This is a genomic window from Streptococcus minor DSM 17118 (assembly GCF_000377005.1).
Taxonomy (GTDB): Bacteria; Bacillota; Bacilli; order Lactobacillales; family Streptococcaceae; genus Streptococcus; species Streptococcus minor.
The window spans coordinates 576,715-634,385 of record NZ_AQYB01000033.1 but is presented as its reverse complement, the minus strand read 5'-3'; the positions used below and the strand labels follow the sequence as shown (position 1 = coordinate 634,385).

Below are 57,671 nucleotides of genomic sequence, written 5' to 3'. Positions count from 1 at the left end.
GCAGCGGGAACGGCAATTTTCTACCATTCATCAAGAATTAACTAAGAAAGTGTTGTCTGACTATGATGAAATCCTGACCAAGACCTATTCCTTGGTTGATGAAGCTCAGATTTTACGCATTAGTCAACGATTGGAGAAAGCAAAACGAGTTTATTTTTATGGAAAAGGCTTATCCAGCCTGGTTTCACAAGAAATGAAAATTCGCTTCATGCGGCTAGGCTTGATTTGTGAAGCTGTGACAGATGGGCACATGTTGCAGTGGATGGATAATGTGATTGATTCAGAATGCTTGGTTATAGGCCAGTCTATTTCTGGGAAAACGTTAGCAGTCGTAGAAGGGTTAAGGAAGGCAAAGCAAAAAGGAGCGTATACGATTTTGATGTCAACGCAGAAGCTCGAAAAGGATGATATAGCAGATGAGGTGCTACTTGTGGCATCTGCTAAAAACCTCAGCTATGGCAATCGTATTTCTCCCCAATTTCCACTATTATTGATGGTGGACTTGCTTTATGCTCATTTTATGGCCAATAATCAGAATGAAAAAGAAAGGCGCTTCAATCGTACAATTATCAATAAATGAAGGAGGTTAGATTATTTTGAAAAAAGAGAAATTTTTAGAGGCGATAAAAGGGGGCATTATTGTCTCTTGTCAGGCCTTGCCAGGAGAACCGCTTTACAGCGAAAATGGTGGGATTATGCCTCTCTTTGCGAAAGCAGCTGAAGAAGCGGGGGCTGTTGGGATTCGGGCCAATTCGGTTCGGGATATTAAGGAGATTCAAGCAGTAACCAAACTGCCTATTATCGGAATTATCAAACGAGATTATCTACCGCAGGAGCCTTTTATCACTGCTACCATGAAGGAAGTAGATGAGCTGGCTGAGCTAGATATCGCAGTCATTGCCTTAGATTGTACTTTTAGAGAACGCCATGATGGCTTGAGCATTTCAGAATTTATTGGAGCAGTGAAGAAAAAATATCCTAAACAACTCTTTATGGCCGATATTTCAACTTTTGAAGAAGGAGTTGCGGCATATGAGGAAGGGATTGATCTGATTGGTACGACTCTTTCTGGTTACACGACTTATAGCAGACAAGAAGATGGACCAGATATGGAACTCATCGATCAACTATGTAAAGCAGGGCTTCCTGTGATTGCTGAAGGGAAAATTCATACTCCAGAGCAGGCTAGCCAAATTCAGAAGTTGGGGGTGGCAGGAATTGTAGTTGGAGGAGCCATTACTCGTCCCAAAGAAATTGCCCAACGTTTTATTTCAGCCTTGTAAACTAATATTCATAAAGGAGAAGAAAAATGGATTTTAAGAAATTTTCAAAACTCAGTCAGGCCTTTATGCTACCGATTTCCATCCTTCCGGTTGCAGGTCTCTTGCTCGGAATTGGAGGAGCCTTATCCAATACCAACGCTGTGTCCCAGTTCCCGCTTTTAAACCAAGAGTGGTTGCAGGTGATATTTAAGATTATGAGTACCGCTGGCGGCGCGGTCTTTGCAAATTTGGCTCTCATCTTTGCTATCGGTGTTGCGGTTGGTTTGGCAGATGCTGACAAGGGGACAGCAGGTCTCTCTGCTGGTGTAGCCTATCTAGTTTATACTGCTACGATTAGCGGTTTCTTGACTATTTTTTCAGAAGAAGGAGCTAGCATTGATACAGGAGTTTTGGGAGCCCTAATCATTGGCTTGGTGGTCGTAGCCCTGCATAATCGTTATCGCAAAATCGAGCTACCAGCTTATTTGAGTTTCTTTGGTGGTTCTAGATTTATTCCGATAGTATCTTCCTTTGCAGCTATCGCTATTGGGTCGATCTTTTATGTCATTTGGCCACCTGTCCAAGATGCCTTAGTGGTATTTGGTGAAAAAATTGCAGATATGGGAAGTTTTGGTACTTTTCTATATGGTTTCTTCCTACGTTTGACAGGAGCTTTTGGCCTACATCATACCATTTATCCAATGTTTTGGTATACTTCTTTAGGCGGTTCAGAAGTAGTAGCTGGTGAAACCATCCAAGGAGCTCAAAATATCTTCTTTGCGCAACTAGGGGACCCAAATCATACTGGTCTCTTTACCTATGGTACTCGTTTCTTTGCGGGTCGCTTTGCAACGATGATGTTTGGTTTGCCAGCTTCCTGCTTAGCTATGTACCATACTATTCCAAAGGAAAACCGCAAGAAATTCGGCAGTTTTTATTCAAGTAGTGCACTTACCTCTATCTTGACTGGTATTACTGAACCTATCGAGTTTGCCTTTCTCTTTGTAGCACCATGGTTGTATGTGGTGCATGCTTTCTTAGACGGTGTCTCTTTCTTCATTGCTGACCTCCTCCAAATTCGTATCGGGAACTCTTTCTCAGGTGGCTTGATTGACTTTACCATTTTTGGTATTTTTCAAGGCAATGCTCAAACCAACTGGATTTTGGTTCTTCCTATTGGTGCTCTTTGGGCAGCGATGTACTATTTTGTCTTTAAATTCCTGATTACTAAGTTTAAAGTGGCGATTCCGGGTATGGAAACTGGTGAAGCAGAGTCTAGTCATTCCTCTAAGATGATGGCAAATGGAAATAGCCTTCATGACCTTTCTATCAACATCATTGATGCATTGGGTGGTGATGCGAATATAGAGGATGTGACAGCTTGTGCAACTCGTCTTCGTGTCTCCCTAAAAGACAGTTCTCTGGTAGATAAGGACGTCCTCAAAGCAATTGGGGCTACAGCTGTATTGGATGTGAAAAATGGTATTCAGGCAATCTATGGTGGCAAGGCCATCCTGTATAGCCAAGAAATTAACCAGATTCTCGGGCGTGAAGAATAAGAAATTCAGAGATTGGACCCAGTCCAGTCTCTTTTTTGAAGTAAAATTGTTTACAAATGTAATCGAAATGTGTATAATAAGTTTACAAATGTAATCGAAAGGTGAAAATAGATGGCAAAAGAAAATTATGCGGTAGAGGGTATGACCTGTGCCACCTGTGCTTTGACAGTGGAAAAGGCTCTGGAAAAACTAGAAGGTGTCCATCAAGCAACCGTCAATTTGGCCAATGAGACTGTTAGTCTAGATTATGACGATAAGGCTCTAACTTATGCCGATTTGGAGGCTACAGTAAACAAGGCTGGTTACCAACTTCACCGTGACATGAAGACAGAAACGTTTGATGTTGTGGGCATGACCTGTGCCACCTGTGCCCTAACTGTTGAAAAAGTTGTTGGTCGACTAGCAGGTGTTGAAGAAGCTAGTGTCAATTTGGCAACAGAAAAGCTGACAGTTCGCTACGATGCACAAAATCTTTACCCATCACAAGTAGTAGAAGCAGTCAGCAAGGCAGGTTATCAAGCCCTACCTCAAATTGAGAATGTTGTATCCGAGTCAGTTGAAGACAGACAAGAAAAGCAGACAAAGGAACTTTGGCATCGCTTTATTTGGTCAGCAGTCTTTACCCTACCATTACTCTATTTGGCTATGGGACCCATGCTTCCCTGGGGAGGTCTTCCCTTGCCAGATTTTCTCGATCCTGCCCATGAGTCTGTCCGCTATGCCATAGCTCAGCTGGCCTTAACTTTGCCAGTTATCTATCTGGGTCGCTCTTTTTATGTCAGAGGTTTTAAGAACTTTCTGGGCGGCCATCCCAATATGGATTCGTTGATTGCCATTGGTACCAGTGCAGCTTTATTACAGGGGATTATCATGACAGGGCTCTTGTATATGGGCAAGGTAGCAGTGCATCATGGTGGCCATCCAGAGCTTTATTTTGAATCGGGGGCAGTTATTTTGACCCTCATCACCCTTGGAAAATACATGGAACTAGTCTCCAAGGGTCGTACTTCTCAAGCCATCAAACAGTTGATGGGCCTAGCTCCAAAAACAGCACGCGTCATTCGCAATGATGAAGAAATCCAGATTCCGTTGGAACAAGTGATAGTAGGGGACTTACTAGTCGTTAAGCCGGGAGAAAAAATCCCTGTTGATGGAAAAGTAGTGGACGGTCGTTCGACTGTGGATGAGTCCATGTTGACAGGTGAATCCTTGCCTGTTTTGAAGGAAGTAGGGAGTCCAGTTGTGGGTGCGTCCATCAATAAAAATGGATCTTTCCAGTTTATGGCAACAAAGGTCGGAAAAGATACAACCCTCTCTCAAATTATCCAACTAGTCCAAGAAGCACAAGGTTCTAAGGCACCAATTGCCAAACTAGCCGATCAGGTATCAGCAGTCTTTGTTCCTATTGTTATGGGCTTGGCCATCCTATCTGGTTTGTTTTGGTTTTTCCTAGGCCAAGAATCGTGGATTTTCTCCCTGTCCATCTTGATTTCTGTTCTAGTCATTGCCTGTCCATGTGCTTTGGGTTTGGCAACTCCGACTGCTATCATGGTGGGCACAGGAAAGGGTGCTGAGTACGGTGTCCTCATCAAATCGGGTGATGCTCTAGAGGAGGCCAAGAAAATCCAAACCATTGTCTTTGATAAGACTGGTACGATTACTGAAGGAAAGCCCGTTGTGACAGACATACTAGTGACTGGAAATGTTACAGAGGATGAGCTATTGCGGCTGGCTGCTGCAGCCGAACAAGGTTCTGAGCATCCATTGGGTGAGGCCATTGTCGCATCCGCTAAAGATAAACAGCTGGACTTACCGAAATTATCAGATTTCACTGCTGTATCAGGATTTGGAATTTCAGCCAATATAGAGGGTCAGACCCTTTATCTAGGAAATAGCAAATGGATGTTGGAACAAGGAATCGTTCTTGGGGCTTTTGAACAAGAGGCTCAAGCCTTGGCAGCACAAGGGAAAACACCGATGTATCTGGGACAACATCAACAACTTTTGGGGATCATCGCAGTAGCGGATACGATTAAAGAGAGTAGTCGTGAGGCTATTTCCCTCTTGCACAAGATGGGGATTGAAACCATTATGTTGACTGGAGATAATGACCTCACTGCCCAAGCCATTGCCAAGCAAGTGGGGATAGACCGTGTCTTGAGTGAGGTTTTACCAGAAGATAAGGCAAGAGAAGTCAAGAAACTCCAAGAAGCTGGCTACCATGTCGCCATGGTTGGAGATGGTATCAATGATGCCCCTGCCCTAGCTCAGGCCCACATTGGTATGGCTATTGGGAATGGAACCGACGTGGCCATCGAGTCTGCGGATATCGTCCTGATGCGCAATAAACTGACAGATGTCGCAACTGCCATCCAGCTTTCCCGGGCAACTATCCGAAATATCCAGCAAAATCTCTTCTGGGCATTTGCCTATAATGTCATTGGTATTCCAGTTGCTATGGGGATTCTCCACATTTTTGGTGGACCTCTTCTAAATCCTATGTTGGCAGGTGCAGCCATGAGCCTCAGCTCTGTCTCTGTCCTTCTCAACGCCCTACGCCTGAAGGGCTTTAAACCAGGAAAATCATAAAGACAAGGTTTGAGACCTTGTCTTTTTCATGCTATAATAATATGGATGAACTAGTATCTGAAAAAGTTGATAAAACCATATATAAAATAGGGAGAGAAAAAATGCAGCTTAAAACAGAGAGATTGAGCATTCGGCCTTTTGAAGTCGAGGATAAAGAAGATATCTTTGAAATTTATGAAGATGAGGAAACCTGTCGCTTTTTGCTTCATGAGCCTTGGACGGACAGGGCTAGGGATGGGCATTTTGAGCGAAAACGAAACCAGCGGAGTCTGGGTCAAAAGTGCAGTCTGAGCCTGGCTGTTCTTGCAGATGACAAGGTCATTGGAGACATCGCCATCTGGTACACGGATATGAAAGAAACAGTGGAGATTGGCTATGCCTTTAACAAAAATTATTCTGGTTTTGGCTATGCCAGTGAGGCTCTTTCAGCAGTGGTGAGGAGCCTCTTCAGGGACTATGCCATCCACCGAATCCAGGCCAATATGGATGCCCGCAATCTGGCTTCAGCCAAACTGTGTGAGCGGATTGGCATGCGCAGAGAAGCCCATTTTATCCAGGATTATTGGTCCAAAGGTGAGTGGACGGACAGCTATGTTTATGCCATGTTAGAAGGGGATTTACCAAACTGACCGAGCCAAACATTGCGCAGAGGTTTTTCTTCCTCTATTTCCCAATCAAATGATTGGTATTTTTTCCTGGAAATGCTTACAATAAAGAAAAAGAGTTTTAGGGAGGAAATTGATATGACAACATTTATCGGAAAAGAAGTGACCCTGACTGGCAAGCAACCACAGGTGGGAGAAGTGGCTCCAGATTTTACTATCATGGCAACGGATTTGAGTAAGAAATCCTTGACTGATTTTAGCGGAAAGAAAGTAATCAGTGTTATTCCATCAATTGATACGGGGATTTGTTCGACCCAGACTCGCCGTTTCAACCAAGATTTGACGGATATTGAGGATACTGTGGTTATCACCGTTTCCTGTGACTTACCCTTTGCTCAGGCTCGTTGGTGCGGTGCAGAAGGGTTGGAAGCAGCAGTGACCCTTTCGGATTATTACGATCATTCCTTTGGTAAAGCCTACGGACTCTTGATGGAAGAGTGGAATCTCTTGGCGCGTGCGGTCTTAGTTTTGGATGAAGACAATTGTATCACTTATACTGAATACCTTGACAATGTGAATGAACACCCTGACTACGAAGCTGCTATCGCAGCCGTCAAAGCATTGTAAAAATATGAAAAGCAACCCTTAGAAAATCTGGGGTTGTTTTTTTATGATGAACGACTGTTTTATGCCCAGAGCCTAAAAGCCAACCTCTTTTTTGTTTAGTTTTTCTTAGATAAATAGGTTTAAAAGTAGTATAATAATATATAACCATTTACTACTATGTATGACTGACAAAGGAGGAGAACAGATGATTCAATTTGACCATGTTTCCAAACAATATGGAGACTTTACAGCCCTTAAGGATTTGAATTTAACCTTGGAAAATGGGGAGATTTTTGGCCTGATTGGACATAATGGAGCTGGTAAGACGACCACGATTAGTTTATTGACTTCCATTATCGAACCAACAAATGGCAGTATTTTGGTGGATGGGTTAGAGCTTAGCCAACACCGCGATGAGATAAAAAAACAGATTGCTTATGTACCAGATTCACCAGATATTTTCCTCAATTTGACAGCGCGTGAGTACTGGAACTTTTTGGCAACGATCTATGGTGTAGACCATGAAACAGCTAAAGAACGGATAGATAGTCTATCCCTACTCTTTGATATTAAGGAGCGTCAGTATGAGACCATCGATAGCTACTCTCACGGTATGCGGCAGAAGACGATTATTATCGGAGCGCTAATCCCAAATCCTGATATCTGGGTATTGGACGAACCTTTGACTGGCTTGGACCCGCAGGCGTCCTATGACCTAAAAGAGATGATGAAGGAACATGCCCAAAAGGGGAATACTGTTCTCTTTTCCACCCATGTACTATCAGTAGCTGAGCAACTGTGTGATCGTATCGGTATTCTAAGAAAAGGGGAAATTATCTTTGTGGGAACGCTGGATGAGTTGAAGAATCAGTATCCAAACAAGGATTTGGAAACCATCTACCTAGAATTAGCGGGGCGCCAGACAGAAGTAAAGGTAGGTGAGGATGAATGAAGTGGTCAAACGTTTGGGAATTAACCAAAATCAATATTCTTTATTCCAACCCGCAAGTCTTGGCATCCGTCAAGAAAAAGAAGGAAAAGAAACCGGAAAAGAAAATTTCAGCCTATAAAAGTATGATGCGCCAGCAGATGTTTGGTATGCTGATAATGCTGGTTCTTTATTCTTATATGTTCATGGGGATTGACTATACCCTTATGCCTGGTATGTTTACTGTCCAATTGACCATGTTCATGATTATTTCCTTGGTATATGGGTTTACTAGCTTCTTTTCCATTTTTTACGATAGTAATGACACTAAGCTTTATCTACCCTTACCCTTGAAAGCTAGTGAGGTCTATATGGCTAAGTTGCTTGCAGCTCAAGGGGCGGTGTTGACTTATCTATCACCTATTATCCCCATGCTTGGAATTAGTTACTGGCAACTGACAGGCTCTGCCATCGGTCTCCTATGGGTCTTGCCCATGCTTGGTTTGATTGTTATTTTTATCAATCTGGTGGGCTTGACACTGATTCACTTTATCGGTGAATTGCTGGTGAGAAGTCCTTATAAAAAAGCTATTTCAGCTAGTCTGATGGCCATCTCAACAGTATTGGCTGTCGGTGTGATTCTATTTGTACAATTCAGCAGTCAAAATCAGATGCTCAGTAAGCATCCGACAGACATGCCCAATATTTACCTGATTCGGGGCTATTATGATATGGTCGCTCGACCATTTAGTTCAGAAGCATTCCTGAATTTCGGGCTTATTCTCTTGCTGATTGTCGTTTTGGCTATTTTTGTCAGCCGACGAGTGGTTCCATCTTATTTCCAACAAATTTTGGCCATGGAACATGTGCAGTCCAGCAAAAGACAGCGAAAACCAAGAACGAGCAAGGGCATGACTGTGAAGCAGACTCTCACCAAGCACCACCTCTCTACCTTGGCAGATGGAACACTCATAGTGCAAACTTATATTATGCCCTTGCTCTATTGTTTCATCTTTATCCCTACACTTCTGCAGGGTAAATTCTCCTTGTCTGATATTCCTCTGGGCTTTTTTGGAGTGAGCTTCTTGATTGGCTCTATCTTTGGATTTTTCTTTGGTAATCCAAATAGTTTTTTAGGGACAGCCATTTCGCTAGAGCGAGAGAACTACACCTTCCTTAAAACTCTACCGATTAACTTTAAAAGTTTTCTGATTGATAAATTCTTGTTACTTAGTCTGCTTCAGCATGGTTTTCCTCTGATGGTCTATATGATATTGCTCTTTTTCTTCCTCAAACCACCTTTACTTCTGACGCTAGTCTTTCTATCGGGGGTTGTTCTTACTGCGATGTTGATGGGTCAGGTTGTTTACTGGCGAGATTATCGTCTCTTGACTCTCAACTGGCAGAACATCAGTCAGCTCTTTTCTCGAGGAAAAAGTAATCTTCTAGTAGCATTTGGAACCTTTGGTCTTTTGATTATCGGAAGTCTTATGACAATGTTTTCAGTCATGCTATCTGTCCGTACTAGCATTTTAGTGGTCAATCTCAGTCTCTTTATCATTCTTTTATGCTTGATGGCAGGACTCCAGTTCTTTATTTACCGAGGATTTTGGAAGAAGTTATAAATTTAAAAGCCTTTCGTGAGAAAGGCTTTATTTGATGCATCTAGCACTTGATAAAGAGTACTCATCATTCTCTGAGTCAGATACAATGAGCAGGAGGGATTCGTTGTTTTCTCCTCAGTCTTTTCCCCAAAATACCCCAGTTCTAGGAAGAGATGCAGTCATACAATGACTAACTATTTCGGCCCGTCTTTGAATTATCTGGCTTTTTAGATTACAATGGAAGGTAGAGAAAATGATTATTTAGTAGAAAAGAAGGGAATTATATGGCCTATATTGAAGTCAAGCATTCTACCAAACGTTATGGAACAGGTAGCAATCAAATTCTTGCCAATCATGATGTGACCTTTGATATTGAAAAGGGTGAATTAGTCGTCATCTTGGGTTCATCAGGTGCAGGAAAATCTACCCTGCTGAATATCTTAGGGGGGATGGATACCAATGATGAGGGGCAAGTTATGATTGACGGAATGGATATTGCTCAGTTTAGCTCCCACCAACGGACCAATTATCGTCGAGATGATGTGGGATTTGTATTTCAATTTTATAATCTAGTTGCTAATTTAACAGCAAAAGAAAATGTCGAATTGGCTTCTGAAATTGTCAAGGATGCTATGGAGCCAGTTCAGATTTTGCAAGAGGTGGGATTGGGTGATCGTCTCAATAACTTCCCAGCTCAACTTTCTGGTGGTGAGCAACAGAGGGTTGCTATTGCGCGTGCGGTAGCTAAAAAACCTAAAATTTTACTCTGCGATGAGCCGACAGGTGCCTTGGATTATCAGACGGGCAAGCAGGTTCTCCAGATTTTGCAGGATATGGCGCGCAAGCAAGGTACGACAGTTATCATCGTGACCCACAATACCGCTCTAGCTCCGATCGCTGATCGGATTATCCATATGCGGGATGCAACTGTCCAGTCTGTCCAGCTCAACCCAGTTCCGCAAGATATTGCGACTCTGGAATACTAGAGGTGACTATGAAAAAGAAAATATATTGGAAAGACATTTGGTTGTCTATTCATCAGTCAAAGGGACGCTTTTTTTCCATTTTTAGTCTTATGATGATCGGATCTATGGCTCTGGTCGGGCTCAAAGTAACAACACCAAATATGGAGCAAACAGCCCAGGATTTTGTGGAAAAGAGCCAAATGTTGGATTTGGCGGTGATGGCGGATTATGGTCTTGATGAGGCCGACATAAGAGAGATTAAAGAAATCCCTGATGCTCAGGTGGAATTTTCTTATCTAACCGATGTGACCATTGCAGGAAAGAATGATGCCGTAAGGATTTTTTCAAAGCCAAACCAGATTTCCCAATTTCAATTGGTTTCAGGGGTATTTCCTAAAAATGCCAAGGAAATCGCCCTATCAGAAAGTTTGAAAAAGAACTACAAACTGGGTGATACTATTTCCTTTCAGTTGGGGGATAAGTCCCTCCTCAAGGATGCAACATTTGTCATCACAGGTTTTGTCCAATCTTCGGAAATTTGGGACAGGACCAACATAAGCCCATCAGCTATTGGAACGGGAGAGCTAGCAGGTTACGCTGTTACGAGTTCAGAGGCTTTTGATTCGGATGTCTATACGCTAGCTCGCATTCGCTACAATGATTTGGTCGCTCTTCCCTATTATAGTTCTGCCTATGAGGAAATATTGGCCCAACACCAGCAAGATTTGGAAAAGATTTTAGCTGATAATGGACAGCAACGTTTGCAATCCATAAAGGCAGATGTGCAGAAAAAAATCGATGATGGTCAGGCAGAAATTGTCCAATCTGAGAAGGCTTTATCAGATGCCCAACAAAAGATTAAAGATGGTGAAGACCAGCTTGTAGAGGGTCAAGGTCAGTTGGATAGGGTCAAAGAACAGCTAATCCCAGGTCAAAGTAAGCTAGCTAGTTCTTGGCAGGAGCTGGTTGCTGCAAAGGCTACATTAGATGCTACTGCTCGGGAATTGGATACAGCCAAGGCTCGCTTAGATACGACTGCTCAGGAATTGGAGGATACACGGCAGCAGTTGGATAGTAATAAAGCTAATTTAGACAGGACTAAAAATCAACTGGATTTAGCTGCTAGCCAGTTGGCCAGTGCCAAATCTCAGTTGGATGCTAAGAATCAAGAGTTAAATCTGGTAGCCGCTCAGATTACAGAGGCCCAATTTCAACTTCAGACTGCTAAGCAAGCCCTAGAAGAGCGGATAAACCAACTGATTTTTGAAGGCAAGGATCCGTATTCGATGCCCGAAATTCAGGCTGCCCAAGCCGAAATTCAAGCTCAAGAGGCGAGCTTAGCCCAGGCTATGCAGTCCTACGAAGCAGGTTTTGCTCAGTATCAGGCTAGTTTTAGCCAGTACCAAGAACAAGAAAAGCAATACCAATCAGGTAAGCAGCTCTATGAAGCCGGCCTAGCTCAATACCAAGAGGCTCAGGCCCAATATGAGTCTGGAGTGGCTCAATACCAAGAGGCTCAAGCACAATATGCATCAGCCTATGCTCAATATCAAGATGGTTTAGCTCGCTATCAGGCTGGTCTTCATCAATACCAAACGAGTCAGACCGAGTTAGGTGCCGCTGATGAAACGATTACTCACCAAGAAAGTGAATTATCCCAAGCTCACAATGATCTAGTTATTTCCAAGGAAAAGTTTGAGGAAGAATCCAGTCAAGCTCAAAAGAAACTTCAAGATGCGAAGACAGATTTGCAAGAAGCCCAAGCAGAAGTAGCTGGTCTTAAGCCGCCGGTTTATCAGGTATACAGCCGTTCAACACTTCCAGGTTCTTATGGCTATGAAAATTACCGTGAATCCACCACTAGTATCTCATCAGTTGGGAATATCTTTCCGGTTGTCCTCTATCTCGTTGCAGCACTAGTGAGCTTTACGACCATGACTCGCTTTGTTGATGAGGAGCGCAATAATTTGGGGATTTTGGGAGCTCTAGGCTACACCAAGGGACAGATTATCACCAAATTTGTGATTTATGGACTGCTAGCCAGTTTTGTGGGAACCTTGGTTGGTATCCTGCTTGGCAATATTCTGCTCTCGCCAATGATTAGTACTATCATCTCCAAAACAACGGTTATCGGACAGTCCAATCTTTACTTTTATCCATCTTGGACCATGCTGGCTTTAGGCTTGGCTCTCCTTGCAGCAGTTTTACCAACCTATCTGGTGGCTCGGAAGGAATTGGAGAATGAACCAGCTCAGCTCTTACAAGGAAAACCACCAGTTGCTGGGTCAACCATCCTTTTGGAAAAAATCCCATTTATCTGGAAAAAGTTGAGCTTTACCCAAAAAGTTACAGCTCGCAATATCTTCCGCTACAAGCTACGCATGTTTATGACCATCTTTGGGGTAGCTGGCTCAGTCGCTCTCCTCTTTGCTGGTTTGGGCATACAGTCTTCTGTCTCGGGTATTGCAGATACCCAGTTTGGTGAACTAATTTCTTACGATATCCAGTTGCTACAAAAAGAAGAAGCCAGTGCTGAAGAAGTGGCTAGCATCCAAAAAGTCCTTCAATCAGACAAGGTCAAAAAATCGGTCTCTATTTACTCAAGAAACTTGTCTGAAAAAGTAGCTGGTGAAAATGACAAAATCTATATCAACCTGATGGTTGCAAACCAAAAGGATTTAAAAGAATTTGTTCAGCTACGTAAGCGAGGCAAAGACAAGATCAATTTGACCAATAATGGAGCAGTTTTGACGGAAAAACTAGCTAGTCTTTATGGAGTCAAAGTTGGTGATGCAGTGACTCTTCATCTGGATGATAAGGATATCCATGTTCAGGTAGCTGCCATTGCCGAGATGTATACCGGTCATTTCATTTATATGACTCCGGCCTACTACGAAAAAATAACAGGAAGACCATCTAAGAAAAATAGCTATTTGATTATTCCTGAACATCAAACACCATCTCAGATTAAGAATTTAGCAGCAGAATTTTTGGCTATGAAGGGAGTCGAAGCTTTGGTGAAGCATACAGCCTTGATTGCTCTTATCAATCAGGTAGCAGACTCTCTCCACTCCGTTATGGTCATTTTGACCATTCTATCGGTCCTCCTAGCAGTAGTCATCCTCTTTAACCTGACTACTATCAATGTAGCTGAACGGATACGCGAACTATCTACGATCCGAGTGCTGGGGTTCCATAATAGGGAAGTGACGCTTTATATCTATCGAGAAACCATTGTTTTAGCTATCGTTGGTATCCTGGTTGGTCTAGGTGCAGGCTACGCCCTTCACAAATGGATTTTGAGCCTCCTTGGTTCCTCTACGACCATGTTCAATCCAACAGTCCCTATCCAAGGCTATCTGATTCCAGTTATCAGTGTCATATCTATCCTCGCCATTCTTGGTATTATGGTCAACCGCAGGCTTCGTCAGGTGGATATGTTGGAAGCACTCAAGTCTGGAGAGTAGGATGTGAATAAGATAAAAAGCAAAATAAATATGATGAAAGCATGACAGCTGAAACTGTCATGCTTTTTAGTGATTGTTCTATGCTAAATAGAAATCGTGCTCTTTTTAGATGAAGTGGCCTACTATTTATATAAACAAAAAAAAGAGCCATTTCCGCATGCTATACTATAAATAGTAGAATAAAGAGGATAAACAAATGCAAAATTCTATAGCATTCTGTTGAGGACTGGGTTTATTTGATGTCAGTTTATTTACTTACTTCTTGGAAATTCAATTAAGACTACTCATCCTAGTCTTTTTTTGGTAAAATAGGACAGAAAAAGATTGAGTTTTCAAAGGAGAGAGTAGTGTATGAGCCATCGTATTTACACTATGCGTTTTGCTAGTGTCTTTCAGGCCTTGATTGATAAGGCAGAGCGCAAGGGCAAGACTAGGCAGGATGTGCTGGATTTAACTAGTTGGTTAACAGGTTACAATCTGGAGGAGATTGAGCAAGCATTTCGGTCAGGTATAACTTACGGGGACTTTTTCAGACAGGCTCCCCAATACACCCCTTATCGTGTCAATATTACCGGTAAAATTTGTAGTGTGCAAATTGAGACAATAGAAGAGCCCCTTATGCAAGAAATTCGTCGTCTGGACCGCTTGGTGGACTGGCTAGCCAAAGGTAAGTCGGTTGCGGACATTATCGGGAAATATCAGTTATGAGAGATTATGCCTGCTATTATGAGGCTATAACTGCCTCACTCCGTACATCGCCCAGTCGCCTCTTTTTGCTCAATCTCTTTAATAGTAGTATCACCAAGCTTATGTACCTCATTTATCCTATTTTATTGATATATATTGCTTGGTGCCTACCCAATCGCCTTCTGCCCTATATTTTGATACCAGGTTTGAGTTTTAGTGTGGTCACGTTCATTCGAAAAAGCTTCAATCAAGCTCGCCCTTACGAGGCTTGGAGTATTGAGCCACTATTGACAAAGGAAACAGCTGGTCAATCCATGCCCAGTCGCCATGTCTTTTCTGCCACCATGATTTCGATGTGTTTTCTCAGTGTGAACCTTTGCTTAGGAGCTGTTTTACTGATCTTATCAGCTATTCTGGCAATCTGTCGTGTCTTGGGAGGAGTTCATTATCCCAAAGATGTTTTGGTGGGAATGCTTCTTGCGATTCTAGCAGGTAGCCTGCTCTTTATTTTTTAAATGAAAGAAGTAGCCTCAGTGGCTACTTTTTTACTTTTTATTCTCCTGGTGCTTGCTATTGCACTTTAAAAGACTTATACTAGTTGTACTATAATTTATGTAAACGCTGACAAAAAATGAAAACTGATGAGAAGGAATATGATGAAAAAGTGTCCATTGTCCAATATCACCTTATCTGTCTTTATCTTGATGGCCTTTGTTTTGGCCATGTCTGCCATGCTTTTCAAGGGGATTGTAGACAAGGTAACTACTAAATAAATAGGGTAAAAATAAGTACTGATGATTGGGATGGTCAGAATGTGGGTGGTTCTCTTTTTATTAGAAAACCATCTTTCTTTCCTTGGAAATCACCAAACCATGCTATAATAGAAGTATGAAAAATAAACTTTTACTCATTGACGGCTCTTCCGTCGCTTTTCGGGCCTTCTTTGCCCTTTACAATCAGATTGATCGCTTCAAGAGTCCGACTGGTCTGCATACGAATGCCATTTATGGTTTTCATCTTATGCTCAACCATCTGATGGAACGGGTTCAGCCGAGTCATATTCTCATCGCTTTTGATGCTGGAAAAACGACCTTTCGAACAGAGATGTTTGCGGATTATAAGGCAGGCCGTGCCAAAATGCCTGATGAGTTCCGTGAGCAGCTGCCCTTTATCCGTGAAATGCTGGATGCCATGGGGATTCGACACTATGAGTTAGTGAACTATGAAGCTGACGACATCATTGGTACCCTAGACAAGATGGCGGAACGAACAGAAGTTCCGTATGATGTAGTCATTGCCAGTGGGGATAAGGACCTGATTCAGTTGACTGATGCCAATACCATCGTAGAGATTTCCAAAAAAGGGGTAGCTGAATTTGAAGAGTTTACACCGGACTACCTCATGGAAAAAATGGGTATCACACCGAGTCAGTTTATAGATCTCAAGGCACTCATGGGCGATAAGTCGGATAATATTCCAGGTGTCACCAAAATTGGAGAAAAGACTGGACTCAAGCTTTTAACAGAGTTTGGCAGCCTAGAGGGGATTTACCAGAATATTGATAGCATGAAAGCCTCCAAGATGAAAGAGAATCTGATTGCCGATAAGGAACAGGCCTTTCTCTCTCGAACATTGGCTACAATTGATACTCAGGCTCCGATTGAGATTGGTCTGGACGATCTGCTCTACAACGGTCCAAATGTGGATAGGCTCAGTAACTTTTATGATGAAATGGGCTTCAAGCAACTACGTGCCCAGTTAGGACAAGACGGACAAGTAGAAGAGACAGAAATTCAATTTACAGCAGTAACAGAGGTCACAGCAGACATGTTGCAGGCTGAAGATGCCTTCTATTTTGAAATTCTTGGTGAAAACTACCATAGGGAAAAACTAGTTGGTCTAGCTTGGGGGCGCCCAGGACAGATTTATGTTGCTAATCCAACCATCCTTGAACAGCCAGTTCTGAGAGAATTTTTAGCCCAACAACCTATCAAGACCTATGACTTTAAGCGCAGTAAGGTTCTCCTATCTCATCTAGATATTGATTTGCCTCAGGCTACCTTTGATAGCCGTTTAGCCAAATATCTCCTGTCTACTGTTGAAGACAATGATCTCTCGACGATTGCCCACCTCTATGGAACGAGTTCTTTGTCACCAGATGAAGTGGTTTATGGCAAGGGAGCAAAACGAGCTCTACCAGAAGAAACAGTTCTCTTTGAACATCTAGCCCGCAAGGTACAAATCATCTTGGAAACACAAGAACCTATGTTGGAGCGTCTGGCAGAAAACCAGCAGTTGGACCTACTTTTTGAGATGGAATTGCCCCTAGCCAATGTCCTAGCCAAGATGGAAATTGCAGGAATCAAAGTCCAAGCAGAGACTCTCCAAGCCATGCAGGCTGAAAATGAAGTCCTTATTGAAGAGTTAACCCAAAAAATCTATGAACTAGCTGGTGAAGAGTTTAATATCAATTCACCTAAGCAACTGGGTGCACTCCTCTTTGAAAAAATGGGGCTACCTTTGGAGCTGACCAAAAAAACAAAGACCGGCTATTCCACAGCTGTTGATGTTTTGGAACGTCTAGCTCCCATTGCACCAGTTGTGTCTAAAATCTTGGAATACCGTCAAATCACCAAGCTTCAATCGACCTATGTCATCGGCTTGCAAGATGCCATCATGGAGGACGGTAAGATTCACACCCGCTATGTGCAGGATTTGACCCAGACGGGTCGGTTATCCTCGACAGACCCAAACTTGCAAAATATCCCTGTTCGACTGGAGCAGGGGCGCCTGATTCGCAAAGCGTTCGTCCCATCTTTAGAAGATAGCGTATTACTAGCTTCCGATTATTCACAAATTGAGCTACGCGTTTTGGCTCATATCTCCCAAGATGAGCACTTGATTGAGGCTTTCAAGCGGGGTGAGGACATCCATACAGCGACTGCCATGCGTGTCTTTGATATCAAAGATGCAAGCGATGTGACACCAAATGACCGTCGCAATGCCAAGGCTGTTAACTTTGGAGTTGTATATGGTATTTCAGACTTTGGTCTCGCCAACAATCTAGGCATTACTCGAAAAGCTGCTAAATTCTATATTGATACTTATTTTGAGCGTTTCCCAGGTATCAAGGCCTACATGGAATCTATCGTTCGAGATGCGCGTGATAAGGGCTATGTTGAGACCATCTACCATCGACGCAGAGGCTTGCCAGACATCAATTCTCGGAATTTTAATGTCCGTAATTTTGCGGAGCGGACAGCTATCAATTCACCCATTCAAGGTTCGGCTGCGGATATTCTCAAAGTAGCCATGATCAATTTGGACAAGGCATTGACGGATGGCAACTTCCAATCCCGCATGCTTCTCCAAGTACATGATGAAATCGTATTAGAGGTGCCAAAAGCTGAGTTGGAAGAAATTACAGTTTTGGTCAAAGAAACGATGGAGTCTGCTATCCAGCTCTCTGTTCCCCTTATCGCTGATGAAAATACCGGCCAGACCTGGTATGAGGCGAAATAAGACTGATGAAAGAGGATGATTTACTCCTCTTTTGTAGAACCGTAGTATACCATACTAAAACTAGCAAAATATCAGGAGGTGTGTATGACCTATTCCTTTCAAAATCCAAGTCAAGAGGTGATTTTTGACTACCTCAAAAAAGCCAAGACCATTGCAGTAGTTGGCTTGTCCAATCGGGAAGAAACAGCTGCTTACAGAGTTGCTAAACTGATGCAAGAAGCAGGCTATACTATTATCCCAGTTAATCCCAAATTAGCCGGCCAAACTATTCTGGGAGAGGAGACTTATGCCTCTCTTCAGGATATTCCATTTCATGTCGACATTGTCGATGTTTTCAGACGTAGTGAGTATCTGGCAGATGTGGCTAGGGATTTTATCCAGACAGATGCGGATATTTTCTGGGCTCAACTAGGTCTTGAAAGTCAAGAAGCTGAAGAAATCCTACGACAAGCTGGACATCAGGATATTATTATGAATAAGTGTATTAAAATTGAGTACATGAAGATGATGGATGCATAGTAAAAAGGACCCCAGGTCCTTTTTATACTACTCTTTATGATCCAATGGGCTGTCGATAGCTGAGTCCATTTGTTGTTCAGCTGTATTTTCAACAGCAGTATCTACTAAAGTATCCGCGACCGTGTCTTCTACAACATGCTCAGATACAGTTTCAGTGGTAGTTGGTTCTTGTGTAGTCTGGTTGAACTGGTTAAAGTAGGATGCCTGACGTATATGCATGTCTGTTTTAAGGGCTTCATAGAAATGCACTTGAGCAGCGTAGTAGTAAGGCAAGACATAGATACTAGCTATACCAATAGTAATCCCAACAAGGATAAACCAGCCGATGAAACTTAAATCAAGGACAAAGCGTTTCCCTTTGTAGCCTTTCATCATTTGGCGACTCGCCTTGATGACTGCATTGGCTCCGACATAAGTGTTTTCCTCCAATTGATCATAGAGGATATATTCTACTTGGGAATAGGCCATATGTTGAGGAATCAAGAGAGCTAAACCACCGACTAGGGCAAGCAGTCCAAACAGGAAAAATGCGCCAATAATAGCTAGACTTTCCTCAGGAATCCCTTCAAAAGAGCCAGCTCCTAATGCGTAGAAAAATGCTAGAATAAAAGCAATGACAGACAAGCCTAATCCAATATAGAAAACCAATCCCCAAAGGAAGAGGTAGAATTGTTTGAGCAAAAAGGTAATGAAAATTTTTCCAAGATAAGGTGAATTAAAGATGGCCAGTACATCCTTGATTTCCACCATCTTTTTCACACCACGAACAACCTGCAACAGTGTCCAAGCTAATGAAATAGTGATAAAAGATATCAATAGGTTGTAGAGGATAGGAAAAGCAAAGGTGCTAAAGAAAGGACGGAATGCTTCAGTTGGGTCATAGTAGACTGCATTAATATTTCCAAAATATTGGAATGCATTCATCAAAAGAGTCAGCCCAACTGGGATTATAGGTAAAAGAAAGATACCAGGCGTTGAGTTGATGGTTTGGCGTGCCTTAGCACGAATCTGACTAATGGAAAACATAATAATAACCTCCTGCATAGATTTTATCATAAAAACAAATAATTGAAAACATCGGGATGACAGTTGCCTGCTTTTTTGGTACACTAGTAAGGCTAAAAATACTCAGGACTGTCTTTCCTGAAGTAAAAGGAGAAAACATCGTGACAGATTATCCAATCAAGTACCGTTTAATCAAAAAAGAAAAGCACACAGGTGCCCGTCTGGGAGAAATTATCACTCCACATGGCACCTTTCCAACCCCTATGTTTATGCCAGTCGGAACTCAGGCTACGGTTAAGACCCAGTCACCTGAAGAGTTGAAAGAAATGGGATCAGGCATCATCCTATCTAATACCTACCATCTCTGGTTACGCCCTGGAGATGAGCTGATTGCCCGTGCTGGTGGTCTCCACAAATTCATGAACTGGGATCAGGCTATCCTGACGGATTCGGGTGGTTTTCAAGTGTATTCATTAGCTGATAGTCGCAACATCACTGAGGAAGGTGTGACTTTTAAGAACCATCTGAATGGCTCCAAGATGTTTCTGTCTCCAGAGAAGGCTATTTCAATCCAGAACAATCTAGGATCCGATATAATGATGTCCTTTGATGAGTGCCCACAGTTTTATCAGCCGTATGATTATGTTAAAAAATCCATTGAACGGACTAGCCGTTGGGCTGAGAGGGGGCTGAAGGCTCATCGTCGACCTCATGATCAAGGTCTCTTTGGTATCGTGCAAGGGGCTGGATTTGAGGATTTGCGGCGCCAATCAGCTGCTGACTTGGTTAGCATGGATTTCCCAGGCTATTCTATTGGCGGCCTAGCTGTTGGGGAGACACATGATGAAATGAATGCGGTCCTAGACTTCACAACACCTCTTTTGCCAGAGAACAAACCGCGTTATCTGATGGGAGTAGGAGCTCCAGATAGTTTAATTGATGGGGTAATCCGTGGGGTTGATATGTTCGACTGTGTGCTGCCGACACGTATCGCTAGAAATGGTACCTGTATGACCTCAGAAGGTCGCCTAGTTGTCAAGAATGCCAAGTATGAGGAAGATTTTACACCGTTAGACCATGACTGTGATTGCTACACCTGTAAGAACTATACGCGGGCCTATATCCGTCACTTGCTTAAGGCAGACGAAACCTTTGGTATCCGACTGACTAGTTACCACAACCTCTATTTCCTCATAAATCTTATGAACAAGGTCCGCCAAGCTATATTGGATGACAACCTATTGGAGTTCCGCCAAGATTTTATGGAGCGCTATGGATACGGAAAGAACGGTCGTAATTTTTAACCTTTTTCCTTGACTTTTCCTGAAGGGCTATATTATACTTAGATAATCAATCTATTATTATCCATGTATAAGGAGAACATCATGTCAGTACAACAAACGAAGCGTAAAGTCCACTGGGGGCAACTTTTCTTTGGAGTCCTCTGGTTGGTAGGGGCCATCCTTATTTTTGCTCTCTATCAGACAGGTGGTCTGTCCAGTAGCATACCTGTTCCGAGAGTCGTCTGGTTGGTATATGAGTTTTTGGGCATTGAAATGGGGACACTTGTGCAAGCTCTTCTCTCTATTCTCATCATTGTTACCAGCTTTCCAAAAGAAAAATAAGATTGGCTAGGTCAATCTTATTTTTTTGTTTGTCTTTTAAAAAAGAGTCATTCTATTGTTGGTCAGTTGCTAGCCCTCGAAGAAATCGAGCATCATGGTCAGATCTTGCAGTCTGCCCGTTACCAATTGGATATAAGGTGAGCGAATTAGACAGTAAAAACGTTTGCAGTATGATATAATAAAAAGAAAAAGGAGATGTAAATATGACTAAAGTATTATTGGTAGTCAATCCGAGTTCAGGCGGAGAAAAAGCGAAAGATTTTCAAGAAATGGCGAAGGAAAAGTTGGCACAGCATTTTGAAGAAGTTATCGTCAAACATACTGAAAAAGCTGGTGATGCTAGCGATTTTGCTAAGGAAGCTGCCAAGGAACACTATGAAGCTGTTTTTGTTATGGGAGGAGATGGCACAGTTAACGAAGGTATCAGTGGTCTAGCTGAAGAAGAATACCGTCCTAAATTTGGTTTCTTCCCCCTTGGAACAGTCAATGATTTGGCAAGAGCACTCAACATGCCTTTGGATCCCGAAGAAGCCATCCAATCTCTGGATTTGACCAAAACCAAGTCTCTAGATATTGGAAAAATCAACGACAACTACTTTATGAATGTTGTGGCTGTTGGGACCATTCCTCAGGCAGTCAACGAAACTACAGTGGAAGAAAAGACCAAGCTCGGTAAGTTTGCCTACGCTATTTCTGCTTTTAAAAATTTAGCAGCTAACCAGTCCTATAACTTCAAAGTAGAGTTAGATGGAGTTGAAAAAGAGATCGAGAGCTCCACTGTCCTCATTGGTTTAACCAATTCGATTGGGGGCTTTGAGCAGTTGTTACCAGAAGCTAAGGTTAGTGATGGTTTACTACATTTCCTCTACCTTAAAGACAGTAATTTGCTAGAGAGCTTGCAGACCTTACCAAGTCTTCTAACTGGTGTCGACGAATCCAATAATCGTGTCGGTTACCATCAAGTCAAAGAAGTCAAGGTTTCCGTTGTAGATTCTGAAGAGACTTTGAAGGTTAATGTTGATGGGGATGAAGGAGATGAGCTACCAGTAGAAGTTAAGGTTCTTCCATCTCATCTGCAAGTATATGCCTAATGTTTAACTAGAAAGGTCTTGGATAAGATGGACATTCGGACTTTGGAGCTGAGCGATCAGGATGCTTTTGAGCAGTTTCAAGCCCTTCTTTTAACAGAAAAAGATATGGGAAATAGGTTTATCCAAAGCAAAAAAGTGCATGATTTTCCAAGTTTTGTCAAGAAATCTAGGCAGTTGGAGAAGGTGACAGATAATCCCAACTGGTCTACTGTTACTAGCTATTATGGTTTTATAAATGGAGAAATTGCCGGTAAAATCAGTTGTCGTTGGCAACTGGAAAAGGGAGATTTGGCCCGTGTTGGTGGGCATATCGGCTATATAACGAGCCCGAAATTTAGACGTCAAGGTATCATGACCTCCCTGCTTCACTTTGCTTTTGAGCAATACCAAGACAAGGGCATTGAGTCTGTCCTCATTACTGCTCATGCAGATAATCTTCCCAGCCGTAAAACCATTGAGAAAGTGGGTGGCCAACTGGAAACCATCATTAGATTGGAAGATGATTTTCCAGACCCACGCATGGCAGGCCAGAAACTAGCTCGCTATTGGGTACAATTATAAAAAGTGGCATTGGTAAATGCCACTTTTTATCTATTTTTGACTAGTATTTTACACTCGTAATAGTTTTACAGTCGTACATCTTACCCCTATGACAGTGTTCACACTAGCTGAAACAAGGGGAAAGAGTGATTCATCCAACGAGAAGCCAGCACCTTTGAATCGTGGTATTTGTGTGAAGTGGTACCTCAACGAACTGTATTCCGTATTGCAAATCAACTACCTATACATGTCATCCTTTGTGTATAAACATGAGATAGCATCTTTTTTAGAGAAAAATAAACCCGGTCTCTACCATCAAGCCAATTCAAAAGAAATAATTTTGATTGTTTTATGAATCCATCGAGCATAATCTCGAAAGATTCGACGTGTTCTGGCTTGCTGGCGCTGAGAAAGTTTCTGATTTGTTACCACCTTGAAGCTGATATTTTGTCCATTAACTGACATGGTCCAGGTACCCCGCATTTTTCCTCGAATGAGTATCAAAGCTGAAATCTGTCCAGCTTTTTTCCACACAGCAGATTGTTGATTCGGATCAATCAAAATATCTTTATGCTTGTAAGAAACGAGCAGGGGATCAAATTTTCCCAGTAGGACAACTTCTGGAATCTTAGCATTGTCTTGCCAATCCTTAGCATAGTAGGTTTTACCCTGGTATTCAAAAACATCGAGATCCACTAAATCTGAAGGAGCAATTTTGTGCTGTCTGATACCAAAGAAATGAGCAGCATCAGCCAGACTGGCAGGACCATAAAAGGAAAAATAGCTCTCCAGTAATTCCTTGGAAAGATTTTCTGGAACTGGTAGGGCTTCACTTTGCCATTCGACCATGCGATCGTGAGGTAGCCATCTGTGGTAGAGTTGACCTTGTCTGGAATGGTAGAGAAAGAGCGCGCTCCATAGAAATAATTTTGACCAAGCTGCTCCATAATCTTGGACTAGCTGAGAACGCAGGCGAGGCTGGTTGAGTCGTTTTTTTAAATCTTGGCTAGCAGCTGCTAGGTCTAAATTTTCTGAATCAAAATAACTGGGTACCCACAGCCTCTCCTCAGCTAGGAAATGGCACATCTTCTGCCAGGTTTCCTTATCATAAAAATGATAGGTTTGTCGTTGTCCCCAAGCTAAAATAGCATCTGAAAGACAATTGGAAATATCTTGATTATTGGATAAATCAATCCGTGAAGCTATATTAAAGAGGCCATGGTGAAGGTATTGAGATTGGATGCCTAGAGCTGCAGGTAAGAGGTGATGTAAATGGGTAAAAGGCTGAGTCAGCCCATTCTTAGTCAAGCGTTGGGATAGGATTTCTTCTCGTGTCAAACTTCTCATATGCATCTCCTTAATGTTATCTCTATTATAGCAAAATGTTGTTCGTCATGTGTTGTAGAGAAAGTAGCATTTCAGTTGAGGGTTAAAAGGCTGACGCTGGCTATATTTTTTGTTAAAATATGATAGAAGTAAGAGTTTAAGAAAGGATTTTTTATGAAATCAGATAAAGAATTAAATGTTAAGGCACATGCTCTTTTGAGGGAACGTGGCATTGAAATCGAAGACATTGCGGATCTAGTGATGCACCTTCAAATCAAGTATATCCCCGACTTGACGTTAGAAGAATGTATCGAAAGTATTGAGCAGGTTCTGGCTAAGCGTGAGGTACAAAATACCATTATTACGGGTATTGAGTTAGATATGTTAGCTGAGAAAGAGCTTCTCTCTCAGCCCCTTAATGATATTTTGACAGCAGATGAGGGCTTGTATGGTATTGATGAAATATTGGCCTTGTCCATCGTCAATGTTTTTGGCTCGATTGGGTTTACCAATTATGGATACCTAGACAAGGTTAAACCTGGCATTATTCAGCAGTTGGATAATAAGGACGGGAAGAGTTGCAACACCTTCCTAGATGATATTGTCGGAGCTATTGCTGCAGCTGCGGCCAGTCGAATTGCCCATGGCTATCCAGATAAGCATGCCGAAGAAGAGAAGAAGAAAAGTAAAAAATAACCAGTAGCTATTGTCTACTGGTTATTTTTCTGCTATGACATCCGTTGGGGAGAAGCAGTTATTATAAATTTCCTTGCTTTGTATTTTAAGCATCAAAATAAAGTAATTCCTTAGGTGTTTTGGTAAAGACTTCGAAGCCTGATTTAGTGACATAGCCACAGTCTTCAATGCGGACGCCAACTTTATCAGGTATGTAGATACCTGGCTCAACCGAAAAACACATGCCTTCTTCGATCATCATGTCATTGCCTGCCATGATAGAAGGGAACTCATGGACATCCATGCCCAAACCGTGCCCCAGGCGGTGGTTGAAGTATTCACCGTAACCAGCTTTTTCAATGACTTGGCGAGCCGCAGCGTCTACTTGGCTGGCTGTAACGCCTGGTTTGATGAAGTCCTGAGCAGTGAGCTGGGCCTCCAAGACAATCTCATAGATATCCTTTTTAAACTGGTCAGGCTGACCAACTGCCACTGTTCGTGTCATATCAGAAGTGTAGCCCAGAGTCTCCACTCCTAGGTCAAAGAGTAGTAGGGCATTATTTTCGATCAGATTGGTACCAGGTATGCCATGGGGATTGGCTGCGTTAGTGCCGGTTAAGACCATGGTTTCAAAACTCATTTTGGAAATGCCTTCTTTTTTCATACCAAATTCAATTTGGGCAATAATGTCAGTTTCTGTATGGCTTAGAGAAATATTGTCAAACCCGATTTGCATAGCCTTGTCCGCAAACTCCCCGGCTACTAGCATCTTATCAATCTCATCACGAGATTTGATGAGTTTCATACGGTTGATGAGAGGCGTCAAATCTATAAAGTCTCGCTCAAAGATAGTTTTCAGTCCATAAAAACGAGTCAGGTTAAGATTATCAAATTCTGCCCCAATTTTGCGATAGGTCTTGCTTGGTAAAGATTTTTTGATGACTTGCCATGGATTTTCCGCATCCAGATATCCCACCACAGGAAAATCGACCCTTAGTCGTGCCCGATCCATATCTAGGGCTGGTAAAAAAAGTAGCGATTCCTTATTGGGGAAAACAAAGAGTAGCATATGACGCTCGTGCGGATCACTGGCAAAACCAGTCAGGTAATGAATAGTAGTAGGATTGGAAAAGATAGCCAAATCCATTTTTTCTTGGTCAAGATAGGTCTGTACAGACGTGATTTTTGACATAAAACACCTCTTTCTATACCCTTATTTTTCCAAAAAATGAAAAAAATTGCAAGAAGAAAAGAAAAATCAGATTTTTCTCTTGAAAGTGGTTTCAAAAAATGATAAACTATAGTGGAGTGAAAGCGTAATTTTCATAAAAAGTCTCTTGAAAAGTTTCTGTCTTTGTAAACTTGCTTTGTGGAGCTGACTCCTTCTTCAATCAGACAACTAATAAAATGAAAGGAAACCAATAACCATGATGAATACAGATGATACAGTAACCATTTATGATGTCGCTCGAGAAGCGGGCGTTTCCATGGCTACTGTTAGTCGCGTTGTTAACGGCAATAAAAATGTCAAGGAAAACACACGTAAGAAAGTCTTAGAAGTGATTGATCGCTTGGATTATCGTCCAAATGCGGTTGCTCGTGGTCTTGCCAGTAAGAAAACAACCACTGTGGGTGTTGTGATACCGAATATTGCAAATGCCTATTTTGCAACTTTAGCTAAGGGTATCGATGATATTGCGGATATGTATAAATACAATATCGTCCTTGCTAATAGCGATGAAAACGATGAAAAAGAGATTAATGTTGTCAATACCCTCTTTTCAAAGCAAGTAGATGGAATTGTCTTTATGGGCTACCATCTAACAGATAAGATCCGGGCAGAATTCTCTCGCTCCAGAACACCAATTGTTTTGGCAGGAACTGTTGACTTAGAACATCAGCTGCCAAGTGTCAATATTGACTATGCGCAAGCTACTGCAGATGCTGTACAACTTTTGGCCAAGCACAACCAAAAGATTGCCTTCGTCTCAGGCCCTCTGGTGGACGATATCAATGGTAAAATCCGTCTTTCTGGCTACAAAGAAGGTTTAAAGGCCAATGGTCTTGAATTTAATGAAGGTCTTGTATTTGAATCCAAGTACAAATATGAAGAAGGATATGCCCTCGCAGATCGTCTTTTGAACGCAGGAGCAACTGCAGCATATGTAGCAGAAGATGAGATTGCTGCTGGTCTATTGAATGGTATTGCGGATAAGGGTGTTAAGGTTCCTGAAGAATTTGAAGTGATTACCAGCGATGATTCTGTGGTGACCAAGTTTACTCGTCCAAATCTGACTTCCATCAGTCAGCCGCTCTATGATATCGGTGCGATTGCTATGCGGATGCTCACAAAGATTATGCACAAAGAGGATCTGGAAAATCGTGAGGTCATTCTCAACCACGGCATCAAGGAACGCCAGTCCACTAAATAGGCTACCATTTTGAAGTAAAAATGAGAAAGACACTGTCGATGGTGTCTTTTTTTTGATAAAAACGATATAATAGGAACATGAAAGTTTTACTCTACCTTGAAGGAAAGACTGTTCTGCAAAAATCGGGTATTGGTCGAGCCCTTCACCATCAGATGGAAGCCCTTGATTTGGCAGGGATTCCCTATACGACAGATGTATTGAGTGATTATGATGTCGTTCATATCAATACCTATGGTCCAAGCTCTCTCATGCTGCTACATGCTGCTAAGCGGCGAGGCAAGAAGGTTATCATGCACGGACACTCAACACGGGAAGATTTCCAAAATTCCTTTATCGGATCTAACGCAATAGCCCCTTTTGTCGGTAAGTATCTGACTCACATGTACAAGAAAGCTGATTTTATCATTACCCCGTCAGCTTATTCGAAAAAACTGATTGAATCCTATGGTGTAAAAACTCCCATCGTTGCAGTTTCTAATGGAATTGACTTGACCAAGTACGGAAAAGATGAGAAAAAAGAAGCGGTTTTTCGTGAGCATTTTGGTCTCGAAAAAGATCAGCCTGTGGTCATCTGTGCGGGTCTTTATTTCCGTCGTAAGGGAATTGAAGATTTTGTGAAGGTGGCTGAAAAAATGCCTCATGTTCGCTTTATCTGGTTGGGGAGTATCGCCAAGTGGATGATTCCATCATCCATCCGCAAGATTGTCAATGGCGACCATCCTGCAAATGTCTCCTTTCCTGGATTTTTCAAGGGAGCTGTTTTTCAAGGAGCTATGTCAGGAGCCAGTGCCTTTTTCTTCCCATCGCATGAGGAAACAGAAGGCATTGTTGTCCTAGAAGCCTTTGCTAGCCATCAGCATGTGGTTCTGCGTGATATCCCCGTCTATGAAGGTTGGGTAGATGAATCCTGTGCTGAACTGGGACAGACTGTGGATGATTTTGTAGCATCTATCCAGAAAATATTAGATAAAAAAGTTGATAAGCGTGAGGCAGGTTATCAGGTAGCTTCGAGTCGGTCCATCGATAAGGTCTCTCACCAGCTAGCTGATGCTTATCGCCAAGTTATGGAGTTGTAAAATGAGAATTGGATTTTTTACAGATACCTATTTTCCACAAGTATCGGGAGTGGCGACCTCTATTAAGACTCTGAAAACAGAACTGGAAAAGTTAGGACATACCGTTTTTATCTTTACCACGACAGACAAGGATGTCAATCGTTATGAAGACTGGGATATTATCCGCCTTCCTTCTGTTCCCTTTTTTGCCTTTAAAGACCGTCGGGTGGCTTATGCAGGTTTTTCGGATGCTCTCAAAATTGCGAGACGCTATCAGCTAGACATCATCCACACCCATACAGAGTTTTCTTTGGGGATCTTAGGGGTAGAAATTGCACATGCTCTTCATATTCCAGTGGTACATACTTACCATACGCACTATGAGGATTATGTACGCTACATCGCTAAGGGCCTGATTATTCGTCCGAAGATGGTCAAGTATCTGATGCGCGGATTCTTTAAAGATGTAGATGGGATTGTCTGTCCAAGTGAAATTGTGGAGCATCTTCTTCAATCCTATGGTGTGCAGCAAGAACTACGTGTAATTCCGACAGGAATTGATTTGGATAAGTTTGAACGTCCAGAAATTCAGAAGGAAGATGTGGTTGAGTTACGGGAAAAATTGGGGGTTGAGCCTCACCAAACGATGCTCCTTAGTCTGTCACGAATTTCCTATGAGAAGAATATTCAGGCTGTCATTCAAGCTATGCCAGCTGTACTGGCAGAAAATCCAGATGTTAAACTCATTATTGCAGGTGGAGGTCCCTATGTTTCTGAACTAGAGAAACTGATTGCAAAACTTGGAGTTGGCGAGTCTGTTGTGATGACAGGCATGATTGCCCCATCAGAGACAGCACTTTATTATAAGGCGGCCGACTTTTTCATCTCGGCTTCTACCAGTGAAACCCAAGGTCTGACCTATCTGGAAAGTTTAGCCTCAGGAACGCCTATTATTGCTCATGGGAACCTTTATTTGGACAATGTGATTGACAAGAAGATGTTTGGCACTCTTTTCTATCACGAACCTGAACTAGCAGATGCCATTATTGACGCTATACTGGCTACACCGGAGATGGAAGAAGCTGCTCTCAAGGAAAAACTGTATGAGATTTCAGCCGAAAATTTTGGAAAAAGAGCCTATGAGTACTACTTGGATTTGAAAATTTCCAATGATTTCAGTCGAGAATACCTCCATGAGGAATCCTTTGTTGTCAAGGCCAGTCAGATTCCCTTTGTGATTGCCAGAACAGCTAGCAATTTACCAAAGAGAATCTTAGTCACAACGACCCAGCAAACCCGTAAAATGGCCAGACTCTCCTTGACCAAGATAAAGTCTATCCGAGATAATTTAGATTAAATAAACAAAAAAGACTTGAAATTTGTCTATCCTATGCTATAATATGCCTTAGAGACTTATCAATTCTAGGAAATCTTTGAGAGAGTGCGCGGTTGCTGGAAAGCGCATAGAGGATAGGATTGACACTACTCGTTCTGATTTTATGCAAACATAAAAGGGTGGTTCCCTTATCACCAAGCATGAGGTTCATGGCTCTTTGCTATGGATAAATGAAGGTGGAACCACGTTACGACGTCCTTTTATAGGGCGTCGTTTTACTTTTGGAGGAGGTGAGAAGATGCTTTATCTCATCGGAGGTTCACCTTGCAGTGGGAAATCAACCATCGCAGCCCATTTAGCGGAGTCCTATCAACTGATTCCAGTCAAATTGGATGATTTGGTGGAGGGTTTTACCCAAGCAGCTAGAAGGGATGGTGCCCCCATTTCAACTCTTAGGGAGAAGAGAACAACGGATCAAATCTGGTTGAGAGAGCCTGCCGCTATGGCCGAGGAAGAATGGTCCTTTTATGAGGAAATCTTTCCCTACCTGCGGCAATACCTAGTAGAGAATCAAGATAAACCAATGATTTTAGAGGGTGCAGGCTTGTTGCCCCACCTGATTTCGTCACTTGATTTGGATGTTTCCTATTTATGTATTACTCCCTCTGCTGACTTTCAGAAGGAGCAGTATGCTAAGAGAGAATGGGTTCCCTATGTCTTACAAAACTCCTCCAATCCTCAGCTAGCTTTTGACAACTGGATGAATCGAGATATTCTCTTTGCTCAATGGTGTCGCAGGGAGTCAGAAAGCCTATCCTATCCACAGTTGCTAACCGATGGCAGCCGAAGGATTGAAGAGATGACAGAGAAAGTTGCTCAAATCTTTAGCCTTTCTCGTGAGAAAAACTAGCTTCAACTGACCACCTTGACATGGATATTCAAGAAGAAATGGAAACCTGATAGCTGAAAAAAAGAGCTATGAGGGATAAAAATAAAAAGGAGAAATTATGATTAACATTACATTCCCAGATGGTGCTGTACGTGAGTACGAATCCGGTAGCACAACCTTTGACATTGCCCAATCCATCAGCAATTCTCTAGCAAAAAAAGCTTTGGCTGGTAAATTCAATGGAACCTTGGTGGATACAGTTCGCCCTCTGACAGAAGATGGTAGTTTGGAAATCGTCACACCTGACCATGAGGATGCTTTTGAGGTGCTTCGCCATTCAGCAGCCCACCTCTTTGCCCAAGCAGCCAAACGCCTCTTCCCAAATCTTCATCTGGGAGTTGGTCCAGCCATTGAGAATGGTTTTTACTATGATACAGACAATGCCGATGGTCAAATTTCCAACGAAGATCTCCCTCGAATTGAAGAGGAAATGAGAAAAATTGTCAAAGAAAACTTCCCATGTATCCGTGAAGAAGTGACCAAGGAAGAGGCCTTGGAGCTTTTCAAGGACGATCCTTATAAGGTTGAGTTGATTACTGAGCATGCGGATGATGCAGCGGGCTTGACCATCTATCGTCAGGGTGAATTTGTAGACCTTTGTCGTGGTCCTCATGTACCCTCTACTGGCCGTATCCAAGTCTTCCAGCTTCTCAATGTAGCAGGTGCCTACTGGCGCGGAAATAGTGATAATGCTATGATGCAACGGATTTATGGTACAGCATGGTTTGACAAAAAAGACCTAAAAGCCTATCTACAAATGCGAGAAGAAGCCAAGGAACGCGATCACCGTAAACTCGGAAAAGAGCTTGATTTATTCATGATTTCACAGGAGGTTGGTCAAGGTCTGCCTTTCTGGTTGCCAAATGGTGCCACTATTCGTCGTGAATTAGAGCGCTACATTGTGGACAAGGAGTTGGCCTCTGGTTATCTCCATGTTTACACACCACCAATGGCTTCTGTGGAGCTCTACAAAACTTCAGGCCACTGGGAGCATTATCAAGAGGATATGTTTCCTGTCATGGATATGGGGGATGGTGAGGAGTTTGTCCTACGTCCGATGAACTGTCCGCATCACATCCAAGTTTACAAGCACCATGTTCATTCTTATCGCGAATTGCCAATCCGTATCGCAGAGATTGGTATGATGCACCGCTATGAAAAATCAGGTGCTCTCTCTGGACTTCAGCGTGTTCGCGAAATGTCTCTCAATGACGGACATCTCTTTGTGATGCCAGAACAGATTCAGGAGGAATTCCAAAAAGCTCTCCAGCTCATCATTGATGTCTATGAGGACTTTAACTTGACGGATTATCGTTTCCGCCTGTCATACCGTGATCCTGAAGACAAAGAAAAATACTACGACAATGATGAAATGTGGGAAAATGCTCAAAGCATGCTGAAAGCAGCTCTGGATGAAATGGGAGTTGATTATTTTGAAGCTGAAGGGGAAGCGGCCTTCTATGGACCAAAACTAGACATCCAAGTGAAGACCGCCCTTGGTAACGAAGAGACCCTCTCGACCATCCAGCTGGACTTCCTCTTGCCAGAACGCTTTGATCTCTCCTATGTTGGCGCAGATGGTGAGGAGCACCGTCCGGTTATGATCCACCGTGGTGTTATCTCAACAATGGAACGCTTCACAGCTATCCTGATTGAAAACTACAAAGGAGCTTTCCCAACTTGGTTAGCACCACACCAAGTGACCGTGATTCCCATCTCCAATGAAGCCCACATTGACTACGCTTGGGAAGTAGCTAAAATCCTTAAAGATAAAGGAATTCGTGCCGACGTTGATGACCGCAACGAGAAGATGCAGTACAAGATTCGAGCTAGTCAAACTCAGAAAATTCCATATCAGCTCATCGTTGGTGACAAGGAAATGGAGTCTAAATCTGTCAACGTACGCCGTTACGGTAGCAAGGAAACCCATACCGAGTCAATCAATGAATTTGTGGAAAATATCCTAGCAGATATTGCCAGAAAATCACGACCAGATGCTGAATAAAGTAAAAAAAGGAAGCCGAAGCTTCCTTTTTAAGTTTTTTGTGGATAGGACATATTACAGGATATCTATATATACTAGATAGTTTAAAGAGAGGGTGCTAAGGCGAGATGGAATACAGGTGTTTTTCTTTTGCGAGGATTGGTGTTATACTAAAATTATGAAGATTGGTGATAAAGATTTCTGGAGGTTTTGGAAAAAATCCAGAAGAAAATTAGATAAAGAAAAGGCCAGACAGGTTCTGTCTGACCTGATGCACCTGGCTCATATGCCAGATGAATTATCTGGTAGCTTGAATGAAAACCAGTGGTTAATCTCACGATTTGCGGATAATTTGCCACCCCACCATACCTTCTGGCGGGACTTGGCTCAATTAGTCACTCAGGCTTTTCCCAAGAATAGTTTAAGTCAGATGGGAAAATTGGAGCGTCAAATCCACCAGTTTCGTTATGTGATTTCTAGCCAGCAGGCCCAGTATATCCGTAAGTATTATAAAAAACCAGGTATGACAGATACTCAAGCTCTAGCCGTGTATCTTGGGAGTAGATCTCGCTTTTCCTACTCCCTCAATGCGTCTGCTCGCCTCCACAACAAGGTTGCCATTGCTCAAGGTGCAGTTGTCTATCCAGGTGGTCAGGAGTCTTTCAATATCAAAGTACTGCTGAATCGATCCCATACAGAATTTATCCTATCCAGTCAGGGAAATTTTCTTAATGAGTTGGATGCAGAAGAGGTGACGGAAGCCGGCATTGTCAATGGAGCTAGTTTCAATTATGGTCGTGGTCGCCAGCATTGGGCGTTGGATGTGAAACCTGTTGCGCTCCATGATCCAGCCTTTCGAAAAAAGTGGACTACAAAATATCGCAGTCCCAAATATATAAAAAAACAACTCACTCATAAATTGGTCGATGAGGCTGAACATAGTTATTTTAACCAGTCAGGGCTGTATGCCAAAGATGGCTATAGCTATTTTGAATGGGTTCAACGAGAAGGACAGAACTTCAAACGACAAATAAAAGCTCATGGTCATGGTGACAGCTGGTTACATCCTAGATACCGTAGGATCAAATATAGCTTTAAGAAGATATGCAGGTCTTTTTACGGGAAAAAATTTAAACAAAAAAAGAAGCAATAGTCGTTCACTAACAAAATCTACTATTGCTTGAAGTTGGTGGTTACAAGATACATGGCACCATAGGCCAGCGCTAGGTAGAGGAAGGTGGTCCAACTGAGGTAACCATGTCCAGCAAATCCATGGATTAGTTGAAAAACGAGGGCTGTGGCCAAGGGACTCAGACGGTTACTAGGATAGAGGTAGCTTATTAGAGCCTGCGAGCCGATGAAAATCAGTGGTAAGAAGAGATAAGTGATAAGGTGGGCCAGTGAATTTCCAGAATAAAAGTAGACAGTTTGAGCAGTGACGATATATACTATAGCAAAAGTAGTGACACAATGGATAGGCATTAGCCACTTGTGACTGGGACTGCCATACTTGAGGTTGAAGAAACCGATGGTATAACCAAAGAGAGTTGGCAAGAGTATGGAGATGAAAGCAAAGGGAATGAGGCTTAAATCAGGAGGCCAAGACCAAGAAAAAGTCAGCAAAAAAATTGAGTAGACCAGGCTAACACCAAGTGGGTAGTAAAAAAGATAGTGGTAGCGTTTGATGAGAAATATCGGCAACATTCCAAACATCAGGGGCACAAATAAGATTTGCCCAAAAAAGGGTGAAAATAAGAGATAGATGAGCGGAATCAAAACAAATGAAACCACTGTGATAAAAACTTCCAGTTTCCAGTGTTTACTGTATTTCATAACCTCTCCCGATGCAAATAATTTCCCTTTTATTATATGAAAAAAAAGAGGAAAATAAAAGAGAATACTTGTGATTTCTTAAAAATAAATGTGACATCTGGAAGAAGTACATCTCAATCATGAAAAAACCTAAAAGATTTGGTATAATAAGCTTCAAGAAAAACAAAGGAAAAGATAGCCATGAAAAAAATTCTTATCGTAGATGATGAAAAACCGATTTCAGATATTATCAAATTCAATATGACCCGTGAAGGCTATGAGGTTGTAACAGCCTTTGATGGCCGAGAAGCTCTAGAAATTTTTGAAGCGGAGATGCCAGATATTGTTATTTTAGATTGGATGTTGCCAGAAATTGATGGTCTAGAAGTGGCTCGTAACATCCGAAAAACAAGCAATGTTCCCATTCTGATGCTATCGGCGAAGGACAGTGAGTTTGACAAGGTTATCGGTCTTGAAATTGGTGCAGATGATTATGTCACCAAGCCTTTCTCCAACCGTGAATTGCAAGCTCGGGTCAAGGCTCTCTTGCGTCGTAGCGAACTTTCTGAAACACAGGTCGATTTGGAGCTACAGGGTAGCAAAGAAATAGTCATTGGGGATTTGGTCATTTTGCCAGATGCCTTTGTCGCAAAAAAACACGGTAAGGAATTGGATCTGACTCATCGTGAATTTGAGCTGCTTCACCATTTAGCTAACCATTTGGGCCAAGTTATGACCCGGGACCATCTTTTGGAAACGGTTTGGGGCTATGATTATTTTGGTGATGTTCGGACGGTTGATGTGACAATCCGCCGCTTGCGTGAAAAGATTGAAGATCTTCCAAGTCGTCCAGAATACATTCTGACTAGACGTGGTGTTGGGTATTATATAAAAGCAAATGATTAATCAACTACGTTACTTATTGACAACAGCTGAGTTTTGGTTTGTCATCATTATCATCGGCTTTGTCATTGCCTTATCTTTTATGGTCCTTGAAAACCATCGGGACAGTAAGCAGATTAAAGTCTTAAACCAGAAAGTCAAGGACTTGATTGCAGGAGATTATTCCGACGTTCTGGATATGCGGGGGAGTCCCGAAATCACCGATATGACCAATTCTCTAAACGATCTGTCGGAAGTGATTCGTCTGACCCATGATAGTCTGGAGCAGGAGAAAACTCGGTTAAGCTCAATCCTTTCTTATATGAGTGATGGGGTGATTGCGACGGACCGGATGGGGCGGGTCATCATGATTAATGACATGGCCCAAAAGCAACTGGGTATTTCATCCAAGTCAGCTGAGCAGGAAAAATTGTTGGATTTACTCGATCTACAAGACCAGTATAGATTTCGTGACCTGTTGGCTCAGACACCTGAGGTGGTCATCGATCATGCGGATGCCAATGGAGAGTATTCCCACCTACGCGCTAATTTTGCTACCATCCGTAGTGAGAGTGGTCTGATTTCTGGTTTGGTTGTGGTTTTACATGATATGACTGAACAAGCCAAAGAAGAGCGGGAGCGTCGACTTTTTGTATCCAATGTCAGTCACGAGTTAAGGACGCCCTTGACTTCGGTTAAGTCTTATTTGGAAGCTCTAGATGAGGGAGCCTTGACAGATCCAGTTGCACCAAGTTTCGTCAAGGTCTCACTAGATGAAACCAATCGGATGATGCGGATGATTTCAGATTTACTTAGCCTCTCTCGGATTGACAATCAGGTCAAGACGATGGAGTTGGAGCTGATTAACTTTACCGCTTTTGTGACCTTTATCCTCAACCGTTTTGACCAGATGAAGAGTCAAAATATAGATAAGGAATATGAGATTGTGCGCGACTACAAAATTGCGCCAGTCTGGGTGGAAATTGATACCGATAAAATGACTCAGGTATTGGATAATATCCTCAACAATGCTATTAAGTATTCGCCAGATGGAGGCAAGATTACCTTCAGTATGAAAACAACAGAAACACAGCTTATCGTCTCTATTTCAGATGAGGGTCTGGGGATTCCAAAGGAAGACCTACCTAAGATTTTTGACCGTTTCTACCGAGTAGATAAGGCGCGTTCGCGTGCTCAAGGTGGCACCGGATTAGGCTTGGCCATCGCCAAGGAAATTGTCAAGCAGCACAATGGCTTTATCTGGGCCAAGAGTGAGTATGGATATGGATCGACTTTTACCATTGTCCTGCCATATGCTAAGGATGTAACGGTAGATGATTGGGAAGAGGAAGTAGAGGAAGAACAGGAGTAAATGAGAACAGGATTTCAGTATAGTATATTAGCATCAGGCTCCAGCGGTAATTCTTTCTACTTGGAGACTGATAAGAAAAAAATCTTAGTTGATGCGGGTCTTTCTGGCAAAAAAATCACCAGCCTTTTGGCAGAGATTGGCCGAAAACCGGAAGATTTGGATGCTATCTTTGTGACTCATGAGCACAGTGATCACATTCATGGTATCGGAGTACTGGCTCGAAAGTACCATTTGGATATTTATGCCAATGAGGCTACTTGGCAGGCTATGGATGCTAAGTTGGGCAAAATAGATGTGGCGCAAAAGCATATCTTTGAACGAGGAAAAGTATTGACTTTTGGGGACTTAGATGTCGAGTCCTTTGGTGTCAGCCATGATGCGGCTGACCCGCAATTTTACCGCTTTATGAAGGATGACAAAAGCTTTGTTATCTTGACAGATACAGGTTATGTCAGTGATCGCTTGGCAGGGATTGTGGAAAATGCCGATGCCTACTTGATTGAGTCCAATCATGATGTGGAGATTTTACGTGCGGGTTCTTATTCTTGGAGCCTCAAGCAACGAATCCTATCTGACAAGGGTCATCTGTGTAATGAAGATGGGGCTGATGCTATGATTCGGACGTTGGGCAATCGGACCAAGAAGATTTATTTGGGGCATTTGTCCAAAGAAAATAATATTAAGGAGCTAGCCCACATGACCATGGTTAATGAACTGGCTCAAGCAGATTTGGGTGTTGGGGTAGATTTTCAAATTTACGATACCTCTCCAGACTCAGCTACTCCGTTGGCAGAAATATAGAAACTAGTACATCCTGAATCGATTCAGGATGTGCTTTTCAGTTTAAAGAATCTAGCTGTATTTTCCTACCCTCAAATCAGGAGAAAACGAGTTATCTGTGATATAATAGATAGGAAATTTTCTAGAATGAGGTTGTGAAAGTGACGAAGAAACCCTATTCGCGTTCGCGCGTGGGTAGAGAAGATAATTTTATCCCGCGTCGACTCAATATTTTATTTGCCATTGTAATTTTGCTCCTTTCTGTATTACTAGCTCGTCTGGCCTATATGCAGATTATCAACAAGGATTTTTACACAAGGAAACTAGCGACAGCTAGTCAGAAAACCATTCAAACCAGCTCTGTACGTGGTCAAATTTACGATGCTAAGGGTCAGGCTTTGGTAGAAAATCAGGTCATTCAGGTGGTGTCTTTTACGAGGAGTAACCGAATCACTGCGAGTGGAATCAAGAACATCGCCCAGCAGCTACTCCAATATGTCAATATTTCTGAAGTCAGTCTGTCAAAGCGTGATAAGGCGGACTACTATTTGGCAGACAGTGCTATCTATAGTCAGGTTGTCAAGTCTTTACCGAAAGATCAGCGCTATGATACAGATGGAAACTTACTGCCTGAGCACGAGATTTATGCCAATGCAGTTGCCAGTCTATCGGAGGATCAGTTGGTTTATTCTCAGGAGGATGAGAAGGCAGCGGAGCTCTTTAGTCAGATGAATAGTGCTGCTTATTTTGAAACGGTTCATCTGGTAACAGAACCTCTGTCAGCACAACAAATTGCCCTCATTGCGGCTAATGAAAAAAATCTGCCGGGCATTTCAACTAGCAGTAACTGGAATCGTGTGGTCCTACCTACCTCTTTGGCCTCTATCATTGGGACGGTGACATCTGAGCAGGCTGGGATTCCTGAGGAAGAAGCCGATGCTTACTTAGCCAAGGGATATTCCCTGAATGACCGGGTCGGAACGGCTTATCTGGAAAAGCAATATGAGGATATCTTGCAAGGTCAACGTGAAATTAAGGAAGTCAGTCTGGATCGTCATGGAAATGTAGAAAATATAAAAACTACTCAAGAAGGCAGTAAGGGTAACAATATCAAGTTGACCATTGACCTTCATTTTCAAGATCAGGTCAATGCAATTTTAAAACGACATTTTGATAGTGATTTGGCTAATGGGAGCGCTCTGTATTCGGACGGTGTTTATGCAGTGGTACTCAACCCGCATACAGGAGCTATTCTAGCTATGGCAGGTTACAAGCATGAAAAAGGCACCCAAAATCTTCAGGAAAATGCTCTGGGAACAATCACAGATACCTTTGTACCAGGCTCTATTGTCAAAGGGGCGACGCTCACAGCAGGATGGGAGTCAGGAGCTATTCAGGGCAACCAATCTTTGACAGATCAGCCTATCCAGTTTGCTGGATCAGCACCGATTACCTCTTGGTTTACTGTCTTTGGCAATCGCAGTATCACAGCAGTTGAAGCACTCCAATACTCTTCCAATACCTACATGGTCCAAATCGCTCTCAATATGTTGGGGCAGCCCTATACCCCTAATATGGTTCTAAGCCAAACAGACCAACTTCAAGTAGCGATGAAACAACTTCGAACGACATTTGGTGAATACGGTCTTGGTGTGCCAACAGGTATTGATCTACCGTTAGAGTCGACAGGTTATATTCCAGAAGAATATACCATCAGTAATTATCTGACCAACGCTTTTGGACAATTTGACAATTATACTCCACTTCAGATGGCCCAATATGCAGCGACAGTAGCGAATGGCGGGACTCGGATTGCTCCACACTTAGTAGAAGGAATCTATGGCAATAGAGAAGATGGAACATTAGGGGACAAGCTAGAGGAAGTGGCAGGTAGTCAGCTGAATCAAGTCAATATTTCTCCTGAAAATATGAAGATTGTTCAAGAAGGTTTTTATCAAGTTGTTCATGGCGTCAGTGGCTTTTCAACTGGGAAACCCATGGCCAACTCCAATGTATCCATCAGTGCCAAAACAGGTACTGCTGAAACCTTTGTTACAAAAAATGATGGTCAAGTTCAAAATGCAGTAAATACCAATATCGTAGCCTATGCACCAAGCAATAATCCTCAGATTGCAGTTGCGGTAGTCCTGCCTAATCTGACTGACTTGCAGTCAAAAACCAGTCAAAACATTATGACAGACATCGTTAATCTTTATCACTCACTTTATCCCATGAATTAAGGAAAATTATGTTATACCCAACCCCTATCGCAAAATTGATTGAATCCTATTCCAAATTACCCGGTATCGGTGTCAAAACTGCAACCCGCCTAGCTTTTTACACCATCGGGATGGAAGATGAAGTGGTCAATGAATTTGCCAAGAACCTCCTAGCTGCAAAGCGTGAACTCTCTTACTGTTCTATTTGTGGTAACCTGACTGATCAGGACCCTTGTGCTATCTGTCAAGATGATACAAGGGATAAGTTTACTATCCTCATCGTTGAAGATAGTCGCGACGTTTCTGCCATGGAAAATATCCAAGAGTATCACGGGCTTTATCATGTCTTGCATGGACTTATTTCACCCATGAATGGAATTGGCCCAGATGATATCAATCTCAAGAGTTTGCTTACGCGCTTAATGGATAGCGAAGTCAGCGAGGTCATTGTGGCTACTAATGCTACGGCGGATGGAGAGGCAACTTCCATGTACATCTCCCGAGTCCTCAAGCCTGCTGGGATTAAGGTCACTCGTCTGGCTCGAGGACTAGCAGTAGGCGCTGATATTGAATATGCTGACGAATTGACCCTCCTTCGGGCTATTGAAAACCGGACGGAATTATGAGAGTGGGGCAATAGTGCTTCGATTCTATCAAAAAAGCAACGGAATTGATACCGTTGCTTTTTGTTATATCTGGGAAGTTTTGTCTCAGACTCTTTTATATTTTCTGAGCTTGTTGGGCAATAGTTGCTAACATTTTTTGTCGTTTTTCGTAGCTTGTTCCTCTTAGATAAGCCAGTGATGTCAGTTGACATGGTTTGATGCCGCACATACCCAGAACTTGATTTTTTAATACCCTTCCATAATCTTGTAGGAATGCCGTAACAAAACCAGGGGTATTATGGGTGCTAATGATCCAGGCAGTTTTGCCCATCAGGTGGCCCTGCATGCCCATTCCCTTGTAGGAATAAGCAAAACCGGAAGCAAAGACACGGTCGATAAAGCCCTTGAGAATGGCAGGCATACCGCCCCACCAAATTGGGAAGATCCAAATAAGGTGGTCTGCCCAGGAAATGAGTTGGCGGTATTTTTCCATTTCAGGATCCTTGTACAAATCGCGGCGAAGGTGGTCTTCATCAAAGTGCAGGAGAGGATCAAACTTTTCTGCATAGAGGTCCAAGATTCGAACTTGGTGTTTGGAATTCAGGTGATTCTTTACTTGCCGGAAAATAGCGCCATTAAAACTTTTGTGATTGGGATGAGCGTATATGATTAAGATATTCATGATTGACCTCCTTTGATGTATCGTTCTAACATTCCATCGATCGTTTCCTGAATGGTCCTTGGTGAAAAATTCTCACCGATTTGGCCCATGGCTAGGATACTCAGTCCTAAAATAAAACTCCATAAATGAATCAGAACATCAATCTCCTTTCCTATCAGATTTTCTTCCTGAATCAAGCGGACAACCAGATTCTTGAAGTGATTGAAACCTGGCAAATCAACGTTTGTCAGAATGGTTTCAGAAGTGACATCCATGTATTTGAAGGGGAACTTAATGAAAAGGGCTTCAAAGATATGGGGATTGGTCTGGGCAAAGAGGACAAAGGCTTGGCCCATCTGGAGCAATTGGTGACGAGCGGACAGGCCCTTATCCAAATCCTTTGTCACCTCTTCATAAAAGAGCTGGGTCAGCCTGGCCAAGACAACCTTCAAATAACCATCCTTGTTGCCAAAATGTTTATAGGGACTGCCATGGGTCACACCACAAGCTGCTGCAACCGTTCGAAGCGATAGCTGTTCAATACCATGGATGTTGATTTCCTCAATTCCAGTTTGGATCAATTTTTCTTTCAGTTCTGCCGTATTTCGTTTCATTTCTTCTCCTTTTTAGGCAATGCAGAAAGTATACACTGTTTACTTATTTCTAACTTAAGTATACACTGTCTACTTTCTTTTGTCAACTCATTTGCGGCAATGGCATTCCTTTTTGAATCTTATATCAAATTATGATATGATAATCCATGACAAGAATTTAATACAAGGAACAAGAATATGTCAAAACAAACCCTGATTTTACTATATGGTGGTCGGTCTGCAGAGCGTGAGGTATCAGTCCTCTCAGCTGAAAGTGTCATGCGGGCGATCAACTACGATCGTTTTTTTGTAAAAACTTATTTTATCAGCCAGACAGGTGATTTTATTAAGACCCAGGAATTTGTCAGCCAACCTGGAGTAGATGAAAAGTTGATGACCAATGACACTTTGGATTCTAGACAGAAAATCAAGCCGAGTGATATCTATGAAGAGGGGGCGGTTGTTTTTCCAGTTCTCCATGGACCAATGGGTGAGGATGGCTCTATCCAAGGTTTCTTAGAGGTTCTTAAAATGCCATATGTCGGTACTAATGTCTTGGCCTCCAGTGTGGCCATGGATAAAATTAGTACCAAGCGTATTCTGGAATCGGCGGGTGTTCCTCAGGTTGCCTATACTGTTTATATTGAGGGAGAAGATTTGGAGGCGTGTCTTGCAGAAACAGCTACTAAACTGGCCTATCCAGTCTTTGTCAAGCCAGCTAATATGGGCTCATCTGTCGGTATTTCCAAGGCAGAAAACGAAGTTCAACTGCGTGAGGCTATTGATCTGGCCCTCAAATACGACAGCCGTATCTTGATAGAGCAAGGTGTAGTAGCCCGTGAAATTGAAGTGGGTATCTTGGGAAATCAGGATATCAAAACCACTCTTCCTGGTGAAGTCGTCAAGGATGTGGAATTTTACGATTACCAAGCCAAGTATATTGACAATAAGATTACAATGGATATTCCAGCGAAGATGGATGCAGCAGATATGGAAACCATGCGGAATTATGCTAGCCAGGCCTTTCGTGCACTGGGTGGCAGTGGTTTAGCTCGGTGTGACTTCTTTTATACAGCGGATGGTCAGATTTACCTCAATGAGCTCAACACCATGCCAGGATTTACTCAATGGTCCATGTATCCACTTCTTTGGGAAAATATGGGCCTAACATACTCTAACTTAATTGAAGAGTTGGTCAATTTAGGACAAGAAATGTTTGTAAAACGTGAAAGTCATTTGATTTAAGCAAAGAAAAATCGGAAAGTGGATGTGAGCTTTCCGATTTTTTTGTAGGTTTATTTTTTTATACCCATGAGCTTACGAAGTTCAGGAATGCGCTGTACTTGTGGTAATATCAACATAAGAACAAAGATGCGTAGGGGGATTTCAAAAATCTTAATCCAACGGCCTGCGATATATTGGGCGATAAATGGAGTTTTTAAATAAATTTGAATTAAGAGTGGGGTCAGGATAAGTGAACCTAGGACCGTAATGATAGTTACGGTGATAGAGACATAAACCCAGTCCTTTTTCTTTTGGTGAGAGATTTCACGACCATAGAAGAAGAGCCCATAGAGACTTGAGATAAAAGCATCCATTAGGGTCCAAAGCGGGATAAAACTGGCTGCATTTGAAGAGAGCAACATGGTGATGATATCCTCTACAGCTCCTGTCAAAAAGGCATAGACCGGACCTGTGATTGCCCCCATGATTGCATTGACAATAAAACTAAAACTAAGGACCAACTGGTTGGGAATAATAATCAGTTTAAACTTATCCACCACAATGGATAGGGCAATCAGCATTCCGATAGTTGCCAAACGTTGGGTGGTCAGTTTGGGCATGGCAAAGATATTTTTCATAAAAAAGGCTCCTTTAGGAAATTTGGAGCTGTTTTTCAAGTATTCTTGATAACAGCGGATGCAATGATTCACCGCGCACAAGGCTTCGTTGTGTGACGACATCCCATTCACACACACTTAACGCGAATCACTTACTCTGTGCAGTTAACCTGCGCTTTTATTCTACCATAAATTTCATCAGAAAAATAGAGCCAATTGTTATAAAATATGCTATAATAGACTAGATACTGACAAAATGTCAGAAACAAAGAAGGAAGCAAAATGAAACTAACTTTACACGAAGTGGCCAAGGTAGTTGGCGCTAAGAATACAGTAGCTGAATTTGATGACGTTCCCCTGCGACAGGCTGAATTTGACAGCCGAAAAATAGCAGTAGGAGATCTCTTTGTGCCTCTCAAAGGGGCTCGGGATGGTCATGAGTTTATTGAGACAGCCTTTGCCAATGGGGCAGTGGCAACTCTTTCTGAAAAAGAAATCGAGGGGTATCCTTACGTTCTGGTAGATGATTGTTTGGTAGCCTTTCAAATGCTAGCCCAGTATTATTTAGACAAACTTGGTGTAGATGTGATTGCTGTTACAGGCTCCAATGGTAAGACAACGACCAAAGACATGATTGCAACCATTCTGTCAACAACTTATAAGACTTACAAGACCCAAGGCAATTACAACAATGAAATTGGCCTACCCTATACATCCCTCCATATGCCAGATGATACAGAAAAAATCGTCTTGGAAATGGGTCAAGACCATATGGGGGATATTGAGCTGTTATCCAAGATTGCCAAACCTCACATATCAGTAGTCACTCTGATTGGTGAGGCTCATTTGGAATTCTTTGGCAGTCGAGACAAGATTGCCAAAGGCAAGATGCAGATCACAGAAGGGATGAACTCTGACGGTATTTTGATTGTCCCGGACGATCCGATTATCGAAGACTATTTGCCTGATAATATGATGGTCATCCGCTTTGGGGACAATGAAGAAATCAGCGTTCAAGATTTGCAGGAAGAAAAGGACTCCTTGACCTTCCGTACCTCTATTTTGAGTCTGCCTATTTATTTACCTGTCCCTGGAAAATACAATGCTACCAATGCAGTAGTGGCAGCCTGTGTCGGAAAACTCTTGGCTGTGGAAGAAGAGGATATTGTGGACGCTCTAGCCAATCTGGAGTTGACAGGAAATCGGACTCAATGGAAAAAAGCAGCCAACGGAGCAGATATTCTATCGGATGTTTATAATGCTAACCCAACAGCTATGAAGCTAATTTTAGAGACTTTCTCTACTATCCCAGCTAGCAAAACAGGTAAGAAAATAGCGGTTTTAGCTGACATGAAAGAACTAGGCTCAGAATCGGTACAGATGCATACAGGTATGATGAGCAGTTTATCGCCAAATGCCATTGACCACCTTGTATTTTACGGTGAGGATATTGCAGATCTGGCCACACTTGCCAGTCAGGCTTTTCCAGCAAATCAAGTCGCTTATTTCAAAAAGACAGCAACAGAGGATCAGTTTGAGGATATGTTAGTCTACATTAAGAACATCCTGCAACCAGTCGATCAAATTCTACTCAAGGGATCAAATTCTATGAATTTAGCTAAGGTAGTAGAGGAATTGGAGCAGATAAGATGAAGTGGTTGAGTTTCTTTTTTTCCAATCAGGAGACAAGACCACCTGGTCTCAATCCTTTCGTTTTTCTTTTCTTCTTTGCTGTCCTCTTGAGCTTGACCTATACGACTTTGCGATTTTATCAACATAAGGGCTATCAATCCTTTTTTAAGGGGCTACAGATTCTGCAGATGACTCTATTGTATAGTTGGTATATGTTGATGGCCTTTTCATTAAGGGAAAGTCTACCTTTTTACCATTGCCGAATGGCCATGTTTTCCTTTTTATTGTTACCAGACAAACATCCATGGAAACGCTACTTTGTGTTAATTGGCTTTGCAGGTTCTATCCTCAGTTTTGTTTACCCAGTGTTTGACCACTATCCTATTGGACATGTGACCATTTTTAGTTATGTAGTAGGGCATTTTGCACTCTTTGTCAACTGCCTTATCTACCTTTTGCGCTTTCATGGGGAAAGAATGGAGAAGAAGGATGTTGTTTTCAAGACTTTCACCCTCAACTTCTTCTTATTAGTGGTTAATATGCTAACTGGTGGCAACTATGGTTTTCTTCAGGTTACGCCTTTGATTGGTCATCAACCAGCACCAATTCGTTTTTGGGCTGTCACACTCGTTTTGTCCTTCTTGGTTTCCAGTGTGGATTGGTTCTTTGCGACGAAAGGAGAAGCAGTCATAGACTATGCTAGTCAGGAATTTTAATAAGATTCTTTTAAAAAAGAATCTTTTAAACAATGGTAAAGGAGTTATGTGCAGGTAACTTCTTTATTATTATAGAAAATGGACTTGTTAGGCTAAGCCATCTGCCTATAGCTTTTAACAGGGGATAGTGGCTTTTTATCTATTAGTGATATCAGATATGTGGACTACTACTTTTGCTTGATGAGCGTCGTTTTGCTAGCTAGGCTCATGTGACTGAGTGTTTGACTACTTGTAGATCCATCTTCTTTTTTGAGGAAAATTCTGTAAATGAATTGGTGGCTTTGCCAAATCAACGAAAATCAGATATAATTAAGAGTTGTAGAAACAGCTCTTTTCTTCTGGAGTAAATCAAGGAACAGTAGGAGTCATCCGATGTAGAATTGCAAATATAAGACGATTAGTTATTAATTATATAAAAAAATATGAAAAGGAAATACAATGTCACTACAAGACGAAATTAAAAAACGCCGAACATTTGCCATCATCAGTCACCCAGATGCTGGTAAAACGACTATTACCGAACAGTTGCTCTTTTTTGGCGGTGAACTCCGTGAAGCTGGTACAGTCAAGGGTAAAAAGACAGGAACCTTTGCCAAGTCCGACTGGATGGATATTGAGAAACAGCGTGGTATCTCTGTGACTTCCTCTGTCATGCAGTTTGATTATGCAGGCAAGCGGGTCAATATCTTGGATACACCTGGACACGAGGATTTCTCTGAGGATACCTATCGTACCCTGATGGCGGTAGATGCAGCCGTGATGGTTGTTGACTCTGCTAAAGGTATCGAGGCCCAGACTAAAAAGCTCTTTGAGGTTGTGAAACACCGCAATATCCCCGTTTTTACCTTTATCAATAAATTGGACCGTGACGGGCGCGAGCCACTTGATTTGTTGGAAGAATTGGAAGAAGTATTGGGCATTGCTAGCTACCCTATGAACTGGCCGATTGGTATGGGGAAATCTTTTGAAGGTCTCTACGATTTGCACAATGAACGTTTGGAACTGTATCGTGGTGAAGAACGATTTGCCAATCTTGAAGATGGGGATAAGCTCTTTGGAGCAAATCCTTTCTATGCACAAGTCCTAGAGGATATCGAACTTCTGCAGGAAGCAGGGAATGAGTTTTCTAGGGAGGCGATTTTAGAAGGAAATCTGACGCCTGTCTTCTTCGGATCAGCTTTGACCAATTTTGGAGTGCAGACCTTCCTTGATACCTTCTTGGAATTTGCCCCTGAGCCACATGGGCATAAGACAATGGAAGGCGACATGATTGACCCGTTCAATCAGGACTTTTCAGGCTTTGTCTTTAAAATTCAGGCCAACATGGATCCACGCCACCGTGACCGAATCGCCTTTGTCCGCGTCGTTTCAGGTGAGTTTGAACGCGGTATGGGTGTTCATCTACCTCGGACTGGTAAATCAGCTAAGCTCTCCAATGTGACGCAATTTATGGCAGAATCACGTGAAAATGTGGATAATGCCGTAGCGGGTGATATTATCGGTGTTTATGACACAGGGACTTATCAGGTGGGAGACACTCTGACTGTTGGGAAAAATAAATTTGAGTTTGAACCTCTCCCAACCTTCACGCCAGAACTTTTTATGAAAGTGTCCGCCAAAAATGTGATGAAGCAAAAGTCCTTCCACAAAGGGATTGAGCAGTTGGTGCAGGAAGGGGCTATCCAGCTCTATAAAAACTACCAGACTGGTGAATACATGTTGGGAGCAGTTGGCCAGCTCCAGTTTGAAGTCTTCAAACACCGTATGGAAGGCGAATACAATGCGGAAGTGGTTATGACCCCTATGGGCAAAAAAACGGTTCGTTGGATTAAGCCAGAAGATTTGGATGAGCGAATGAGCTCTAGCCGCAATATCTTGGCCCGTGACCGTTTTGACCAACCAGTCTTCCTTTTCGAAAACGACTTTGCACTTCGTTGGTTTGCAGACAAGTACCCAGAGGTAGAGTTGGAAGAAAAGATGTAAGTGCTGACTGGAATGACCAGTATTTCCACGATTCCACATTTGGAGCGCTTCAAGAAATTCAGAGAAATGGAAACTACTCTTTTTAGGGTATTTACGTAAAAAGAAAAAAGAATGTTTATTTCATTTTATATTTTAAATTGCCAGCTCGGTTGAGTTGGTAATTTTTGTCAACCTTGGTAAAATAAGATATAATGTTAAAAAAGTCAAAAGGAGTGCTAATATGGGTTTATTTTCAGGTTTGATGGGCAATGCCTCACAAAAAGACAATGATAAAGTAGAACAAGATTTACAAGATGTTTTGTTGGAGCAAGAGCGGGTGGAAATGGCCTTTAGTTTGGTTAGGGACTTGATTGTCTTTACAGAAAGCCGCTTGATTTTGGTGGATAAGCAGGGTGTCACTGGCAAGAAAGTCTCCTATAAGTCCATTCCATATGGATCTATTTCACGTTTTACAGTCGAAACTTCAGGTCATTTTGATTTGGATGCGGAGCTAAAAATTTGGATTTCTTCTGCAGTAGAACCAGCTGAAATTTTGCAATTTAAGAGTGATAAGAGCGTTATCGCCATTCAAAAAGCCTTGGCAGCGGCAGTGCTAAAAAAATGAAAAATCTCTTCAAAAATCGAAGAGTTTTTTTGTCTTCAATATAAAAAAAACGCTTGCAATGGTTTGTGAAATAAAGTACAATATATTTGTAACATTCATTAAAAAAAGGAGAATAAGAATGAACAAGAAATTTTGGTTTGGCCTGCTGGCAGGTTTGTTCGCTCTCTTTTTAGTCGCTTGTGGTAGTTCAAAGACGACTGAAGAGAGCAAGGAAGCTACTACGACTGAGGAAGTTGTGTCTGGTGCCACAGAAAGAGAATATACGGATCCATCCGAATTAAAAGATAGCTACGATGTTGTTGTTGTTGGTTCTGGTGGTGCAGGGATGGCAGCGGCAATCTCAGCTAAGGATGCAGGTGCAGATGTTGCTATTTTTGAAAAGATGCCGGTTATTGGTGGGAATACTTCCAAGTCTTCTGGTGGTATGAATGCTTCGGAAACTAAGTTCCAAAAAGAACAAAGTATTGAAGATAGCAATGACTTGTTCTACGAAGAGACTCTTAAAGGTGGAAAAGGAACCAATAATCCAGAATTGCTCCGCTACATGGTAGATCATTCTGCAGATGCTATTGACTGGCTAGACAGTATGGGTATTCGCTTGAATAAGATTACTTTCTCTGGAGGTTTCTCAGTAGCACGTATTCACCGTCCTGAAGATGGTTCAGCTGTTGGTGGTTATCTTGTAAATGGTTTGTATTATAACTTGAAAGAACGTGAAGTGCCCATTTTTGTCAATGCCGATGTGACAGACTTGACAGATAAAGATGGTAGTGTGACGGGTGTAAAAGTCAAGATTGGTGGAAAGGAAAAAACTATTAAAGCCAAATCAGTCGTTCTTGCAACAGGTGGTTTTGGTTCTAATATGAAGATGATTACCAAGTTTAAACCTGAGCTAGAAGGTTATGTTACAACCAACCATGAAGGTGCAACTGGTGATGGAATCGCTTTAGCGGAAGCAGAAGATGCTGATACGGTTCAAATGGATCAAATCCAAATCCATCCAACTGTTTATCAAGAAACATCTTATCTTGTATCAGAAGCAGTCCGTGGTGAGGGAGCTATCCTGGTAAATAGCGAAGGTAAACGTTTCTATAATGAAATGGAAACACGTGATAATGTTTCTGCAGCAATCAATGCTCTTCCTGAACGCTCTGCTTATGTTGTCTTTGATCAAGCTCTTCGTGAACGTGCTACAGCTATTGAACAGTATGATAAGTTGGGCATGGTTGTCAAGGGAGAAACAGTTGCCGAACTAGCTAAGGCTATCGGAGTGCCTGAGGAAAATCTTGTGGCCACTATGGAAGCATGGAACAAGTATGCATCTGAAAAGAATGATACAGAATTTGGTCGTACAACAGGTATGGAACACGATTTGACAAAAGCACCTTACTACGCTATTAAAATCGCACCTGGTATCCACCACACTATGGGTGGTCTGAAAATCAATACTAAGACAGAAGTCTTGAAGAAAGATGGTTCAGTTATTCCAGGTCTTTATGCAGCAGGTGAAGTAACTGGTGGTGTCCATGGTAGCAACCGAATCGGTGGTAATGCTGTAGCAGATATCATCATCTTTGGTCGTCAAGCTGGTACCCAATCAGCAGAATATAGTAAATAAAAGTAAAAAAATGAGTCTAGGATAAAATCCTGGGCTCATTTTTTACATGATGTGTAGTGCGGTAAGTTTTCTGTATAATATTAGTCCTATTGCCAGAAGTAGTAGAGAACAGATAGTCCAATCATATCTGCGATACTATGTGCTAGAAAGAAAGGCAGGAGATTTTTTTTGTTCATTTTTTGATAGAGGAAGAAGAAGAGAGAACCTACTAGAATACCGATCCCAAAGGCTGCTCCTAATCCTTGATAGGTATGGAAGGCGAAGCGAATCATTAAGGAGTATAGGAAGGCCCATTTTTGGTGTTCTGGTTTGACAGTCAAGCAGATACCTAAGAAGAAGATTTCTTCATAGAAACCATTTAAGAGAGAATAGAGGACTAGGGATAAATCGAAATCTGCAACGATAGGCAAGAAACTAGGAATAGCTGGTATAGCAAATTCATAGGATAGAAGATGAAAGACATCCATAACCAAGGCAGCCAACAAAAAGAAACCTAGAGCTTGCAAGGGTACCCATGGAGTCAGGCGAATTTTCCTGAGCCATACAGAAAAATCAAAATTCCGCCAGAGGAGGTACAGGAAGGCTACAAAGAGCCATACCAGTAAAAATGCCAATGCTTGGTAGTTTTCTATTGGTGAAAAACCAAGGTCAGGATAGGGAATAACAGGATTTTTGAGCATATCCAAATATTGGATGGTGGAATAGATGATTCCGTGTCCTGTCAATATCAAGCTTAAGATGGCGATATCAAACCATTTGAGTGTAGTTATTTTTTCCTTGTTCATAAAAGAACTCCTTTCGTTTGTAAAAGATAATTATTTTCAATCATAGTGTATCAAAAACATCTACAGGTCACCTACTCTCTATCTGTTTTTTATCTGTTTTTTGGAGAAAGTAGATAGTATAACATGAAGAAAACCTTAGAGTATCAATGGTTTGACATTTTTTTGCTCTATTTTTAAAAACTTGTCAAATTTTCACTTTCCCCCTATAATAAGGATAGAAATATGATGGGAGTGAGAAAATATGCACAAGATTTTAGTTGTGGAAGATGAGCAAGTTATCAATCAAGTCATCACAGAGTTTTTAAGTGATCGTGGCTATGAAGTAACTTCAGTTTTTGATGGAAAAGTGGCTCTCGAACAATTTCATCAGCAAGAGTTCGATCTAATTATATTAGACATCATGATTCCGTTTCTGTCTGGTCTAGAGGTACTACAGGAGATTCGTAAGACTTCTAAGGTACCTGTCATGATGCTGACAGCGGTAGCAGATGAATACACTCAGCTCGTCAGCTTCAATCACCTCATTAGCGACTATGTAGTCAAACCCTTTTCTCCACTTATTTTAGTCAAGCGTGTAGAAAATATCCTAAGAAATAGTTCTGATCATACAACTATCAGGATTGGTGAGGTGACCATAGAGATAGATAAAGGTCTGGTTTATCTAGGTCATGAAGAGATAAACTTGACCAAGAAAGAGTATGAAGTACTCGACTATTTAGCAAAGCACATAGGGCAGATTGTCAGTCGTGATCAACTCATGATGGGCATTTGGGGTTATACTGAATTGGACAGTCGGGTATTAGATAATCATATCAAAAATATTCGGAAGAAATTGCCAAGTCTTCCCTTGAAAACGTTGGTTGGTAGAGGTTATCAACTTGAGGAGGTTTGATATGGGTATTGTTCGGAAACATTTTTTAATTGTAACTAGCATGATGGTGGGAACTTTTTTGCTGATTTTAGGATTTCTCTACTTTTTGCTACCTGTTTATTACAATCAGACCAAAGAGCAAGAGATTAAACAGTCTTATCTGTCCATTGTGAAAGAATTAGATGGTCAGTCGGAGGCTGACATTCGTACCAAGATGATCGAGCTTGACAAGATAGAGCCCAATCTCTATTTACTTCTTGAAGATGAGGAGGGGGAGATCCTCTATCCAGATGAACCCATAGCAGCTACTTATGCTCAAAGTGACAATCATGACCAAGTTGGAATTTGGACGAATCGAATTACCTCTCAAGAAGGTCAAACCTTTACTCTTCAAGGAGAGTATGGCTTTCAGTCATTGTTTGTCATCAACAGGACCTTACTTTTTTTATTTCCCTTTGTTTTAGTGTTGGTTTTTCTCCTAGTCAGTATAGTTGCTTTGATTTACAGTCGCCTATCCAATCGTCGGATTACAGCAATATCTGAGGTAACTCGTCAGATGCAAAGTCTAGAGCCTGGACTTTCCTGTCCAGTTGAAGGTCATGATGAAGTGGCTCACTTAGCCAAAGATATCAATGTACTCTATCAGCATTTACTAGGCAATATGGAAGAGTTGAAGCGAGAAAATGAGCGTACTCAGGCTAGAAGAAAGCAGGAAGCAGACTTTGTTCGCATGACTTCTCATGAATTAAAAACGCCTATTGCGAGCATGTTGGGTCTAATTGATGGTATGATTTACAATGTTGGAGATTTTAAGAATCATGAAAAATACCTGAAGCAATGTCGCGAAATTTTGCAGGAGCAGTCTCACCTTGTCCAGTCTGTTTTAGAAGCTACTACATTGGATATAGGTGAGAAACGAGAGTTTGAGTTTGACTTGGCAGAAGCAGTCAGGAAAGAATTAAGCTCCTCGCTTCATTTGGCTAACCTCAAGCAGTTACAGCTAGATTTGGAGTTGGAGCCTGTGGTAGTCAGAGCCAATCAGCTATTTCTGCTGAAGGCTATCAAAAATATTGTCGATAATGCGATTCGTTATACAGTTGAAGGTGGACGAGTTCGCATTATCTTGAAAGACCATCAACTGTTAGTGGAAAATCAGGCTGAGAGGCTATTACGTTTGGAAGAGCTTGAACAAATCTTTCAGCCATTTTATCGACCAGATTATAGTCGATCCAAGAAGGATGGTGGTACGGGCATTGGGCTCTATCTTGTTCAGCAGGTCTTAGACCAACATGGTTTTACGTATCAATTTGAAGCTGTTGATGACAGTATGATGCGTTTTACAATTGATTTCAGCCAATCTTGACAATATTAGTAGTCAGTCGATGCGTCGTCTGACTTTTAAAATATCTATGAAAACGTATTATTCTATACTTTAATGGTTATTCCTATCTATTTATTCTCATTGTGTTATAATAATGAAGTTGTCTATAACAACAAAATAAAGCGTGATAAGGCAGCTTCGCACTGTCTTCTTAGAAAAGAGAAAACATTGAAATTTACAGAATTTAATTTATCGCCTGATATTCAATCAACGGTTGTAACGGCAGGATTTGAAACCCCATCGCCTATTCAGGAATTAACGATTCCCTTGGCATTAGAGGGTAAGGATGTCATTGGACAAGCCCAAACAGGAACTGGTAAAACGGCCGCTTTTGGCTTACCAACTTTACATAAAATTGATACAACTAATCCTCATGTGCAGGCTCTAGTTATTGCACCCACTCGTGAGTTAGCGGTCCAAAGTCAAGAAGAACTTTTCCGTTTTGGGCGGGATAAGGGAGTGAAGGTTCGCTCTGTTTATGGGGGGTCTAGCATTGAAAAACAAATTAAGGCTCTCAAATCCGGTGCCCATGTTGTAGTGGGGACACCTGGTCGCCTGTTGGACTTAATTAAGCGCAAGGCTCTTCGTCTAGATAAAGTTGAAACCTTGATTTTGGATGAAGCAGATGAAATGCTCAATATGGGCTTCTTAGAGGATATTGAGGCCATTATTAGCCGAGTACCTGAAGAGCGTCAAACTCTCCTCTTTTCAGCAACCATGCCTGATCCGATTAAACAGATTGGCATCAAGTTCATGAAGGACCCAGAGCATGTTAAAATCAAGGCAACAGAATTGACCAATGTCAATGTGGAGCAGTTTTATATTCGTGTCAAAGAAAGTGAAAAGTTTGACACGATGACTCGTCTCATGGATGTGGATCAACCAGAGTTGTCCATTGTTTTTGGCCGTACCAAACGCCGAGTTGATGAGTTGACTCGAGGTCTGAAATTACGTGGTTTCCGTGCAGAAGGTATCCACGGTGATTTGGACCAAGGGAAACGCCTACGTGTCATTCGCGACTTTAAAAATGACCACATTGATATTTTAGTTGCAACAGATGTTGCGGCGCGTGGTTTGGATATTTCAGGTGTTACTCACGTATACAACTACGATATTCCACAGGATCCTGAAAGCTATGTTCACCGTATTGGTCGTACCGGTCGCGCTGGTAAGTCAGGTCAGTCTATTACTTTTGTTTCCCCAAATGAGATGGGCTACCTCTCTATTATTGAGAACTTGACGAAAAAACGTATGACAGGTATGAAACCAGCTACTGCACAGGAAGCCTTTGAAGCCAAGAAAAAAGTGGCTCTCAAGAAGATTGAACGTGATTTTGCAGATGAAGAATTGCGGGCTCGTTTTGATAAGTTTAAAGCAGATGCTATCAAATTAGCTGCCGAGTTCACACCAGAAGAATTGGCACTTTATGTCCTCAACTTAACCGTGCAAGATCCAGCAGATATGCCTAAAGTTGAGATTGCAAATGAAAAACCATTGCCATTTAAGCCAGCCGGAGGTGGCTTTGGTGGTAAGGGTGGCCGTGGTCGCAATGACCGTAATCGCCGTGAGGGCGAACGTGGGCGCCGTAGTGGTTATCGTGGAGACCGTAGACGAGATGAGCGCGATGGTAGTCGCCGTGACTTCAAACGTCGTGATGATCGGTTTAAAAAAGATACCCGCCGTCAGGAAAATAAGAAACCTCATAAAAATACTTCTAGTGAGAAGAAAACAGGCTTTGTTATCCGTAACAAGGGTGAGAGATAGAGTAGGAAATCTTTCGTTAAAAAATAGAGCACAGGACTTAGTTTTCTCTGTGCTCTTTTATATAATCTAGTTTTTGCTGTCTATTGAGGCGCCTTTTAAAAAGGGCTTCTGCAGACATGGCTTCTTGCTTGCTATCAAATTCTTCTTGATAGAGGAGAGTGACAGGCAGACGGTTTCGAGTATACTTTGCACCTTTACCAGCATTATGAGTTTGGATGCGTCTATCTACATCGGTTGTATAGCCTGTGTAAAGGGTACCATCTGCACACTCGACCACATACATATAGGCTTTATTTACCATAATAAATCTCCCGAATCTCATCGGTATATTCACCAGATTCTTGATGGATAACGAGGGGCGGAAGGATTTTAAGACCTGCCACCGATCCATCTTTGATAGCTTCAATCAACAGCATGTTTGCCTCTTTTCCTGATTTGGGATAGACAAATTGGATGCGTTTTGGTGCTAATTTGTAACGACGTAAGGTATCCAGAATATCAAAGAATCGGTCGGGACGGTGGACCATGGCCAGTCGACCGTTGGATTTGAGGGTTTGTTGTGCTACCTGACAGATACTGTCTAGATTGGTGGCTATTTCGTGGCGGGCCAGAAGATAGTGCTCACTTTCGTTCAGGTTAGATGTTGGTTCTACTTTGAAATAGGGCGGATTGCAGAGCATCAGGTCTACCTTTGAGCGACCGATATGATTTGTGAGGTTGGCTAAGTCATCTTGGATGACCGATACTTGTTGGTCTAGCTCATTGAGTTGGATAGAGCGCCGATTCATATCCGCCAATCTTTCTTGTAATTCTACTTGGAGAATTTGAGCCTTTGTTTGGCTCGCTACAAAGAGACCCACAGCACCATTTCCGCTACAGAGATCGACAATCAACCCTTTTTTAGCAGGAATATTTGGAAAGCGAGAGAGCAGAACACTGTCAACTGAAAAACTGAAAACAGCCTTATTTTGGATAATTTTAATAGGAGAGGAAAAGAGCTGGTCAATACGCTCTCCTGTTTTTAAAAGTGAGTTTGTCATGTTCTTATTATAGCACAAGCCACTGTGACGGTGGATAGAAAATTCATCAGAATAGGATAAAAATATGATATAATAGATAGAATCATTTTTAGGAGACATGCATGTTTTATTCATACTTACGCAATCTGTTGACAGTCCTTTTATGGGCAATCAATGGTAACATTCATTACCATGACCGAGAAAAAATGCTACCCAAGGAAGAAAATTATATCCTGATTTCACCCCATAGGACCTTTTGGGATCCTGTCTTTTTGGGCTATGCGGCAGCACCTAAACAATTCATTTTTATGGCTAAGAAAGAACTTTTCAAGGATCGTGGATTTGGCTGGTGGATTAGCAAATGTGGCGCTTTTCCGATTGATCGTGAAAATCCAGGAACAGCAGCTATTAAGTATCCTGTCAAAATGCTCAAAAAGAGCGATCGCTCCTTGGTGATGTTCCCATCTGGTAGCCGTCATTCTACTGATGTAAAGGGAGGAGTGGCTGTTATCGCCAAAACTGCTCGCGTCAAGATGATGCCGGCATCCTACATTGGTCCCCTCAAGATTAAAGGTCTCTTATCTGGTCAGCGTATTGATGTGGCATTTGGTGATCCGATTGATATCTCCGATATTAAGCGATTGGATGATACTGGCTTAGCAGAAGTGACCCGTCGGATTGAAGCAGAATTTAACCGCCTTGATGAATTGAATAGGTCCTTTCAAGTCAAGAAAACCAGGACTCCATATTGGACACTTATTTACCGTTTTCCTATCCTTCTAGTCGTTGGTTTGATTCTCATATTGACCTACCTATTTAGCTTTTTGGCTAGCTTTTTCTGGCAACCCAAAACTGATATTAGCGAATAGCAAAGAAAATGATTTCCAATCGGAAGTCATTTTATATATGTCATGCTATTCTTTGTTGCTTGTGATGAATAGCCAAGTTAGTCACCCATGGAAATCCTGATTTGTAAGTTGTTTGATTCCGCTTTCAAAAATAGTTGGAGAAGTGATGTGAATATGCTACAATGTAAGATAGAAAATAGTATATGAAAGTTAGAATAAGGAGACTATCATGAAACGTGCACTAATGACTGGTTTGTCCATCATCTTGTCTATCCTGACTGTTGTCTGGAGTAGTCCTGCTCAAGCAGAGACAGGAGATGCAGGCTATTATACATACAATAATGGTGGAGCTTATTTGGATACTGCAACAGTACCACAAGGTGTCATTGTAACAGGAAGTTCAGGTCAGATTCGTCCACTTCAAGATAGCATCATCAAAGATACTCAGTATGCCTTTCTCTATATCGTATCTGATCCTTCTATTTTGGCTGTTGATGAGAAGGGAAATTGGCAAGCTTTGAAAGCTGGCTCTGTAACCTTAGAGATAAAATTCCCAGCTAGTGGACAGATCCAGAACTTTGAAGATGAATTGGATGCTTTGGGGATCCAGAGAGCCCCTTACGAGCCAACAGTAGCCTACTCACCAAAGATTTTTCACATAGAGATTTCAGATGACAACCTTGTTCGAGTAGAGAGGCTTTATTATCCTGCATTACAGACACATCTCTACACAGCAGACACCAATGAACGAAATGAATTGATGTATAGGGGCTGGAAGTTAGAAGGTGTGGCTTGGACTAGCCGTAGTGTAACAGGTGAGGCAGTCTATCGTCTCTATCATCCTGTCTTAAAAGTGCACCATTACACAAAGGACCCTAATGAATATCAAGTATTAGGAACAAGGGGCTGGAGTCAAGAGGGTGTAGCTTATCGCTCTACAGGAGAAATCCCTGTTTATCGTCTCTATCACGCAGGTATTAAAAAACATCTTTATACAACAGATGCAAATGAGAAGAACATAATCTCCAAGATAGGCTGGAGGTACGAAGGTGTTGCTTGGTACGTGGAATAGCGGAAAATAGCTTAAAAGACTTTCTTGAATAGAATCAAGAAAGTCTTTTTCACTCTTCTTTTAAGATAGTAGAGCTGGAACTTCGCTCAAACTCAATAAATTTGGAGGCGTGTTTGCGTAGGGCAAGATTTTTCTCATAATCCTTGGCAAAAACACCAGCATAGAGGCATTCTAGTAGGAAGGTAATAGAGGTGTCTGTGGAGAAGGTACCAATCTTGGAGTAGAGCTTTTCTCGTGTCGCTAAGCGAAGGATGTGGCTAGCGAGGGGAGTGGATGTGCTAT

General features: G+C 42.0%; 52 protein-coding genes and 1 riboswitch (2 of these 53 only partly in view). Of the genes, 41 read left to right on the top strand and 11 right to left on the bottom strand.

All coding sequences use genetic code 11. The features are described from left to right. The 14 genes from F602_RS0109415 to F602_RS0109345 all read left to right on the top strand — a co-directional run. Positions 1-580 carry the 3' portion of a MurR/RpiR family transcriptional regulator gene (locus tag F602_RS0109415; RefSeq protein WP_018167731.1) on the top strand. It extends 230 nt beyond the left edge of the window, so 580 of the gene's 810 nt are visible here — the last part of the coding sequence; its start codon lies off the left edge, out of view; it ends in the stop codon at positions 578-580. 16 nt (positions 581-596) lie between these two features. Beyond that, the gene (locus F602_RS0109410; RefSeq protein ID WP_018167730.1) at positions 597-1,283 is read left to right on the top strand and encodes an N-acetylmannosamine-6-phosphate 2-epimerase; all 687 of its coding nucleotides are present in this window, start codon (positions 597-599) and stop codon (positions 1,281-1,283) included. Positions 1,284-1,309: 26 nt separating this feature from the next. Beyond that, entirely contained in the window at positions 1,310-2,821 is a 1,512-nt protein-coding gene (locus tag F602_RS0109405) for a PTS transporter subunit EIIC (protein WP_018167729.1), read from the top strand. 111 nt (positions 2,822-2,932) lie between these two features. Next, the gene (locus F602_RS0109400; protein WP_018167728.1) at positions 2,933-5,410 is read left to right on the top strand and encodes a heavy metal translocating P-type ATPase; all 2,478 of its coding nucleotides are present in this window, start codon (positions 2,933-2,935) and stop codon (positions 5,408-5,410) included. A 101-nt stretch (positions 5,411-5,511) separates the two neighbouring features. Beyond that, positions 5,512-6,039, top strand: a complete 528-nt coding sequence (locus F602_RS0109395; RefSeq protein WP_018167727.1) for a GNAT family N-acetyltransferase — start codon at positions 5,512-5,514, stop codon at positions 6,037-6,039. Between the two features lie 114 nt (positions 6,040-6,153). Continuing rightward, positions 6,154-6,642, top strand: coding sequence for a thiol peroxidase (gene tpx, locus F602_RS0109390; RefSeq protein WP_018167726.1), 489 nt, complete (start codon positions 6,154-6,156; stop codon positions 6,640-6,642). A gap of 184 nt (positions 6,643-6,826) precedes the next feature. Beyond that, positions 6,827-7,573, top strand: a complete 747-nt coding sequence (locus F602_RS0109385; protein ID WP_018167725.1) for an ABC transporter ATP-binding protein — start codon at positions 6,827-6,829, stop codon at positions 7,571-7,573. Beyond that, positions 7,570-9,174, top strand: a complete 1,605-nt coding sequence (locus F602_RS0109380) for a hypothetical protein (RefSeq protein ID WP_018167724.1) — start codon at positions 7,570-7,572, stop codon at positions 9,172-9,174. Before F602_RS0109385 ends, F602_RS0109380 begins: the two co-directional genes overlap by 4 nt. A 263-nt stretch (positions 9,175-9,437) precedes the next feature. After that, complete coding sequence (locus F602_RS0109375) at positions 9,438-10,139, top strand: ABC transporter ATP-binding protein (protein WP_018167723.1); 702 nt, start codon at positions 9,438-9,440, stop codon at positions 10,137-10,139. A gap of 8 nt (positions 10,140-10,147) precedes the next feature. Further along, on the top strand, positions 10,148-13,585 hold the full coding sequence (locus tag F602_RS0109370; RefSeq protein ID WP_018167722.1) for an ABC transporter permease: 3,438 nt from the start codon (positions 10,148-10,150) through the stop codon (positions 13,583-13,585). 351 nt (positions 13,586-13,936) lie between these two features. Then, on the top strand, positions 13,937-14,293 hold the full coding sequence (locus F602_RS0109365; RefSeq protein WP_018167721.1) for a DUF2200 family protein: 357 nt from the start codon (positions 13,937-13,939) through the stop codon (positions 14,291-14,293). Continuing rightward, positions 14,290-14,787 (top strand): phosphatase PAP2 family protein, encoded by a 498-nt coding sequence (locus F602_RS0109360; protein ID WP_018167720.1) that lies wholly within the window; start codon positions 14,290-14,292, stop codon positions 14,785-14,787. Before F602_RS0109365 ends, F602_RS0109360 begins: the two co-directional genes overlap by 4 nt. 373 nt (positions 14,788-15,160) lie before the next feature. Beyond that, a complete protein-coding gene (gene polA / locus F602_RS0109350; protein ID WP_018167718.1) occupies positions 15,161-17,794 on the top strand; it encodes a DNA polymerase I in 2,634 nt (877 codons plus the stop codon). An 84-nt stretch (positions 17,795-17,878) separates the two neighbouring features. Next, the gene (locus F602_RS0109345; RefSeq protein ID WP_018167717.1) at positions 17,879-18,313 is read left to right on the top strand and encodes a CoA-binding protein; all 435 of its coding nucleotides are present in this window, start codon (positions 17,879-17,881) and stop codon (positions 18,311-18,313) included. A 27-nt stretch (positions 18,314-18,340) separates the two neighbouring features. Here F602_RS0109345 and F602_RS0109340 read toward each other — a convergent pair whose 3' ends face one another. Next, the gene (locus tag F602_RS0109340; RefSeq protein ID WP_018167716.1) at positions 18,341-19,339 is read right to left on the bottom strand and encodes a DUF975 family protein; all 999 of its coding nucleotides are present in this window, start codon (positions 19,337-19,339) and stop codon (positions 18,341-18,343) included. A 140-nt stretch (positions 19,340-19,479) separates the two neighbouring features. On the opposite strand from F602_RS0109340, the gene tgt reads away from it, so the two are divergent. The 4 genes from tgt to F602_RS0109315 all read left to right on the top strand — a co-directional run bounded on the left by tgt (position 19,480) and on the right by F602_RS0109315 (position 22,595). Further along, positions 19,480-20,622, top strand: a complete 1,143-nt coding sequence (gene tgt / locus F602_RS0109330) for a tRNA guanosine(34) transglycosylase Tgt (RefSeq protein ID WP_018167714.1) — start codon at positions 19,480-19,482, stop codon at positions 20,620-20,622. 81 nt (positions 20,623-20,703) lie between these two features. Continuing rightward, positions 20,704-20,943, top strand: coding sequence for a hypothetical protein (locus F602_RS0109325; RefSeq protein ID WP_018167713.1), 240 nt, complete (start codon positions 20,704-20,706; stop codon positions 20,941-20,943). 203 nt (positions 20,944-21,146) lie between these two features. Further along, on the top strand, positions 21,147-22,034 hold the full coding sequence (locus F602_RS0109320; protein ID WP_018167712.1) for a diacylglycerol/lipid kinase family protein: 888 nt from the start codon (positions 21,147-21,149) through the stop codon (positions 22,032-22,034). Positions 22,035-22,061: 27 nt separating this feature from the next. Continuing rightward, positions 22,062-22,595, top strand: coding sequence for a GNAT family N-acetyltransferase (locus F602_RS0109315; RefSeq protein ID WP_018167711.1), 534 nt, complete (start codon positions 22,062-22,064; stop codon positions 22,593-22,595). 294 nt (positions 22,596-22,889) lie between these two features. Here the strand turns inward: F602_RS0109315 and F602_RS0109310 are convergent, their stop codons facing one another. Continuing rightward, positions 22,890-23,921 carry a DNA glycosylase AlkZ-like family protein gene (locus F602_RS0109310; RefSeq protein WP_018167710.1) on the bottom strand — a complete coding sequence of 344 codons (1,032 nt, stop codon included), beginning with the start codon at positions 23,919-23,921 and terminating at the stop codon, positions 22,890-22,892. A 153-nt stretch (positions 23,922-24,074) separates the two neighbouring features. Here F602_RS0109310 and F602_RS0109305 point away from each other — a divergent pair, with 153 nt between their 5' ends. Then, entirely contained in the window at positions 24,075-24,596 is a 522-nt protein-coding gene (locus tag F602_RS0109305) for a phosphatidylglycerophosphatase A family protein (RefSeq protein WP_018167709.1), read from the top strand. 85 nt (positions 24,597-24,681) lie between these two features. Here the strand turns inward: F602_RS0109305 and F602_RS0109300 are convergent, their stop codons facing one another. Continuing rightward, positions 24,682-25,767 (bottom strand): M24 family metallopeptidase, encoded by a 1,086-nt coding sequence (locus F602_RS0109300; RefSeq protein ID WP_018167708.1) that lies wholly within the window; start codon positions 25,765-25,767, stop codon positions 24,682-24,684. 238 nt (positions 25,768-26,005) lie between these two features. Between F602_RS0109300 and ccpA the strand changes: the two genes are divergently transcribed. From ccpA to F602_RS10495, 6 genes are all read left to right on the top strand, one after another. Continuing rightward, the gene (ccpA, locus tag F602_RS0109295) at positions 26,006-27,007 is read left to right on the top strand and encodes a catabolite control protein A (protein WP_026183400.1); all 1,002 of its coding nucleotides are present in this window, start codon (positions 26,006-26,008) and stop codon (positions 27,005-27,007) included. A 77-nt stretch (positions 27,008-27,084) separates the two neighbouring features. Then, positions 27,085-28,083: an LTA glycolipid anchor biosynthesis glycosyltransferase, IagA/BgsA family gene (locus F602_RS0109290; RefSeq protein ID WP_018167706.1), complete on the top strand. Its 999-nt coding sequence runs from the start codon at positions 27,085-27,087 to the stop codon at positions 28,081-28,083. 1 nt (position 28,084) lies between these two features. Further along, complete coding sequence (locus tag F602_RS0109285; RefSeq protein WP_018167705.1) at positions 28,085-29,419, top strand: glycosyltransferase family 4 protein; 1,335 nt, start codon at positions 28,085-28,087, stop codon at positions 29,417-29,419. Positions 29,420-29,696: 277 nt separating this feature from the next. Then, positions 29,697-30,308, top strand: coding sequence for a hypothetical protein (locus F602_RS0109280; protein ID WP_018167704.1), 612 nt, complete (start codon positions 29,697-29,699; stop codon positions 30,306-30,308). A gap of 97 nt (positions 30,309-30,405) precedes the next feature. Further along, positions 30,406-32,352, top strand: a complete 1,947-nt coding sequence (gene thrS / locus F602_RS0109275; protein WP_018167703.1) for a threonine--tRNA ligase — start codon at positions 30,406-30,408, stop codon at positions 32,350-32,352. Positions 32,353-32,509: 157 nt separating this feature from the next. Next, a complete protein-coding gene (locus F602_RS10495; protein ID WP_018167702.1) occupies positions 32,510-33,484 on the top strand; it encodes a DUF3114 domain-containing protein in 975 nt (324 codons plus the stop codon). 20 nt (positions 33,485-33,504) lie between these two features. Here the strand turns inward: F602_RS10495 and F602_RS0109265 are convergent, their stop codons facing one another. Further along, the gene (locus F602_RS0109265; protein WP_018167701.1) at positions 33,505-34,164 is read right to left on the bottom strand and encodes a hypothetical protein; all 660 of its coding nucleotides are present in this window, start codon (positions 34,162-34,164) and stop codon (positions 33,505-33,507) included. Between the two features lie 180 nt (positions 34,165-34,344). Between F602_RS0109265 and yycF the strand changes: the two genes are divergently transcribed. The 5 genes from yycF (at position 34,345) to recR (ending at position 40,022) form a co-directional block, all read left to right on the top strand. After that, positions 34,345-35,049, top strand: a complete 705-nt coding sequence (gene yycF / locus F602_RS0109260) for a response regulator YycF (protein WP_018167700.1) — start codon at positions 34,345-34,347, stop codon at positions 35,047-35,049. After that, positions 35,042-36,397: a cell wall metabolism sensor histidine kinase VicK gene (gene vicK, locus F602_RS0109255; RefSeq protein ID WP_018167699.1), complete on the top strand. Its 1,356-nt coding sequence runs from the start codon at positions 35,042-35,044 to the stop codon at positions 36,395-36,397. The genes yycF and vicK overlap by 8 nt, the downstream gene beginning before the upstream one ends. Further along, positions 36,398-37,198, top strand: a complete 801-nt coding sequence (locus F602_RS0109250) for an MBL fold metallo-hydrolase (RefSeq protein ID WP_018167698.1) — start codon at positions 36,398-36,400, stop codon at positions 37,196-37,198. Positions 37,199-37,338: 140 nt separating this feature from the next. Beyond that, on the top strand, positions 37,339-39,417 hold the full coding sequence (pbp2b, locus tag F602_RS0109245; RefSeq protein WP_018167697.1) for a penicillin-binding protein PBP2B: 2,079 nt from the start codon (positions 37,339-37,341) through the stop codon (positions 39,415-39,417). Positions 39,418-39,425: 8 nt separating this feature from the next. Then, positions 39,426-40,022, top strand: coding sequence for a recombination mediator RecR (recR, locus tag F602_RS0109240; protein WP_018167696.1), 597 nt, complete (start codon positions 39,426-39,428; stop codon positions 40,020-40,022). A gap of 94 nt (positions 40,023-40,116) precedes the next feature. Here recR and F602_RS0109235 read toward each other — a convergent pair whose 3' ends face one another. After that, on the bottom strand, positions 40,117-40,683 hold the full coding sequence (locus F602_RS0109235) for an NAD(P)H-dependent oxidoreductase (protein WP_018167695.1): 567 nt from the start codon (positions 40,681-40,683) through the stop codon (positions 40,117-40,119). Continuing rightward, a complete protein-coding gene (locus tag F602_RS0109230) occupies positions 40,680-41,276 on the bottom strand; it encodes a TetR/AcrR family transcriptional regulator (RefSeq protein WP_018167694.1) in 597 nt (198 codons plus the stop codon). The genes F602_RS0109235 and F602_RS0109230 overlap by 4 nt, the downstream gene beginning before the upstream one ends. Positions 41,277-41,453: 177 nt before the next feature. Between F602_RS0109230 and F602_RS0109225 the strand changes: the two genes are divergently transcribed. After that, complete coding sequence (locus F602_RS0109225; protein ID WP_018167693.1) at positions 41,454-42,500, top strand: D-alanine--D-alanine ligase; 1,047 nt, start codon at positions 41,454-41,456, stop codon at positions 42,498-42,500. Positions 42,501-42,550: 50 nt separating this feature from the next. On the opposite strand, the gene F602_RS0109220 is transcribed toward F602_RS0109225, so the two are convergent. Continuing rightward, positions 42,551-43,117: a folate family ECF transporter S component gene (locus F602_RS0109220; RefSeq protein ID WP_018167692.1), complete on the bottom strand. Its 567-nt coding sequence runs from the start codon at positions 43,115-43,117 to the stop codon at positions 42,551-42,553. Between the two features lie 50 nt (positions 43,118-43,167). After that, positions 43,168-43,258: riboswitch (THF riboswitch) on the bottom strand. 120 nt (positions 43,259-43,378) lie between these two features. Here F602_RS0109220 and F602_RS0109215 point away from each other — a divergent pair. The 5 genes from F602_RS0109215 to F602_RS0109195 all read left to right on the top strand — a co-directional run bounded on the left by F602_RS0109215 (position 43,379) and on the right by F602_RS0109195 (position 49,649). After that, positions 43,379-44,749 carry a UDP-N-acetylmuramoyl-tripeptide--D-alanyl-D-alanine ligase gene (locus F602_RS0109215; protein WP_018167691.1) on the top strand — a complete coding sequence of 457 codons (1,371 nt, stop codon included), beginning with the start codon at positions 43,379-43,381 and terminating at the stop codon, positions 44,747-44,749. Continuing rightward, on the top strand, positions 44,746-45,444 hold the full coding sequence (locus F602_RS0109210) for a YwaF family protein (RefSeq protein WP_018167690.1): 699 nt from the start codon (positions 44,746-44,748) through the stop codon (positions 45,442-45,444). The genes F602_RS0109215 and F602_RS0109210 overlap by 4 nt, the downstream gene beginning before the upstream one ends. A 438-nt stretch (positions 45,445-45,882) precedes the next feature. After that, entirely contained in the window at positions 45,883-47,427 is a 1,545-nt protein-coding gene (locus F602_RS0109205; RefSeq protein WP_018167689.1) for a peptide chain release factor 3, read from the top strand. A gap of 220 nt (positions 47,428-47,647) precedes the next feature. Beyond that, positions 47,648-48,031, top strand: a complete 384-nt coding sequence (locus tag F602_RS0109200; protein WP_018167688.1) for a PH domain-containing protein — start codon at positions 47,648-47,650, stop codon at positions 48,029-48,031. A 118-nt stretch (positions 48,032-48,149) separates the two neighbouring features. Continuing rightward, positions 48,150-49,649: a flavocytochrome c gene (locus F602_RS0109195; RefSeq protein WP_018167687.1), complete on the top strand. Its 1,500-nt coding sequence runs from the start codon at positions 48,150-48,152 to the stop codon at positions 49,647-49,649. 86 nt (positions 49,650-49,735) lie between these two features. Here F602_RS0109195 and F602_RS0109190 read toward each other — a convergent pair whose 3' ends face one another. After that, entirely contained in the window at positions 49,736-50,434 is a 699-nt protein-coding gene (locus F602_RS0109190) for a CPBP family glutamic-type intramembrane protease (RefSeq protein WP_018167686.1), read from the bottom strand. A 241-nt stretch (positions 50,435-50,675) separates the two neighbouring features. Here F602_RS0109190 and F602_RS0109185 point away from each other — a divergent pair, with 241 nt between their 5' ends. From F602_RS0109185 to cshA, 3 genes are all read left to right on the top strand, one after another. After that, complete coding sequence (locus F602_RS0109185) at positions 50,676-51,326, top strand: response regulator transcription factor (RefSeq protein ID WP_018167685.1); 651 nt, start codon at positions 50,676-50,678, stop codon at positions 51,324-51,326. Between the two features lies 1 nt (position 51,327). Continuing rightward, positions 51,328-52,668, top strand: a complete 1,341-nt coding sequence (locus tag F602_RS0109180; RefSeq protein WP_018167684.1) for a sensor histidine kinase — start codon at positions 51,328-51,330, stop codon at positions 52,666-52,668. Between the two features lie 186 nt (positions 52,669-52,854). After that, positions 52,855-54,450 carry a degradosome RNA helicase CshA gene (gene cshA / locus F602_RS0109175; RefSeq protein ID WP_018167683.1) on the top strand — a complete coding sequence of 532 codons (1,596 nt, stop codon included), beginning with the start codon at positions 52,855-52,857 and terminating at the stop codon, positions 54,448-54,450. Between the two features lie 37 nt (positions 54,451-54,487). Here cshA and F602_RS0109170 read toward each other — a convergent pair whose 3' ends face one another. Both F602_RS0109170 and F602_RS0109165 read right to left on the bottom strand, forming a co-directional pair. Then, a complete protein-coding gene (locus F602_RS0109170) occupies positions 54,488-54,751 on the bottom strand; it encodes a GIY-YIG nuclease family protein (RefSeq protein ID WP_018167682.1) in 264 nt (87 codons plus the stop codon). After that, positions 54,741-55,490 carry a tRNA1(Val) (adenine(37)-N6)-methyltransferase gene (locus F602_RS0109165; RefSeq protein ID WP_026183398.1) on the bottom strand — a complete coding sequence of 250 codons (750 nt, stop codon included), beginning with the start codon at positions 55,488-55,490 and terminating at the stop codon, positions 54,741-54,743. The genes F602_RS0109170 and F602_RS0109165 overlap by 11 nt, the downstream gene beginning before the upstream one ends. A 101-nt stretch (positions 55,491-55,591) precedes the next feature. Here F602_RS0109165 and F602_RS0109160 point away from each other — a divergent pair, with 101 nt between their 5' ends. Both F602_RS0109160 and F602_RS0109155 read left to right on the top strand, forming a co-directional pair. Then, positions 55,592-56,338, top strand: a complete 747-nt coding sequence (locus F602_RS0109160) for a lysophospholipid acyltransferase family protein (protein ID WP_018167680.1) — start codon at positions 55,592-55,594, stop codon at positions 56,336-56,338. A 208-nt stretch (positions 56,339-56,546) separates the two neighbouring features. Beyond that, complete coding sequence (locus F602_RS0109155) at positions 56,547-57,389, top strand: hypothetical protein (RefSeq protein WP_018167679.1); 843 nt, start codon at positions 56,547-56,549, stop codon at positions 57,387-57,389. A 49-nt stretch (positions 57,390-57,438) separates the two neighbouring features. Here the strand turns inward: F602_RS0109155 and F602_RS0109150 are convergent, their stop codons facing one another. After that, positions 57,439-57,671: the final stretch of a MurR/RpiR family transcriptional regulator gene (locus F602_RS0109150; protein ID WP_018167678.1), read on the bottom strand. It continues 646 nt past the right edge of the window; 233 of the gene's 879 nt are visible here — the last part of the coding sequence; the start codon falls outside the window, past its right edge; it ends in the stop codon at positions 57,439-57,441.

Excerpts from the sequence above, each read along its gene's own strand:
- F602_RS0109170 (WP_018167682.1), bottom strand. The coding sequence starts at position 54,751 with ATGGTAAATAAAGCCTATATGTATGTGGTCGAGTGTGCAGATGGTACC.
- F602_RS0109310 (WP_018167710.1), bottom strand. The coding sequence starts at position 23,921 with ATGAGAAGTTTGACACGAGAAGAAATCCTATCCCAACGCTTGACTAAG.
- vicK (WP_018167699.1), top strand. The coding sequence starts at position 35,042 with ATGATTAATCAACTACGTTACTTATTGACAACAGCTGAGTTTTGGTTT.
- thrS (WP_018167703.1), top strand. The coding sequence starts at position 30,406 with ATGATTAACATTACATTCCCAGATGGTGCTGTACGTGAGTACGAATCC.
- F602_RS0109220 (WP_018167692.1), bottom strand. The coding sequence starts at position 43,117 with ATGAAAAATATCTTTGCCATGCCCAAACTGACCACCCAACGTTTGGCA.
- yycF (WP_018167700.1), top strand. The coding sequence starts at position 34,345 with ATGAAAAAAATTCTTATCGTAGATGATGAAAAACCGATTTCAGATATT.
- F602_RS10495 (WP_018167702.1), top strand. The coding sequence starts at position 32,510 with ATGAAGATTGGTGATAAAGATTTCTGGAGGTTTTGGAAAAAATCCAGA.
- F602_RS0109210 (WP_018167690.1), top strand. The coding sequence starts at position 44,746 with ATGAAGTGGTTGAGTTTCTTTTTTTCCAATCAGGAGACAAGACCACCT.
- F602_RS0109230 (WP_018167694.1), bottom strand. The coding sequence starts at position 41,276 with ATGAAACGAAATACGGCAGAACTGAAAGAAAAATTGATCCAAACTGGA.
- F602_RS0109235 (WP_018167695.1), bottom strand. The coding sequence starts at position 40,683 with ATGAATATCTTAATCATATACGCTCATCCCAATCACAAAAGTTTTAAT.
- F602_RS0109265 (WP_018167701.1), bottom strand. The coding sequence starts at position 34,164 with ATGAAATACAGTAAACACTGGAAACTGGAAGTTTTTATCACAGTGGTT.
- F602_RS0109195 (WP_018167687.1), top strand. The coding sequence starts at position 48,150 with ATGAACAAGAAATTTTGGTTTGGCCTGCTGGCAGGTTTGTTCGCTCTC.
- F602_RS0109285 (WP_018167705.1), top strand. The coding sequence starts at position 28,085 with ATGAGAATTGGATTTTTTACAGATACCTATTTTCCACAAGTATCGGGA.
- F602_RS0109200 (WP_018167688.1), top strand. The coding sequence starts at position 47,648 with ATGGGTTTATTTTCAGGTTTGATGGGCAATGCCTCACAAAAAGACAAT.
- F602_RS0109165 (WP_026183398.1), bottom strand. The coding sequence starts at position 55,490 with ATGACAAACTCACTTTTAAAAACAGGAGAGCGTATTGACCAGCTCTTT.
- F602_RS0109340 (WP_018167716.1), bottom strand. The coding sequence starts at position 19,339 with ATGTTTTCCATTAGTCAGATTCGTGCTAAGGCACGCCAAACCATCAAC.
- F602_RS0109380 (WP_018167724.1), top strand. The coding sequence starts at position 7,570 with ATGAAGTGGTCAAACGTTTGGGAATTAACCAAAATCAATATTCTTTAT.
- F602_RS0109185 (WP_018167685.1), top strand. The coding sequence starts at position 50,676 with ATGCACAAGATTTTAGTTGTGGAAGATGAGCAAGTTATCAATCAAGTC.
- F602_RS0109345 (WP_018167717.1), top strand. The coding sequence starts at position 17,879 with ATGACCTATTCCTTTCAAAATCCAAGTCAAGAGGTGATTTTTGACTAC.
- ccpA (WP_026183400.1), top strand. The coding sequence starts at position 26,006 with ATGAATACAGATGATACAGTAACCATTTATGATGTCGCTCGAGAAGCG.
- polA (WP_018167718.1), top strand. The coding sequence starts at position 15,161 with ATGAAAAATAAACTTTTACTCATTGACGGCTCTTCCGTCGCTTTTCGG.
- F602_RS0109400 (WP_018167728.1), top strand. The coding sequence starts at position 2,933 with ATGGCAAAAGAAAATTATGCGGTAGAGGGTATGACCTGTGCCACCTGT.
- F602_RS0109320 (WP_018167712.1), top strand. The coding sequence starts at position 21,147 with ATGACTAAAGTATTATTGGTAGTCAATCCGAGTTCAGGCGGAGAAAAA.
- tpx (WP_018167726.1), top strand. The coding sequence starts at position 6,154 with ATGACAACATTTATCGGAAAAGAAGTGACCCTGACTGGCAAGCAACCA.
- F602_RS0109370 (WP_018167722.1), top strand. The coding sequence starts at position 10,148 with ATGAAAAAGAAAATATATTGGAAAGACATTTGGTTGTCTATTCATCAG.
- F602_RS0109190 (WP_018167686.1), bottom strand. The coding sequence starts at position 50,434 with ATGAACAAGGAAAAAATAACTACACTCAAATGGTTTGATATCGCCATC.
- F602_RS0109280 (WP_018167704.1), top strand. The coding sequence starts at position 29,697 with ATGCTTTATCTCATCGGAGGTTCACCTTGCAGTGGGAAATCAACCATC.
- F602_RS0109290 (WP_018167706.1), top strand. The coding sequence starts at position 27,085 with ATGAAAGTTTTACTCTACCTTGAAGGAAAGACTGTTCTGCAAAAATCG.
- F602_RS0109155 (WP_018167679.1), top strand. The coding sequence starts at position 56,547 with ATGAAACGTGCACTAATGACTGGTTTGTCCATCATCTTGTCTATCCTG.
- F602_RS0109160 (WP_018167680.1), top strand. The coding sequence starts at position 55,592 with ATGTTTTATTCATACTTACGCAATCTGTTGACAGTCCTTTTATGGGCA.
- F602_RS0109385 (WP_018167725.1), top strand. The coding sequence starts at position 6,827 with ATGATTCAATTTGACCATGTTTCCAAACAATATGGAGACTTTACAGCC.
- F602_RS0109250 (WP_018167698.1), top strand. The coding sequence starts at position 36,398 with ATGAGAACAGGATTTCAGTATAGTATATTAGCATCAGGCTCCAGCGGT.
- F602_RS0109405 (WP_018167729.1), top strand. The coding sequence starts at position 1,310 with ATGGATTTTAAGAAATTTTCAAAACTCAGTCAGGCCTTTATGCTACCG.
- F602_RS0109180 (WP_018167684.1), top strand. The coding sequence starts at position 51,328 with ATGGGTATTGTTCGGAAACATTTTTTAATTGTAACTAGCATGATGGTG.
- F602_RS0109375 (WP_018167723.1), top strand. The coding sequence starts at position 9,438 with ATGGCCTATATTGAAGTCAAGCATTCTACCAAACGTTATGGAACAGGT.
- F602_RS0109395 (WP_018167727.1), top strand. The coding sequence starts at position 5,512 with ATGCAGCTTAAAACAGAGAGATTGAGCATTCGGCCTTTTGAAGTCGAG.
- F602_RS0109305 (WP_018167709.1), top strand. The coding sequence starts at position 24,075 with ATGAAATCAGATAAAGAATTAAATGTTAAGGCACATGCTCTTTTGAGG.
- F602_RS0109215 (WP_018167691.1), top strand. The coding sequence starts at position 43,379 with ATGAAACTAACTTTACACGAAGTGGCCAAGGTAGTTGGCGCTAAGAAT.
- recR (WP_018167696.1), top strand. The coding sequence starts at position 39,426 with ATGTTATACCCAACCCCTATCGCAAAATTGATTGAATCCTATTCCAAA.
- F602_RS0109365 (WP_018167721.1), top strand. The coding sequence starts at position 13,937 with ATGAGCCATCGTATTTACACTATGCGTTTTGCTAGTGTCTTTCAGGCC.
- F602_RS0109325 (WP_018167713.1), top strand. The coding sequence starts at position 20,704 with ATGTCAGTACAACAAACGAAGCGTAAAGTCCACTGGGGGCAACTTTTC.
- F602_RS0109360 (WP_018167720.1), top strand. The coding sequence starts at position 14,290 with ATGAGAGATTATGCCTGCTATTATGAGGCTATAACTGCCTCACTCCGT.
- F602_RS0109315 (WP_018167711.1), top strand. The coding sequence starts at position 22,062 with ATGGACATTCGGACTTTGGAGCTGAGCGATCAGGATGCTTTTGAGCAG.
- F602_RS0109300 (WP_018167708.1), bottom strand. The coding sequence starts at position 25,767 with ATGTCAAAAATCACGTCTGTACAGACCTATCTTGACCAAGAAAAAATG.
- F602_RS0109205 (WP_018167689.1), top strand. The coding sequence starts at position 45,883 with ATGTCACTACAAGACGAAATTAAAAAACGCCGAACATTTGCCATCATC.
- F602_RS0109225 (WP_018167693.1), top strand. The coding sequence starts at position 41,454 with ATGTCAAAACAAACCCTGATTTTACTATATGGTGGTCGGTCTGCAGAG.